53 protein-coding genes, 1 rRNA gene and 1 riboswitch (1 of these 55 running past the window's edge) are annotated in these 57,671 nt (G+C 42.0%); of the genes, 42 read left to right on the top strand and 12 right to left on the bottom strand.

The features are described from left to right. Together rrf and AAEY99_RS13715 are read left to right on the top strand one after the other, a co-directional pair. A 5S ribosomal RNA gene (gene rrf, locus AAEY99_RS21815) occupies positions 1 to 75 on the top strand; the annotation flags it as partial. An 889-nt stretch (positions 76 to 964) separates the two neighbouring features. Further along, the gene (locus AAEY99_RS13715; RefSeq protein WP_351010866.1) at positions 965 to 3,448 is read left to right on the top strand and encodes a putative bifunctional diguanylate cyclase/phosphodiesterase; all 2,484 of its coding nucleotides are present in this window, start codon (positions 965 to 967) and stop codon (positions 3,446 to 3,448) included. On the opposite strand, the gene AAEY99_RS13720 is transcribed toward AAEY99_RS13715, so the two are convergent. Beyond that, positions 3,414 to 4,388 carry an alpha/beta fold hydrolase gene (locus AAEY99_RS13720; RefSeq protein WP_351010868.1) on the bottom strand — a complete coding sequence of 325 codons (975 nt, stop codon included), beginning with the start codon at positions 4,386 to 4,388 and terminating at the stop codon, positions 3,414 to 3,416. The genes AAEY99_RS13715 and AAEY99_RS13720 overlap by 35 nt on opposite strands. Before the next feature lie 62 nt (positions 4,389 to 4,450). Continuing rightward, positions 4,451 to 6,259, bottom strand: a complete 1,809-nt coding sequence (locus AAEY99_RS13725; RefSeq protein WP_351010869.1) for a DUF885 domain-containing protein — start codon at positions 6,257 to 6,259, stop codon at positions 4,451 to 4,453. 216 nt (positions 6,260 to 6,475) lie between these two features. Here AAEY99_RS13725 and add point away from each other — a divergent pair, with 216 nt between their 5' ends. Continuing rightward, complete coding sequence (gene add / locus AAEY99_RS13730) at positions 6,476 to 7,474, top strand: adenosine deaminase (RefSeq protein WP_351010871.1); 999 nt, start codon at positions 6,476 to 6,478, stop codon at positions 7,472 to 7,474. Between the two features lie 73 nt (positions 7,475 to 7,547). Here add and hemN read toward each other — a convergent pair whose 3' ends face one another. The 3 genes from hemN to AAEY99_RS13745 all read right to left on the bottom strand — a co-directional run bounded on the left by hemN (position 7,548) and on the right by AAEY99_RS13745 (position 11,512). Next, a complete protein-coding gene (gene hemN, locus AAEY99_RS13735; RefSeq protein WP_351010873.1) occupies positions 7,548 to 8,924 on the bottom strand; it encodes an oxygen-independent coproporphyrinogen III oxidase in 1,377 nt (458 codons plus the stop codon). A 196-nt stretch (positions 8,925 to 9,120) separates the two neighbouring features. After that, complete coding sequence (locus AAEY99_RS13740) at positions 9,121 to 9,870, bottom strand: NRDE family protein (RefSeq protein WP_351010875.1); 750 nt, start codon at positions 9,868 to 9,870, stop codon at positions 9,121 to 9,123. A gap of 55 nt (positions 9,871 to 9,925) precedes the next feature. Continuing rightward, the gene (locus AAEY99_RS13745) at positions 9,926 to 11,512 is read right to left on the bottom strand and encodes a ZIP family metal transporter (protein WP_242445170.1); all 1,587 of its coding nucleotides are present in this window, start codon (positions 11,510 to 11,512) and stop codon (positions 9,926 to 9,928) included. 317 nt (positions 11,513 to 11,829) lie between these two features. Between AAEY99_RS13745 and AAEY99_RS13750 the strand changes: the two genes are divergently transcribed. The 3 genes from AAEY99_RS13750 to AAEY99_RS13760 all read left to right on the top strand — a co-directional run bounded on the left by AAEY99_RS13750 (position 11,830) and on the right by AAEY99_RS13760 (position 15,797). Further along, positions 11,830 to 12,426: a YhgN family NAAT transporter gene (locus AAEY99_RS13750; protein ID WP_041412685.1), complete on the top strand. Its 597-nt coding sequence runs from the start codon at positions 11,830 to 11,832 to the stop codon at positions 12,424 to 12,426. 207 nt (positions 12,427 to 12,633) lie between these two features. Beyond that, positions 12,634 to 12,951: a hypothetical protein gene (locus AAEY99_RS13755; RefSeq protein WP_102036395.1), complete on the top strand. Its 318-nt coding sequence runs from the start codon at positions 12,634 to 12,636 to the stop codon at positions 12,949 to 12,951. Further along, positions 12,951 to 15,797, top strand: a complete 2,847-nt coding sequence (locus AAEY99_RS13760) for an immune inhibitor A domain-containing protein (protein ID WP_351010877.1) — start codon at positions 12,951 to 12,953, stop codon at positions 15,795 to 15,797. Before AAEY99_RS13755 ends, AAEY99_RS13760 begins: the two co-directional genes overlap by 1 nt. Positions 15,798 to 15,887: 90 nt before the next feature. Here the strand turns inward: AAEY99_RS13760 and AAEY99_RS13765 are convergent, their stop codons facing one another. Next, a complete protein-coding gene (locus tag AAEY99_RS13765; protein ID WP_182744131.1) occupies positions 15,888 to 16,502 on the bottom strand; it encodes a chorismate--pyruvate lyase family protein in 615 nt (204 codons plus the stop codon). Positions 16,503 to 16,628: 126 nt separating this feature from the next. Between AAEY99_RS13765 and AAEY99_RS13770 the strand changes: the two genes are divergently transcribed. Together AAEY99_RS13770 and rlmF are read left to right on the top strand one after the other, a co-directional pair. Further along, a complete protein-coding gene (locus tag AAEY99_RS13770; protein ID WP_101087457.1) occupies positions 16,629 to 17,030 on the top strand; it encodes a flagellar basal body-associated protein FliL in 402 nt (133 codons plus the stop codon). Beyond that, positions 17,030 to 18,112 carry a 23S rRNA (adenine(1618)-N(6))-methyltransferase RlmF gene (gene rlmF / locus AAEY99_RS13775; RefSeq protein WP_351010879.1) on the top strand — a complete coding sequence of 361 codons (1,083 nt, stop codon included), beginning with the start codon at positions 17,030 to 17,032 and terminating at the stop codon, positions 18,110 to 18,112. Before AAEY99_RS13770 ends, rlmF begins: the two co-directional genes overlap by 1 nt. Here the strand turns inward: rlmF and AAEY99_RS13780 are convergent. Further along, positions 18,109 to 18,963 carry a formate dehydrogenase accessory sulfurtransferase FdhD gene (locus AAEY99_RS13780; RefSeq protein ID WP_351010881.1) on the bottom strand — a complete coding sequence of 285 codons (855 nt, stop codon included), beginning with the start codon at positions 18,961 to 18,963 and terminating at the stop codon, positions 18,109 to 18,111. The genes rlmF and AAEY99_RS13780 overlap by 4 nt on opposite strands. Positions 18,964 to 19,310: 347 nt before the next feature. On the opposite strand from AAEY99_RS13780, the gene AAEY99_RS13785 reads away from it, so the two are divergent. The 17 genes from AAEY99_RS13785 (at position 19,311) to AAEY99_RS13865 (ending at position 35,653) form a co-directional block, all read left to right on the top strand. After that, positions 19,311 to 19,778 (top strand): DUF3305 domain-containing protein, encoded by a 468-nt coding sequence (locus AAEY99_RS13785; protein ID WP_192116469.1) that lies wholly within the window; start codon positions 19,311 to 19,313, stop codon positions 19,776 to 19,778. After that, the gene (locus AAEY99_RS13790) at positions 19,775 to 20,470 is read left to right on the top strand and encodes a DUF3306 domain-containing protein (protein WP_351010884.1); all 696 of its coding nucleotides are present in this window, start codon (positions 19,775 to 19,777) and stop codon (positions 20,468 to 20,470) included. Before AAEY99_RS13785 ends, AAEY99_RS13790 begins: the two co-directional genes overlap by 4 nt. A gap of 155 nt (positions 20,471 to 20,625) precedes the next feature. Next, on the top strand, positions 20,626 to 22,305 hold the full coding sequence (locus AAEY99_RS13795; protein ID WP_351010886.1) for a 4Fe-4S binding protein: 1,680 nt from the start codon (positions 20,626 to 20,628) through the stop codon (positions 22,303 to 22,305). 10 nt (positions 22,306 to 22,315) lie between these two features. Further along, positions 22,316 to 22,981, top strand: a complete 666-nt coding sequence (locus tag AAEY99_RS13800) for a TorD/DmsD family molecular chaperone (protein ID WP_011635547.1) — start codon at positions 22,316 to 22,318, stop codon at positions 22,979 to 22,981. Between the two features lie 51 nt (positions 22,982 to 23,032). After that, on the top strand, positions 23,033 to 23,230 hold the full coding sequence (locus tag AAEY99_RS13805) for a twin-arginine translocation pathway signal (protein ID WP_011635548.1): 198 nt from the start codon (positions 23,033 to 23,035) through the stop codon (positions 23,228 to 23,230). Positions 23,231 to 23,246: 16 nt separating this feature from the next. Continuing rightward, a complete protein-coding gene (locus tag AAEY99_RS13810; RefSeq protein ID WP_101087452.1) occupies positions 23,247 to 26,096 on the top strand; it encodes a formate dehydrogenase subunit alpha in 2,850 nt (949 codons plus the stop codon). Positions 26,097 to 26,121: 25 nt separating this feature from the next. Continuing rightward, entirely contained in the window at positions 26,122 to 26,718 is a 597-nt protein-coding gene (gene fdh3B / locus AAEY99_RS13815) for a formate dehydrogenase FDH3 subunit beta (protein WP_101087451.1), read from the top strand. Between the two features lie 48 nt (positions 26,719 to 26,766). Next, entirely contained in the window at positions 26,767 to 27,783 is a 1,017-nt protein-coding gene (locus tag AAEY99_RS13820) for a formate dehydrogenase subunit gamma (RefSeq protein ID WP_101087450.1), read from the top strand. Positions 27,784 to 28,041: 258 nt separating this feature from the next. Next, on the top strand, positions 28,042 to 28,428 hold the full coding sequence (locus AAEY99_RS13825; RefSeq protein ID WP_351010888.1) for a septal ring lytic transglycosylase RlpA family protein: 387 nt from the start codon (positions 28,042 to 28,044) through the stop codon (positions 28,426 to 28,428). A 237-nt stretch (positions 28,429 to 28,665) separates the two neighbouring features. Continuing rightward, the gene (locus AAEY99_RS13830) at positions 28,666 to 29,358 is read left to right on the top strand and encodes a hypothetical protein (RefSeq protein ID WP_101087448.1); all 693 of its coding nucleotides are present in this window, start codon (positions 28,666 to 28,668) and stop codon (positions 29,356 to 29,358) included. Between the two features lie 249 nt (positions 29,359 to 29,607). Beyond that, positions 29,608 to 30,405, top strand: a complete 798-nt coding sequence (locus AAEY99_RS13835; protein ID WP_101087447.1) for an EcsC family protein — start codon at positions 29,608 to 29,610, stop codon at positions 30,403 to 30,405. A gap of 281 nt (positions 30,406 to 30,686) precedes the next feature. Next, positions 30,687 to 31,610, top strand: a complete 924-nt coding sequence (locus AAEY99_RS13840; protein WP_192116474.1) for a formate/nitrite transporter family protein — start codon at positions 30,687 to 30,689, stop codon at positions 31,608 to 31,610. Positions 31,611 to 31,704: 94 nt separating this feature from the next. Then, on the top strand, positions 31,705 to 32,697 hold the full coding sequence (locus AAEY99_RS13845; RefSeq protein WP_351010890.1) for an alpha/beta fold hydrolase: 993 nt from the start codon (positions 31,705 to 31,707) through the stop codon (positions 32,695 to 32,697). Positions 32,698 to 32,838: 141 nt separating this feature from the next. Beyond that, on the top strand, positions 32,839 to 33,555 hold the full coding sequence (locus AAEY99_RS13850; RefSeq protein WP_351010892.1) for a ZIP family metal transporter: 717 nt from the start codon (positions 32,839 to 32,841) through the stop codon (positions 33,553 to 33,555). Positions 33,556 to 33,624: 69 nt separating this feature from the next. Beyond that, on the top strand, positions 33,625 to 34,011 hold the full coding sequence (locus tag AAEY99_RS13855; RefSeq protein WP_335692625.1) for a DUF2306 domain-containing protein: 387 nt from the start codon (positions 33,625 to 33,627) through the stop codon (positions 34,009 to 34,011). A gap of 97 nt (positions 34,012 to 34,108) precedes the next feature. Next, entirely contained in the window at positions 34,109 to 34,552 is a 444-nt protein-coding gene (locus tag AAEY99_RS13860; RefSeq protein WP_351010894.1) for a GNAT family N-acetyltransferase, read from the top strand. 231 nt (positions 34,553 to 34,783) lie between these two features. After that, the gene (locus tag AAEY99_RS13865; protein ID WP_351010896.1) at positions 34,784 to 35,653 is read left to right on the top strand and encodes an EamA family transporter; all 870 of its coding nucleotides are present in this window, start codon (positions 34,784 to 34,786) and stop codon (positions 35,651 to 35,653) included. 99 nt (positions 35,654 to 35,752) lie between these two features. Here AAEY99_RS13865 and AAEY99_RS13870 read toward each other — a convergent pair whose 3' ends face one another. Continuing rightward, entirely contained in the window at positions 35,753 to 36,793 is a 1,041-nt protein-coding gene (locus AAEY99_RS13870) for a DUF7450 family protein (protein WP_335692623.1), read from the bottom strand. 218 nt (positions 36,794 to 37,011) lie between these two features. Here AAEY99_RS13870 and AAEY99_RS13875 point away from each other — a divergent pair, with 218 nt between their 5' ends. Continuing rightward, complete coding sequence (locus AAEY99_RS13875; protein ID WP_335692621.1) at positions 37,012 to 37,671, top strand: hypothetical protein; 660 nt, start codon at positions 37,012 to 37,014, stop codon at positions 37,669 to 37,671. 16 nt (positions 37,672 to 37,687) lie between these two features. Here the strand turns inward: AAEY99_RS13875 and AAEY99_RS13880 are convergent, their stop codons facing one another. Beyond that, the gene (locus AAEY99_RS13880) at positions 37,688 to 39,541 is read right to left on the bottom strand and encodes a tetratricopeptide repeat protein (protein WP_351010899.1); all 1,854 of its coding nucleotides are present in this window, start codon (positions 39,539 to 39,541) and stop codon (positions 37,688 to 37,690) included. Positions 39,542 to 39,769: 228 nt separating this feature from the next. Between AAEY99_RS13880 and AAEY99_RS13885 the strand changes: the two genes are divergently transcribed. Beyond that, a complete protein-coding gene (locus AAEY99_RS13885) occupies positions 39,770 to 40,102 on the top strand; it encodes a DMT family transporter (RefSeq protein ID WP_350979358.1) in 333 nt (110 codons plus the stop codon). A gap of 266 nt (positions 40,103 to 40,368) precedes the next feature. On the opposite strand, the gene AAEY99_RS13890 is transcribed toward AAEY99_RS13885, so the two are convergent. After that, positions 40,369 to 41,532: an iron-containing alcohol dehydrogenase gene (locus tag AAEY99_RS13890; protein WP_351010901.1), complete on the bottom strand. Its 1,164-nt coding sequence runs from the start codon at positions 41,530 to 41,532 to the stop codon at positions 40,369 to 40,371. Between the two features lie 253 nt (positions 41,533 to 41,785). Here AAEY99_RS13890 and AAEY99_RS13895 point away from each other — a divergent pair, with 253 nt between their 5' ends. From AAEY99_RS13895 to AAEY99_RS13920, 6 genes are all read left to right on the top strand, one after another. Next, positions 41,786 to 42,655: an AraC family transcriptional regulator gene (locus AAEY99_RS13895; RefSeq protein WP_101087437.1), complete on the top strand. Its 870-nt coding sequence runs from the start codon at positions 41,786 to 41,788 to the stop codon at positions 42,653 to 42,655. A gap of 67 nt (positions 42,656 to 42,722) precedes the next feature. After that, positions 42,723 to 43,043 (top strand): N(4)-acetylcytidine aminohydrolase, encoded by a 321-nt coding sequence (yqfB, locus tag AAEY99_RS13900; RefSeq protein ID WP_350979403.1) that lies wholly within the window; start codon positions 42,723 to 42,725, stop codon positions 43,041 to 43,043. 284 nt (positions 43,044 to 43,327) lie between these two features. Beyond that, positions 43,328 to 44,665 carry a coproporphyrinogen III oxidase family protein gene (locus AAEY99_RS13905; RefSeq protein WP_162022000.1) on the top strand — a complete coding sequence of 446 codons (1,338 nt, stop codon included), beginning with the start codon at positions 43,328 to 43,330 and terminating at the stop codon, positions 44,663 to 44,665. Positions 44,666 to 44,754: 89 nt separating this feature from the next. After that, positions 44,755 to 45,600, top strand: coding sequence for a PfkB family carbohydrate kinase (locus tag AAEY99_RS13910; RefSeq protein ID WP_101087434.1), 846 nt, complete (start codon positions 44,755 to 44,757; stop codon positions 45,598 to 45,600). A 293-nt stretch (positions 45,601 to 45,893) separates the two neighbouring features. Then, complete coding sequence (locus AAEY99_RS13915) at positions 45,894 to 46,586, top strand: MOSC domain-containing protein (protein WP_350979361.1); 693 nt, start codon at positions 45,894 to 45,896, stop codon at positions 46,584 to 46,586. Positions 46,587 to 46,654: 68 nt separating this feature from the next. Next, positions 46,655 to 47,002 carry a DUF4870 domain-containing protein gene (locus tag AAEY99_RS13920; protein WP_350979405.1) on the top strand — a complete coding sequence of 116 codons (348 nt, stop codon included), beginning with the start codon at positions 46,655 to 46,657 and terminating at the stop codon, positions 47,000 to 47,002. A gap of 66 nt (positions 47,003 to 47,068) precedes the next feature. Here AAEY99_RS13920 and AAEY99_RS13925 read toward each other — a convergent pair whose 3' ends face one another. Together AAEY99_RS13925 and AAEY99_RS13930 are read right to left on the bottom strand one after the other, a co-directional pair. Then, on the bottom strand, positions 47,069 to 48,982 hold the full coding sequence (locus tag AAEY99_RS13925; RefSeq protein ID WP_351010903.1) for a methyl-accepting chemotaxis protein: 1,914 nt from the start codon (positions 48,980 to 48,982) through the stop codon (positions 47,069 to 47,071). Positions 48,983 to 49,200: 218 nt separating this feature from the next. Beyond that, positions 49,201 to 50,850, bottom strand: a complete 1,650-nt coding sequence (locus AAEY99_RS13930) for an electron transfer flavoprotein-ubiquinone oxidoreductase (protein WP_101087430.1) — start codon at positions 50,848 to 50,850, stop codon at positions 49,201 to 49,203. 236 nt (positions 50,851 to 51,086) lie between these two features. Further along, positions 51,087 to 51,219, top strand: a riboswitch (molybdenum cofactor riboswitch). Here AAEY99_RS13930 and moaA point away from each other — a divergent pair. The 9 genes from moaA to AAEY99_RS13975 all read left to right on the top strand — a co-directional run. Next, on the top strand, positions 51,207 to 52,187 hold the full coding sequence (gene moaA / locus AAEY99_RS13935) for a GTP 3',8-cyclase MoaA (RefSeq protein WP_101087429.1): 981 nt from the start codon (positions 51,207 to 51,209) through the stop codon (positions 52,185 to 52,187). (Overlaps the previous riboswitch by 13 nt.) An 87-nt stretch (positions 52,188 to 52,274) precedes the next feature. After that, positions 52,275 to 52,751 (top strand): cyclic pyranopterin monophosphate synthase MoaC, encoded by a 477-nt coding sequence (gene moaC / locus AAEY99_RS13940; RefSeq protein WP_101087428.1) that lies wholly within the window; start codon positions 52,275 to 52,277, stop codon positions 52,749 to 52,751. Between the two features lie 64 nt (positions 52,752 to 52,815). After that, complete coding sequence (moaD, locus tag AAEY99_RS13945) at positions 52,816 to 53,064, top strand: molybdopterin synthase sulfur carrier subunit (protein WP_351010906.1); 249 nt, start codon at positions 52,816 to 52,818, stop codon at positions 53,062 to 53,064. A 1-nt stretch (position 53,065) separates the two neighbouring features. After that, positions 53,066 to 53,536, top strand: a complete 471-nt coding sequence (gene moaE, locus AAEY99_RS13950; protein WP_101087427.1) for a molybdopterin synthase catalytic subunit MoaE — start codon at positions 53,066 to 53,068, stop codon at positions 53,534 to 53,536. A 39-nt stretch (positions 53,537 to 53,575) separates the two neighbouring features. Continuing rightward, a complete protein-coding gene (gene modA, locus AAEY99_RS13955; protein ID WP_351010908.1) occupies positions 53,576 to 54,427 on the top strand; it encodes a molybdate ABC transporter substrate-binding protein in 852 nt (283 codons plus the stop codon). Beyond that, positions 54,427 to 55,107: a molybdate ABC transporter permease subunit gene (modB, locus tag AAEY99_RS13960; protein ID WP_101087425.1), complete on the top strand. Its 681-nt coding sequence runs from the start codon at positions 54,427 to 54,429 to the stop codon at positions 55,105 to 55,107. The genes modA and modB overlap by 1 nt, the downstream gene beginning before the upstream one ends. Then, positions 55,088 to 56,209, top strand: a complete 1,122-nt coding sequence (locus AAEY99_RS13965) for an ABC transporter ATP-binding protein (protein ID WP_101087424.1) — start codon at positions 55,088 to 55,090, stop codon at positions 56,207 to 56,209. The genes modB and AAEY99_RS13965 overlap by 20 nt, the downstream gene beginning before the upstream one ends. Positions 56,210 to 56,558: 349 nt before the next feature. After that, complete coding sequence (locus AAEY99_RS13970) at positions 56,559 to 57,035, top strand: hypothetical protein (protein ID WP_242445167.1); 477 nt, start codon at positions 56,559 to 56,561, stop codon at positions 57,033 to 57,035. A gap of 13 nt (positions 57,036 to 57,048) precedes the next feature. Next, positions 57,049 to 57,671, top strand: the 5' portion of a protein-coding gene (locus tag AAEY99_RS13975) for a response regulator transcription factor (RefSeq protein WP_041413271.1). 55 nt of this gene lie beyond the right edge of the window; the window shows 623 of its 678 coding nt (coding positions 1-623); the start codon lies at positions 57,049 to 57,051; the stop codon falls past the right edge of the window.

Here is a 57,671-nt window from a genome sequence, read left to right on the forward strand (position 1 = left end):
GAACTCAGAAGTGAAACACAGTATCGCCGATGGTAGTTTGGGGTCTCCCCATGCGAGAGTAGGTCATTTCCAGGCGCTAAATTTACTCGAAAGAGTAGTGATAAGCCCGTTACTAACGTAACGGGCTTTTTTACGTCTATAATTTATAGTGTAGAGTTTGTTTTTGGCCAAAACATGACAGCAGTTTGTCGAATATGCCCATGCGTCCCCTTCGGGGATAAAAGAGTAGGTCATTTCCAGGCGCCTAATTGACTTTAGAGAGTCGCGAAACAGCCCGCGATCATATAGCGGGTTTTTTTAGTTCAAAATTTGAGAGTACGGTGGTTGATAGCATCCATCATAGTGCAGACGATATACCCATGCGTCACCTTCGGGGATAATCAAGAGTAGGTCATTTCCAGGCGCCTAATTGACTTGAAAGAGTCGTGACCTGGCGTGATAATCAAGTATTTTTACTTCTGCCATTTACTGACATGCAGGTCTTTAACAATATTTACTTCAGTAAACAAGATGCTAATTTTTTTAACTAGAGTCATTACTGCTAATTCATGGTGACAATGTAAAATATTGGTGAAGATATCATCATTTTTTACATGATATGTAGTAGGTATAAGGCTTTATTGTTTTTTTTTGCGAGCAATTATTAATCTTGAAACCAAATTTCGGTATCTGAAAATTGATATAATCTATTGTTAACATAAGTTGATTTCGTCTGCTGTATATTCCTACCACTTTAACCTTATTGATAATATGCTAGTGGTTTGAGCTGTGTGCCATACTTCATCTGTGTAAATAAAATAACACTTATCCGTTAAACAAGTTAAAGTGTGTAGATCTATTTAAAGTGTTTAATAAATAAAAAGTTTTTATGTCGTATATGCTATTAGGATTCATAACTATTTCTTTACTTATTGATAAGATTACCGCTAGCATATCTTCATATATTTAATTGGGTGGGTCTATTTTGCCTCGGTTGCCAAAACTTTCTCTGTCTCTACTTGTTCCTGCATGTATCTTTATCCTTTACCTTGGCTTGGTATGTGGGGAGTATTTCTATGAGCATGCAGAGCTAAATGATCAGCTTGCATTAAGACAGTCAGAGCAAATACAGAAAGATTTATTTCGAATGCGGCATGTCGTTGAATCATCGCTGTTGACGCATGATTTAGAACGAATAGAGCAGGAGGTTGCTTTAGTTTCAACAGATCAAAACATGATGGTGTATGTGATACTTGATTCGAGTAGTGAAATTCAATTCGCTAATCATATTATTTGGCGAGAAAGTAATGCCACTAACGTGCTAGAAGGTTATTCTGCTGATTTACATAGAATTGTTATCACCAATAATAAACCTTATTTAAAGGTGAATTTGGACCGTTTATCGATTCAGGCTTACTATCCTCTTAATGCTAATTCTCGTTATAGTTATTCAAATTCTGTAGAGCTTATTTATCTAGAATATGACATTGCCAATATTTTATCAGAAGCGGTTGATAGTCTGTTAAAGCGCTTTATAGAGATATGGGGGATTGGTGCTCTATTGTTGTCTTTATTCTGTGTCATGTTGCATTATTTACTGATTAGACCGTTAACTCAATTAAGCCAAGCCGCTAAAAACCTCGACTCTCCTGATTTCAATACTGATATCGTGTGCACATCGACCGAACTAGTTAACTTACGCGATTATTTGAATCAGGTTAATGGCCGGTTATCTCGCAGTAAAAAACGCCTCAATGATGCAGAGCAACGTTGGCTTTTTGTGGTTGAGGGTGCTCGTAATGGTATTTGGGATTGGTGTATTGCTACTGGCGATGTGTTTGTTTCTGATCGTTGGAAAGACATCCTAGGTTATCAACCTTATGAGCTCGATAATGATTATTCTGTTTGGGAGTCGCGTTTACATCGTGATGATAAGGCGCAGGTATTAAATACCTTACAGAATTACATCAGTAATCAACATGAATATTATGAAAGTGTGCATCGTTTACGTCATAAAGATGGACGATATATTTGGATTCTAGATCGTGGCAAAATAGTTGAGTGGGATGAATTAGGACGGCCATTACGAATTATCGGCACAATAACAGATGTTTCTGGTGATGTAAAAAGCCAACATATTACAACCGATAAACAGGGTCATAGTGGTCTTACGGATTTAATTAATCGTGATGTATTAGCCGATCAGCTCTATGATTTACAGGTTCTTAGCCGCAAGACTGGTCAGTTTTCTGCACTGCTTATGATTAATTTAGATAATTTCAAATTAATTAATGATGCTTTGGGTCATCAACTTGGTGATAGATTATTAATGCAGATAGCAGCCCGCTTATCTGGCACATTTTCTAGTGCTGGTTTGGTTGCTCGACTTGGCGCGGACGAGTTCGTTATTCTAGCCAAAAATTTTGGTAATGAAATTGATCAAGCAAGTAAACGTGCATTAGCATTGGCAAGTGAAGTGAGGCAGTTAATTGGCCGCGGTTACACCATTTCAGATCAAAACTTATCAATTTCAGCTCGGATCGGATTAGTTGTTTTTGATGGTATTGAGTCATTAGAACCTCAAATATTATTGGCCCGTGCAGATAGCGCTCTGGAGCAAGCAAAAGATAGTCGCTCTAATGGTTGCGCTATTTATCAACCGGAATTAGACCAGAATCAAGTGCAACCATTCAAATTACAAAACGAGTTGAAACTTGCTATCCAGAACAAGCAGATGTCATTGGTTTATCAACCCGTTGTTGATCAGGCCGGGCAGCTCAATAGCATTGAAGTACTAATGCGTTGGTATCACCCACAGTACGGATATATTAGCCCGCGTAAGTTTATTGCGTCAGCTGAACTGTCTGATTGTATCTTTGAATTAGAGCTGTGGGCATTAGATCAAGTCTGTGAACTTATTCAAACACTGCAACAGGCAAATGCGACAGTTCCTTTAATGTCATTAAATGTATCTTCACGTCACTTTCATCAAGATCATTTTGTAAACGTAGTGATGAACCGAATCAATGCAGCACATGTCTCTCCTGCATTGTTTCAGTTCGAATTATCTGAAGATGTATTCGTGGTGAACGCTAATGTTGCCAGAAATAAAATAGCTGAGTTACAACGATTTGGTGTCAACATTGCGATGGATAATTTTGGTGGAGGTTCTTGCGCGGTCCATTTATTACAAGGTATTCGTTTTTCACAAGTGAAGTTAGCAGCTGTTTATATTGAGGACATAGAATATAACCCTGAAACCTTTAACATAGTGAATGCCATTGTTGAGTTTGCCACTAAGTTAAACTTCCCTGTAGTGGCTAAACAAGTCGAGAATAAGCAGCAACTCAATTTACTGACCCATGCAAAATGTACTTGGTTTCAAGGCTATATTATCAGCCGCCCATTAGCACATGACGACATTATTCAATTAATTAAGACACAGTTATCTTTGAGTGTTGTGCAATAAAGTCAATGGTATGAGATAGGGCGATATTACGCATGTTATCTTTTTCGATGAACACTTCGTGATATGCGCCTTCAATAATGACTTTATGGCAATGAGTACTTAGTGCTAAGTTTTGCGCCTCATTGCAGACAATAGTGTCTCTTTCAGCTTGCAAAATTAGTATCGGAGTTTGGCTGTGCTTAGCGTAGTCGATGCATTTCTCCGCTGCATCCATTGCCTCTAGTAACCAATGGTTAGTCGGTGAGCCTAACTGTGCTTTAGTGGTTTCTTCAAAGATGTTGCGATAGTGCTTATAGCGTTGTTGGCTATGAGTGAGTCGGTTGCGTTTAAAGCTGTCTGGTTTGTAATGAGTTCCCCCTATTACAAATGTACTGTGTACTTTATTTGCTTCCAGACGATTAGTATCAAGCTTTTGTGCTAGCCACCGAATGATGGGTTTTGTAAACGGTAATCGAATACCAAACATTGGAGCAGAGAAGACTGCTGCCGTAAACGTATTTGGGTGTTGATTAATGTAATCGCTGGCAATGGTGCATCCCATTGAGTGAGCGATGATAAATAGCTCATCATGCTGTTGTTGGCGTACGACCTGCTCAATAAATTGAGTTAAATCCTCAGTGTAATCGGTAAAGTTGGCAACATAACCCTGATGTGGATTGTGTGTCAGCCGGTCTGATAACCCTTGTCCTCGATGATCTAAAGCGTAAACGCTAAATCCTTGTTGGTATAAATCAAACATCAATTCTTGATATTTTATATAGGATTCAACTCTGCCATTGCTTATCACGATTGCGCGCTGATTGTTTGGATGTTGGATCATCGCATAGGCAATATTTATACCGTCATCAGTACAGAAACTCGATTGGTGTACTTGTTGCCAAAAGTGTCGTTGCTCACTGGTATCGAGCTTTAGTTCTGATGAAAATTTCATGTAATGCATAGTTATTAAGCCAGCTCATTTATATCTAAAGTATTGTGTGTTCGATGTATTTATCTGTCTGATTATCCGGTACTTGCTTGTTTTATTATCGCCTTTTGGCGAGCAATAAACTCATCAACCATTTGCTCTAATACCGACATTGGGATAGAACCATTTTCTAAAATGGCATCATGAAACTTTCGGATATCAAAGTTTTTTCCTAATGCCTTTTCAGCCTTAGCCCGTAACCGTTTTATGGTTAATTCACCAATTTTGTATGACAACGCTTGGCCTGGCCAGGAAATATAGCGATCTATTTCAGTGGTAACGTTGTGCATTGAAAGTGCAGTATTACCGGCCATAAAGTCTATCGCTTGTTGGCGGTTCCAACCTTTAGCATGCATGCCGGTGTCGACGACTAAACGCGCCGCACGCCACATCTCATAGGTTAGCCGGCCAAAGTTACTGTATGGGTCTTGATAAAACCCAGCTTCTAAGCCTAAATATTCTGAATATAAGCCCCAACCCTCACCAAATGCAGAGATGTAACTGTAACGTCTAAAATTAGGTAAGTCAGTGAGTTCTTTATTGAGTGATATTTGTAAATGGTGCCCAGGCACTGCTTCGTGTAGGGTTAGAGCTTCAAGCTCATAGAGTGGTCGCTTGTCTAAGGCGTAGGTGTTTACCCAATAATAGCCAGGCTCGTCGTCACGGTTTGAACCCGAGTAGCGCCCTGTGGTGTATTTAGGCGCAATTTCAGCAGGTACCGGTGCAATACCATAAGGTGTGCGCGGTAATTTGCCGAAATACTTAGGCAACATGGCATCTGCTTTTTTGGCAATAAATGCTGCTTCTTTAAGTAACTCATCAGCGTTTTTAGGATAAAACTGTGGATCCGTGCGTAAAAACATTAAAAAATCAGCAAAACTGCCTTTAAAGCCAACATCTTTAATTACCTGCTCCATTTCTGATCTTATACGAGCAACTTCTTGTAATCCAAGTTGATGGACTTGTTCAGCTGTCATCGGCAGCGTGGTGTAATACTCAACTCTGTTTTGATAAAACGCAGCGCCATCTGGTAAAGCCGAAGCCGCGATGTCTATTCGTGCGTTGGGAATATACTCCTCAGTCATGAAATCATAAAACTGTTGGTACAGAGGAAGCACGATTTGTTCTACGATTGTTCTACCTTGCTGGGTCAGCATATTTTTTTCTGCTGCGCTAAAATGGTCAGGATAGTGGGTAAACGGAGTAAAGTAGCCGCTGCTCTCAACCGGAACAATAAACGCGCTAATACTGTCTTCGAACCCATTCAGGGTGATTTTTGCTGGGGTAATACCGCTGGCTAAGCCTTGTTTGAGCCAATATGTTTGTTGGGCGAAATAGCGTGGTAATTGCTTAAGTTTAGCTAAATAGTGCTGATAATCTTCAATACTATTGAAGCGAGCTTTAGCAATAGACGCAATATAAGCATGAAAACCACTTTCAGCTGTTATCGGTAAATAGTGGTCATGAAACCGATACATGTCGACTTCGTTTTGTAGCTGGTCTTGCAAAATCTTAGCATTGATGACATCTGATTTGGATAAGTTTTTCCGGTCAAGCTGCTTAAGTGTATGGAGAATTTTGAGCGTCTGTTGGTTCTTTTCTGCTAATGTTTCTGCAGATAAATCGTCAAGCTTTGCAGCTACTGATGCATCTCCTAAACTGGCGGCTAACTCCGGTGAGTAAGCTAAATTAACCGCCCAACTCTGGTCTATAATTGCTTGTAAATCTCTATCTATCTGCGTTTGTTGGCCAGTGATTGGGGTATCAACCTGAGTCGTGGTTGAATAGCTACTACAACCCAATAAACTTAACATTATCAGTGCAGGTAGGATCAGCAAGCGCATCTATAGTCCTTTATGGTTTAATCTGTTTGTTAGCATTAGAGTATGCCCGATTTAAGTATAAAAAACACATTCCAAATTAGCGTTTGCTTTTTAGTGTGGTAGATTCCAGAAAAAAACATTGGCCATCAGAATTTGTATAAATACATGTTAAACTGAATACGATTCTCTGACCGACAAAATTAAACTAATGGCAGGGTAAGTTTATAGGGGTTAATTATGATAGATAAAACCATTCCGTTGGTTGATTTGCATCGACATTTAGACGGTAATGTTAATGTAAAAACTATTTGGGAATTAGGCCACCAACACGGTATTCAGTTACCCGCTAATTCGCTAGAAGAGCTTGCGCCATTTGTGCAAATCCAAGGGAAAGAGAACAACCTAGTCGATTTTTTGAAGAAACTAGATTGGATGGTCGCGGTATTAGCTGATCTAGATGCTGTAAAGCGTGTTGCTTATGAAAATGTTATTGATGCAGCATCGCAAGGGTTAGATTACGCTGAATTGCGCTTTAGCCCTTATTACATGGCGATGAATCATAATCTGCCCATTGAAGGTGTCGTTGAAGCCGTTATCGATGGTGTACGTGCAGGTGTAAAAGAGCAGGATATTAGCGTTAACCTCATTGGTATTATGTCGCGTTCTTTTGGACAAGAAAAATGCCGCTTAGAACTTGAAGGCATACTTGCCCATCGTGACAGCATTGTGGCGATGGACTTAGCCGGCGATGAACTTGGTTTCCCAGGCGATTTGTTTACTGAGCACTTTAAGCGTGTTCGAGATGCAGGGCTACAAGTTACCGCCCATGCTGGTGAAGCCGCGGGTGCTGAAAGTATGTGGCAAGCCATTAACGTACTGGGTGCAACCCGAATTGGGCATGGCGTGAATGCGATTCATGATCCGAAGTTGATGGAGTATTTGGCCAAGCATCGTATTGGAATTGAATCATGTCCAACTAGCAACTTACATACGTCTACCGTTCAAGATTACGATGCTCATCCACTGCGTAAATTTATGGATGCTGGTGTATTAATTGGTCTTAATACCGATGACCCAGGAGTGAGTGCTATTGATATCGCTCATGAATATCGTGTGGTTAAATCTGAAATGGGTTTCAGTGATAGTCAGCTGGCGACATTGCAACGTAATGGGGTTGAAATGGCCTTTATGTCTGACAGTGACCGCAAAGCGTTATACGCTAAAAAAGCGAAGTAAATGGCGAATGTGAGTAAAAAAATAGCCAGCAAATGCTGGCTATTTTTGTATTCTACTTTGCATAAACAGTGAGTTAAATAACCCTTGAAAACTGTTGCTGACGAGCTTTTTGACGATAATATACATCAAAGCACATACAGATATTTCGAATAAGTAGACGACCGGTCGTGCTAACGGTAAGTTTGCGGTCTGTGATATCAACCAATTTATCATTAATGAATGTTTGCAACAGTTTTAGATCTTCAGCAAAATATTCATCAAAGTTAATAGCAAACTTTTGTTCAATTTTATCCATGTCTAAATCAAAATGACAGATAATCTGTTTAATGACCGCGCGACGAATTTCATCATCATGATTTAAGCTACAGCCTTTCCATAATGCATGACCATTAGCATCAATAGATTCGTAGTATGGACGAATATCTTTTTGATTTTGGGCATAGCAGTCGCCAATTTGGCTGATAGATGATACCCCTAACCCAAGCAAGTCACATTCTTCTTGGGTGGTGTACCCTTGGAAATTACGATGTAATTTGCCGGCATTTTGTAACTTTGCCAACTCATCATTGGGTTTGGCAAAATGGTCCATACCAATAAATTGATAACCCGCATCTGTTAACGATTCTATCGTTTGGCGAAGCATATCTAATTTCTGTTGTGGAGCAGGCATATCATGTTCTTTAATTTTACGTTGTGCAGCAAAACGCGATGGTAAATGTGCATAGTTAAAGACAGATAGACGATCAGGCGATAGCTCAATAATGCGTGCAATGGTTTTTGCAAACGTTTCTGGCGTTTGCAGCGGTAAACCGTAAATTAAATCAACGTTAGTGGACACGAAACCGAGTTCTTTAGCTCTGGCAATTAAGTCGAAAATAAATTGTTCATCTTGCTCACGGTTAACGGCAATTTGTACTTCTTTATTAAAGTCTTGAACACCAATAGAGACCCGGTTAAACCCAGCTTCTTTTAAAGTGTCTAACATGTTGAGTTCTATCTCTCGCGGGTCAACTTCAATTGAGTATTCACCCACGTCAGCAAAATTAAAGTGTTGTTTAATTAGTGCGGTCAGTTTAAGAATTTGTTCAGGGCTTAAAAATGTCGGTGTTCCGCCACCCCAATGCATTTGGGTTACAGTGTAATTTTTGAATAATGGAGCGCGCTTAATAATTTCAGTGGCCAGATATTCAATGTATTGATCTGCTTTATGAGCATGGCGAGTAATAATTTTATTACAACCACAGTAGTAGCAAAGCTTGGCGCAAAAAGGAATATGCACATATAGCGACAGTTTGTCTGACTTACTGTTTTTAATAGATGTCAGTAGATTTTGCTCAGTAAAGGCATCGTCAAACTCTAGTGCGGTCGGGTAAGAAGTATAACGGGGACCGCTGTAATTGTACTTTTCGATCATCGACTGATCCCAACTAATCTGAGTGGGCTGCTTCAAGGCGTGTCCTCCGGGAGTAAATTAGCAACAGGCGAAGTATGCAATGTTCGTGATCAAATAACCTTGATCTAGGTTGTAAAAATGAATGTTGCCTATGGTGATTAGTGAGGTTTAGCGATAGCTGATATGAAATAATGACCAGACTGTGCAGCAGGTCACAGTTTGTGTTTGGCGATTATTTAAGTAAGGCTGGTTTCTAGCCAAGGTTAAAACGTTGAGAGCCTAAATTGCGCGCCTTACCATCGTATCTCACTTCAGTAAGTTGTACTTTACCGCTGCGGTGTTTCAACACAATGCTCGTTGAACGAGTGCCGTATTCTTCATGTTCGATAAAAATAGATGATAGACGTCGTTCCCACTCAAGACTAATGCCTGTTTGAGGTAAATCTTGATCCTTGGGTTGAGAAGTATCGCGCATGATATTGAGTAATTGGTCTATGCAAGGTGATTGCATTTGTTTGATATAGCTTTGTAGCTGTTGCTGACCTTTAGCCATTTTAGGCCATATATCATCCAGCGCACCGTTACTCACAGCATGAAAACCAGGCTTAAGCAAAGTGGTCGTTAAGGTTTTACTGTTAAAGCAATGGAGTTGATTGTGCTGTTCGAAGACTAAATTAAACGGATTGTAGTTTATCGAGTGTTCAGTTAACCATTGGCTATTGATGTGTTGTTTGGTTAGCGCGTCAACGACTAACTCTCCACGACTGCGAACGCCATCTTGCTGTTCGATTGCTCGAATATTGGTTAGCCCAGCAAATTGACCCTGTTCATTAATTCCTAACCAAGTACCGCCGGCTTGTTTATCTTGCCCTGCGATAATGATTGGTGTTGTTGCCCAACGATAGGCGGGTTCGGTTGCTCTGTGATGAAATTCATCGCGGTTAGCACAGACAATTAAGGGGTAATCTGGATGCGCCTCAATGGCAATAAATAAAATACACATGACTGCCCCTTAAAAGTATCGACACCGCCATCATAACCTAATAAATCGATTATGATTAATGATGATGCTTATGTGTCGAAGCTGACTCGTGATGATGTGCAGCTTTGGTGTCTGAATGATGGCCGTGGTCATGGCTATGTGGTGCTGATTTTAGGTTGATCATCAAACGGCTTAAAAATTTTCGAGGTCCAAGTCGCAATAAGCTGGCGCCAAACAATAAAACGATTGCCACTAGACCAAGTATATTGGCCGCCTCAGGTAACTGTAATGTTAATGATGAGCTCAGAGTGAGTTGATCTGCCACCATTAATCCTACCAGTAAAATCCCGCCTAACATGAGTCCTTGTTTCCAATTCATTAACTTCAACTGGCCGATGCTGAGTACCGGCGCAGCGAGTAAAGTAAATGCCACTGCAATTTGGCTCCAACCACTGTAAGCCAAGGCAAGCGCCAAAATTACCGTGCCTAAATTACAAAAACGCATCGGTAAAAAGACTAATAGCAAAATAAATACCTGTAATGCGGGGTTCTCAAGCGGAACAGAGGGATGACCTATTAGGTTTGCTAATACTAAGCTAAGGATAATCCAGGGGGCACTTCGGTCGACTAATTGGCTAAAGCCAAAGCGCCAAGGTGACTCAGAAAGTGTTGGGTGCGGATCTGTTATATCAACTTTTGTCAGCGTCATTAGTGCCCCAATAGCTAATAGCCCCAATATTTGGTAAAGCGCAAACCAAGGGCCCAATAGTAATAAGGTAATTAACAATGCTTCAGGACCCGCTAGACGCTGCAACCAACGTAACCCTAGGGAAGGATGAGATGGGCGTAATCCAGCAGCAAACCTAGCGGTGGCGATAAAATAACTGCCTAATAAGATAGGAGAAATAGTCAGCAACCAACTAACGAATTGCTCTGAACCATGGTCTTTATGAGCGTGTTCATGGCCACCAGTATCCATCAATAGCAGTAGGGCTAATAACCCTAAACCTAATAGGCTGCCAATGCCTGCTTGGTATTGATATTGACCTTGCTTGTCTTCTTGTTGATGACCATGAGGTTGATGTAATACCACGTGTAAAATAGAACCGGTAACAAAGGCTTGCAAGTAAACCGTGTTTTCAAGACTTAATTGAGTTAACAAATGTTCGCCAGCAAAGTAGCCGACGCTGGTTAATACCATCATTGCAGCTAAAACGGCGCTGGCCCATCGAGTGCCGACTTGAGGTTTGAGTAACCACCAAATAGCGACGCCAACAGGTAGACGGTGCATGATCACGCCTAAGGCTAGAAGTGTCGAATTGCCCTCTTGTTGTGCCAATACCATCGCTCCACCGTCTGTAATGGTGTGCAGTAATAGTCCGCCAATGCCGAGTGTGAGGGTGATGTTGTGGGTGATTTCTGAATATCGATGAAACAGTTTTTCACTGGCTGTCGGGCCCCAAACGCCAAGCATGACAAACAATAGCGTGATAAACCCACCATGCTCCAACAGTTCTGGCAAAATATGAATGAGCACCAATCCGCCAAGGGAGACGAATATAAATCCATCTAGGCCTTTTTGTAATCCGCTACCTGATGAAAAGAAGCGATAAAAAAGTGGCCCAAACAGCAGTGCAATACAGCTAGCGATTAGATAGAGCATGTTATCCAGAAATAAATCGAAAAAAACAACGCAGTATACCATTTTAAACCAGTATTGTAGCGTGTGAATATCTCAAGCTGAAAAATTTACTTAGAACCTATAGAGAATGCAGATCTAGTCATTGACGTTAAAGCCAAAAACCTTTTTCGGGTCATCACTTTGGCAAGCGTATGTGGCTATTTTTGATGAGGCATTATTCACTATTATTAACAACTAACGCTTTGTAATCATCAATAAACTGGCTGTTTTCATCGCTTATGTTACTGCGTTGGGTATACAATGTAGCCCATATTTTGTTAATTAAAAGATTGTTGTCCATGGATATTTTTTCTGCAGCCGTCATGTTGTTCTTGATTATGGATCCGCTGGGTAATTTACCTATATTCGCTTCCATACTGCGGCATATTGATCCCAAAAAACGCCGTAAAGTCTTAATCCGCGAACTGCTGTTTGCGTTGGTTATCATGTTGTCGTTTTTGTATGCTGGTGAAGCTATTCTTAACTTTCTGAACTTACGTTCTGAATCCGTTAGCATTGCGGGCGGCATTATCTTATTTTTAATCGCGATTAAAATGATCTTCCCTTCGCCGGGGGGCGTGGCTGGATTAGCTGCTGGTGAAGAGCCTTTTATTGTTCCGATGGCTATCCCGCTAATGGCTGGTCCTTCTATTTTAGCGGCATTGATCCTATTGGCGCACACAGATAGCAGCCGCATGACTGATTGGACTATTGCGTTGGTCTCAGCATGGGGGATGAGTGCCGTTATTTTAATGTTCTATAAGTTGTTTACTCGTATCCTTGGTGAGAAAGGCTTAATCGCGGTAGAGCGACTCATGGGGATGGTATTGGTGATGATATCAGTACAAATGTTACTGGATGGAATATCAAATTATATCAACTCCACGGTGAATTAAGCTAAATTGTTATAGATAAGCATTGCGCTAAGTAACTGCAGTAAGCCGACTTAACCGAGTCGGCTTACTGCTTTTTGACGCTGGGTTAATAGCCATTTGTATTAATTTTTAATCGAACAGATTTATTTACATTAAAGAATGTCTAATTTAATTGTAACCCTGTGGTTGCAACTGTTAATGTCATGTAATTATTGTTTGGGGTGAATTATGAAATATATTATCGTCATGTTGGGGCTTGTTTTTATGACCTTGCAAGGGTGTCAAAATCAGTCAGCAGCATCAAAGGTAGACGAACAAGCAGCCACTGTAGTGGTAACCAAACCATTAATTAAAGATTGTGGTCCGAGTGCGATGCCACCTTTACGTGATCGCACCAAATTAACTGAAAATTTGCGCAAGAAAGGGCTCATCACCGCGGACATGGATCAAGCACAAATAGATAAAATTGTTGCTGATTATATAACTAAACGCCAAAAAGCATTTGAAAAATGCCATAAACCAACACCAAATACAGGTAAGTCGTAATGAGTAAGTTGACTAAATATCAAGGGTTAGCCGTTTCATCTTTATTGCTTGCATGTAGCAGCATGGCTGTTGCTGCTCCACAAACAGGTACACCTGCAGATGCAGGGCTAATTAATGAACAACAAGTATTGTATTGGTTAATTAAACGCGGCGAAGTGAGTGCTGATGCCAGCGAAGCTGAAAAACAAGCTGCTGTAGATGCTTTTGTAAGCCGTGGTCGAAATGCGACTTTTAAACCTGCTGCCATTGAAGTAAAAGCGGAACAATTACGCATTAAACGCTCAGCGCAAAAAAACACTAAAAGTGTTCAATATGCCGCAGCAAATAACAAAGTTTTAGCCGATCAAGATATTACTAAAACGGTAAAGGTGTTAGCTGTATTGGTAGACTTTCCTGATTTACCTCATGATGCTAACCAGCTTAACGTAGGTGATACGGACATGTATTACAGCAGCTACCCAACATCACATTATCAGCAACTGCTATTTTCAAAAACCGGTTTTACAGGCCCAAGTAATCAAACCCTGCAATCGGCTTATCAGTATTTTCAGGCGGTGTCGGGTAATAGCTTTTATTTTACTGGCCAAGTGCAAGACTGGGTAACCGCAGACAACAATGCCGCTTATTACGGTGGTAATGATGTTGATGAAAATGACAAGGCAGTACCTGAGCTAGTAAAAGAAGCCGTCACCAAAGCAGTAAGCGGTATGAGTGATACTGAACTTGAAAGCTATGATATTGAAGACCCTTTCGATATCGATGGCGACGGTAATTATGATGAAGCAGACGGTATTATCGATCACGTGATGCTGTTTCATTCAAGCATCGGTGAAGAAGCTGGTGGTGGAGTATTGGGTGAGGATGCCATTTGGTCGCATCGTTTTTATGTCGATTCAAATACCAATGGTTATATTATTCCTGGTCGCTCCCTTAAGGTATTCGGTTACACCGTGCAGCCAATCGATGCAGCGGCTGGAGTATGCACCCACGAGTTTGGTCATGACTTAGGCTTACCAGATGAGTACGACACCACTAATAGTGGTGATGGTTCACCTGTAGGTGCTTGGTCGTTGATGTCTGGCGGTAGCTGGACGGGTAGCATTGCTGGTGCTCAACCAAGTGGATTTAGCCCGTATGCAAAATCTTTCTTACAGCAAAAATACAAGGGTAAGTGGGTTAATGAGCAGCATATATCTCTGGCCGATTTAACCAGTAGCGGTACCGCTGTGCAACTTAACCATGCCGTCAATACTGATGCCGTAAACCAGCTATCTATAGCACTACCCGCTGAGGCTGTTGCTTTTAAAGCACCACTAACGGGTCAATATCAGTATTATTCGGGTCAGGGTAATATGATCAATAATGCCATGTCATTTGATGTGACCTTACCATTAGATACGCCATTAGCATTATCATTTCAAGCCCATTGGGATATTGAAGACGATTATGATTATGTGCAGGTGTTGGTTGATAGCGTTGCTATAGAAGGTAACTACACAAATAGTACAAATTCAATTTACCCTACGGTAAAACACTCTATTAGCGGTAAATCGAGCGACATTAGTACCGCTTATGGAAGCGATGCCTGGGTTGATCTAATATTTGATTTGAGTGCATATGCCGGTCGTGATGTGCAAATCAGCGTGGTCTATAAAACCGATGAGGCCGTTGGTGATTATGGTATGGCGATTGATGATATTCAATTAACTAATCAAGGCACGGCATTTTATATCGATGGCGCCGAATCAAGCGGCATTGCAACGCTATCCGGTTTTAGCCGAATTGAAGACAGTCTTGCTGGTAAAGCGAGACGTTACATTGTGCAATTACGCAGCCACCAAGGTGTAGACGCTGGGCTGGTTTATGACAAATACGAACCCGGTGTGCTGTTATGGTTAGAAAACTTTAATCAAACCGATAACAATGTGTCAGAACATCCTGGAAAAGGGTTAATTGGCGTGGTCGATGCAGACCAAAATTTGATTGGCAGTCAATCTACTGATGTGCAAATTCGCGATGCAGCATTTAGCTTATTTGCTCAAAGTTCATACAGTGGTGATAGCCACTTAGCCGCCGAGCCGCTATTTGACGACAATCGTGATTACAGCGCGCCGCTAAAACCACAGGCTGGGCTGATATTGCCTGAGTTAGGCCTAACCATGCAAGTCACAGAGCAAGCAACAGACAGCAGTACTGCAACCGTTGAATTTGCTTTGTCTGACAGCAGCGTGCTACCACCGGTGACACTTGTCGCCGACATTAATGCACAAGCAACCGGTGCAGATGTTAGTTTTAATGTGGTCGTGAGTGGCGGCACTGATTACACTTATACATGGTCGTTTGGCGTGAATAATGCCACCAGTACCGATACTGCCCCTAGCTATACTTATTCCACATCGGGTGATTATAACGTCAGTGTTATTGTTACCGATGGCGCGGGTAATACCGTGACAGCAACTGAAGTCGTCCGAGTGGTTATTCTGCCAATAGCTGCTTTTACTTTATTACCGACGAACTTAACTGTGGCTCTGACAAACACCTCCAGCCAAGGTTTTGGTAACTTGACTTATCAATGGAATTTTGGCGATAGCAATACTAGTACCGCTCAAAACCCAAGTCATACCTATACAGCCGCTGGCAGTTATACTATTACCTTAAAGACCACAGATTCTCAGGGTAACGAGTCGACAGCCAGTCAAACAATCACAGTATCGTCGCCAATAGTGGCAGTGACTACCCCAACCCCAACCACAACCACAACAGATAGTGGTAGTAGCGGTGGTAGTTTGGGGTGGTTAAGTGTATTAATGCTCGGTCTATTGGGCTATCAGCGCAAACGAGTTTAATCTCTCGTAGCAAACAACAGAAACGCCCATAAGGGCGTTTTTTATTTTGATTACTGAGTTAGGTTTACAAGATGCTGAGTAGCATTAACCTTAAGTGCTTTGATTGATATACTCGACAGCCGCAGGCAGAAATATTTCGCTGACAATAAGCTGTGAACCGTGCAAGTTAAAGTAACGTCTACGCCCCCATAAACTACTGTTAACCTGTTGATTTAAGCTGGTGGCTAGTGCTGCTAAACGGCCACAGGTTTCAAACTGAGCGACTTCAATATTGCCGGGAGTAATGTCTGGGCTATTAAACAATAACTCACCTAAAGGTCGGGTGCCAAGGCGAGTAAAATCATTCTGTTGATTGCGAATCTGTTTATCATCAGCATTTTGATTATTAGGGGATTGAGTGCCTAAAATAGTCTGTGGGATCAGTGTGCGGGCAAATACCCAAGGGGTGCCGTCAAGACACAATAATACTTCGCGGACCCAAACAGGGTTAGTTTGAGCAGGAAATTCATCTGCTAGAGGCTCAAGTAAATGCTCGCCTAACACTTTCACTTCAAAGTGTTTGCAGTGTGTCTTGAGGCGCTGGGTCAAACTTCCGGTTGCTAATAGCCACTCTTTAAGTTGGCTATGAGGCAATGAATCGATCTTTTGTGGCGAAAACCAATGAATTGATTCACCATAAGGAAAGCTAATACTGGTCACGTTCATCTAAAACTCGTTACAATATATCTCAACGGCAGTAGTCTATCATGTCAAAGATGAGCAAACACTCTTAGGGAGTGGGCACGATGGCTTATTTAATTAACGTTCCACATTGAAAGGGTGTCTCTCACTATGAAAAAATTGGTTTCAACGTTAGTTATGCTGTGTTGTTTCGCATTTAATGTCCATGCCGCTGATGAACCAGCCCTCGAAGATTATGCTTATTACGGTTTTGAGCCAGATATTGTGACTAACTATATTTCTAACCGTAAAAAGTTAGGTTTTGTTAAAATCAGTGTCGAATTGATGGTAAAAGATCCGAACGATTTAATGAGCTTAGAACATCATGATCCTTTATTACGCTCGGCCATTGTTGAAATTTTGGGTAATCAGTCAGAAGAAAAGGTTAAATCCTTATCTGGTCGTGAAGAGATCCGCCGTGAATGCTATGAGACAGTCAACCGCCTTATGGAACAAGAAGTCGGTCGCTCTATTGTGGTTAACTTATTATTTACTAAATATTTATACGATTAATGACCCGTTCAACGACTCCTCCGATGCGAGCCAAGCATAATGCAGCTAAGCGCTCGCCAAGCCGATCCGCTACCAAGGTTAATCCTGTTTCTGTGAAGCCTAACAAGCCAGTGTTATCAAAATCATTGCATCCGCGTAATGCCCATCTACAGGGTTATGACTTTGCTGCATTGATCGTTGCTATGCCAGCACTAGCCGCTTTTGTTCGACCAAATCCTTATGGTAATCCTTCCATTGATTTTGCTGACCCAAAAGCGGTAAAAAGCCTCAATGCAGCATTATTGTTGAGCGAATATCACATTAACGGTTGGGACATTCCTGAAGGATATTTGTGCCCGCCAGTCCCTGGGCGAGTGGACTACTTGCATTACATTGCTGATTTATTATCGGTTAATGGCAACGTGGTTAAAGGAGCTGGTATTCGAGGGTTAGATATCGGCACGGGAGCAAATGGTATTTACCCGTTACTGGGTATTCAAGCCTACGGTTGGCAATTTGTGGCATCGGATATTGATCCTGTCTCTATCGACAATGTCGCTAAAATTGCCCAGCAAAATGCCCAGATTGCCACTCACTTACAGTTAAGGTTACAGCCGCAACCCGAGCATATATTTAAGAATATTATCGCTGCAGATGAACGGTTTGATGTCACCTTGTGTAATCCGCCGTTTCATCGCTCACTCGCTGAAGCTTCCGAAGGTTCATTACGGAAAGTCAAAAATTTAGCCAAAAGCCAGCAACAAAAACATGGTCAACAATTGCGTAAGTTAGCGGTTAGTCAGGCTAAACCGACGCTTAATTTCGGCGGTCAAAAAGCCGAGTTATGGTGTGATGGTGGTGAGCAAAAATTCTTAGCCAACATGATCAAGCAAAGCCATGATTATGCCAACCAAGTGCTATGGTTTACGTCACTCGTGTCAAAGTCGGACAATCTCAAACCTTGTTATCAACTACTTAAACAGCTTAATGCTGTGGAAGTAAAAACTATCGAGATGACACAAGGTAATAAAGCGACCCGTATTTTAGCGTGGAGCTTTTTAGCCCCAGCAATACGCCAACAATGGGCCACATTACGTGCTTAATCTTTAGTGGCATCAAACTCAATCGTTTCACTGCCGTGATACACCAAAAAATGTCGCCCTTTAGCACGAGCTATCAAGGTAATGCCCATTTGTTTGGCCAAATCTAGGCCCATTTGGGTAACGCCACTGCGTGACAACAATACTGGTATGCCCATTTTGGCGACTTTGATGACCATTTCTGATGTTAATCTGCCTGTAGTGTAGAAAATCTTATCGTGTCCCGTTTGCTGATCTAACCACATATCTCCCGCCAACGTATCAACGGCATTGTGGCGGCCAACATCTTCAACAAATGCTAAAATTTGTTCGTCTTGGCATATTCCGCAACCATGCACAGCGCCGGCATTTTTGTAGGTTTCATTATAAGCATTGATATTGCCGAGTAAGGCATAAATAGTCGATTGTTTGAGTGATGGAGTAGGTAAACTAATCTCATCCAAGCCTTGTAAAAATCCACCGTAAACAGTGCCTTGGCCACAACCGGACGTCACTGTTTTTTCAGACAATTTCTGCTCAATATCTTCAGATATCTCTTGGGTTATCACCGCCGCTGAACTGACTTCCCAATCAACGATAACCGACTCTAATAGACTTAACTCGCTAATAAACCCCTGGTTTTTTAAGTAGCCAATAGTGAGTGACTCTGGTTTAGCCCCCAATGTCATTAAGGTTACGATAGGACGCCAATTTAAATATACGGTTAATGGTCGTTCGCAAGCGACAAATTTATCGACGACCTGGCCTTGTTCGTTGATGGCTTTAACTGCAATGGTGAGCGGAACCTGCGTGTTGGTTTTAACAAACTTTATTGCATTGCGCTGCAAAGATGTGGCTGAAACAGATTGAGTCATAAGCGAGATAGCCTCTTAGTGGGTCATTCATAGATTGAAAGAATAGGCAGAGTTTGCCTGCTTCAACACCTGATGATCATAGCAATTATTATTCCTTAAACTGAAAACAACTTGTCTAAGCGTGATCTGGCGCAAATCTTCACAAATTCAATGAATTTGGCGCGTATTAATGTCCCACCTAAAATTGCACTGTGGACATATTGTCCTATTCTTAGGAGGGATTTCGGGATCTAGTTCAAAGTTAATTTTACTTTTTAGTTGGCATCATTTTTGCTCTTATTTTAGTTATAAACAAATCAATCAAGTGTATTTCAATACACATATTCATGTCAGAGGTAAGCATTACCATGCAACACACCGACACGATTTGGCCAATGTATGTTTCATTGAAAAAGGTTCAAACCCAAGTAGGGCGCTGGACATCTGTTCGCTGGGAGCTGGATCAAATGGTTCCAGCAACAGAGCAGAAACCAGACAATTCTGTTTTGGTGCCACTGGAATTGTACAAAGATCAACGTGGTAGTTATCGCATCAATCTCGATATGGATAATGCAACACTCTTTATTGTGTGCGATGAATTGATTGATGGCACATGGGTGCCTGCGATGATCTCTGCCGACCAACACGTGAGTGCCGGTTGCCTAGAATCAGATACTCCAGTGCTTAATATTCCCATGCCTAGCGCCATTGCCTGTTGGATAGAGGCATTCATCACTCGTCACGGCGAAGTGGAAATCAGCGCTCATAGACGCAAGCATGTGAACCGCCGTAAAAATGAAGGGCCGAGCGCGAATCGCTCTGGAAATATGCAATGAGCGATAAAGCAGAAGGTCTTCTTAACCGTTGGGAAATTAGGCGTCAGCGGGTTGCTGAAGAGGCTAAACAAGAAGAGTTGTTGCAACAGGCACAAGAAAAGCCTGATGACTTCAACATACTAACAGCTGAACCAATCGAAGACGTTAGCGTTATAGATGCGGATGAGGTGGCAGAGCCAGAAGTATTACCAGACCCAAACTCGATTGAAGTAGGTGGCAGTTTTGCCCGCTTTATGGCCAAAAGTGTCGACCCAACGACTAAAGCTGCTGCGCTACGAGCATTATGGAAACAGCCACAATATGGTCATATCGATGGGCTGCTTGAATATGCATTGGATTATACCAATCAACCGCTATTGTCAGCGGATGTATCTGCAGAGTTGGCCAGTAAAGTGTTTCGATATGTCATTGAAAAAGAAAAGCCTGAGCCAGAGATTGATGCTGACTTAGCGCAAACTGACATAGCCGATCCAGCTGAATTCGCATCAAACGAATTAGTACCAACCGAATTAGTACCAACCGAATTAGCTGAACAAACCGAAGAAACCGACTCGATAGCCGAAGAGGACTCAATCGATTTAGCCGATAATGATGCAACAACGATTGCGGCGTTATCGCAAGCAGAACAACCGCTTTACCAGGATGATGATCTGATAAAGCAAGCTGTTGCCAGTGATGAGGCGAAAGCGTAATAACGACACCGTCACCAGATGAATATGACATAAATAAAAGTCGTTAGTTACAGATTTAGAACAAGTTAATGTCAATCTATTACGTGCAATAAGCGTGAACAGTGAACTGAGCTATCACTGTTAATGAGGTATAAAAACCGATAATTGGGAACGCAATGAGTATAAGAAAAAACCAGCCACAGCTAAAACAAGCACGACAACAGGTGATGGCGAATACGCAGATTTTGCAAAATTTAATTCCGCCCACTGTTAGCTATACCACCCAGGGGCATGTGCTTATTATTGGGCCTGAAGATCTGGCGCGTTTAGCTGCGGACAAATTGTCCACAATGGCAAGCCGAGTCATTTTAGCCAATGAAGCGATCACTAACCAAGATGAAACTCACCTTGAAGCGGTGATGAATGCTGCCACTGATGTTGAAAGTTATTACAATAAATTGGCCAGCGTTAAAGGTTTTTTAGGCCAGTTTCAGGTCAAAGTTGAAGGTGAAAGCGGTATTACCGAACTAAGTGTGGTCGCCATACGCCAAGCGCACTTTGATATTGTGCTCGATTTAAGCCACAGCCCATGCATTAACCTTGAAATGCTTCCTCCTGGTTACTTTTATGTCGGCCAAGACAGCGATTTACTTGCCGATGCGATTGCCAGTATTCCAGAGTTAATCGGTGAGTTTGATAAACCGCGCTATGTCCGAGTTAACAGCGATATTTGCGCCCATGATAAACACGGTTTAAGCGGTTGTAATCGTTGTTTAAACTTTTGCCCTGCTGATGCCATTAGTAGCGTTGCACATAAAATTGAAATTGACCCTTATCTTTGTCATGGCGCAGGCAGCTGTACTAATGCATGCCCAACTGGGGCGTTAAGCTATGATTTACCAACCCCAGCCTCACTGCATACTTACCTCGAAAAGTTAATTAGTCGTTATCGTCAAGAAGCGCAAACTGCCCCAGTAATATTATTTCATGACAATGAAGCTGGCGCAGAATGGATTAACGAGCAGCTAAGCGGTGACGTGTTACCTGTTGCAATGGAAGAGATCACTGTAGCAAGTATTGATCATTGGTTGGCTGCATTAGCCAATGGTGCACGCGAAATTTTAATTCTACACACTCCGGTTACGGCACCAACATTACTGCAAATGCTTAAAGGTGAGTCTACATTAGCGAATCGCATACTCGACCAAATGGGACAGCCACAACGGATTCGTTTAATTACACCGTCAGAGCTAACCCAGTTAGATGAGGCGCTAGCCATTAGTTTAGCTTGGCCAGTGATAATGCCGATGACCTTGAACGCTATCGAACCTAATACCAATGTAAAACGCAATATTATGTTCCAAGCGATTGACCACCTTAACAGTCAAGCTGCAGGTGTTGATGACGTGTTAACCATGGCGAATATTCCCTACGGTATGGTTAGCATTAACAGTGACAAGTGCACATTATGTTTGTCGTGTGTGTCAACGTGTCCAACCCAAGCGTTAAAGGATGGCGGCGACGCTCCTGCTCTTAAATTTGTTGAGCAAGATTGCGTCCAATGCGGTTTATGTGAAGCGGCCTGTCCCGAAAACGTCATTAGTTTACTACCTCAAATCAACTTCAATCAGTCTGCAAGACAACAAGTTCAAGTATTAAAACATGAGCCTCCGTTTGAATGTATTCGATGTGGTAGTGAATTTGCCACCCAATCTATGGTGAAAAAAATAATTGAGATGGTAGGTGAGCATAGTGCGTTTAGCGCCAATATTGAACGTTTGAAAATGTGTGGCGATTGCCGTGTAAAAGACATGTTTGAAGACATCCTTGACGATCCAGAAAAGCAATTGCAATAAGAGATCTCCTATGACAGAAACAGGAAGACAAGTAAGTGAGAATGATCAGTTAAGAGCCGATATATATCAGTTGCTGGCTGCGTTATTTCGTCGCCAACCCAATACTGAGTTATTACAGTTTTTAGCTGGTTTAGAGGTAGAGGCCGAGGATGGCAATACCATGAGTCAAGCATGGAATGCGTTAAAACTGGCAGCAGAAAATAGTGATACCAACACCCTAGAAGATGAATACTTTGCCATTTTCTTAGGCGTAGGCAGTGGTGAGATTATGCCTTATGGCAGCTGGTTTATGACTGGCTCTTTAATGGATAAACCCTTAGCGGCATTGCGGAGTGACCTGATGCTACTAGGCTTTGAACGTGAAGAGAATGTTAAAGAACCAGAAGATCATGTCGCTGCATTATGCGAAGTCATGGGCTGCTTAATTTTGGAAGCACCAGGTTACCGTCAGTTAGCGTTTTATCAACGTCATATTGGCAGTTGGATTATACGTTTTTGCGATAATTTGGCTAAAACACCTAGTGCTAATTTTTACCTAAACGTCGCGCAATTAGCTAAAGCATTTTTTACCGCTGAAGCCAATGAATTTGAACAACTGAGTTTGGATATTCCGGTGAATTGTCCAGGTAGTGCTGACTTAGATCCGCTTGAAGAAGAGGTTGTACAAATTAACTAAATTGGATGACGGCTTATTCAGCCTCATCTTTAATATCAACAAGGAGACCATATGAAAAAGCAAGCTTCCGACATGGGTCGTCGCCAAATGCTCAAAGCATTAGCGCTCGGCAGTGCGGCAGGTGCTGTGGCCAGTGTCAGTGCACCCGCACTTGCTCAAGTCACTAAACCGTCTACAGAAGAGCCTACGGGTAATAACTATCGCGAAACTGAGCATATTCGCAATTACTATGCTTCGTTAAGCAAATAACAAAGGAGAGTGTGTGATGCGATTAACCCGCAAAACAGACACGGCCACTAAAGCTGAAAAGTCAGGCCTAGGTCTTAACCGACGTCAATTCCTCAAGTCTGCCAGTTTGGCGACGGGTGGTATTGCAGCGGCTTCAATGCTTGGCGCAGGTATGATGCGTAAAGCTGAAGCTAAAGATGTACCGCACAACGCACCTACCGAAATAAAACGAACTATTTGTTCACATTGTTCAGTAGGTTGTGGTGTTTATGCTGAAGTTCAAAATGGTGTGTGGACAGGGCAAGAGCCTGCGTTCGATCATCCATTTAACCAAGGTGGACACTGTGCTAAAGGCGCAGCATTACGTGAGCATGGTCATGGTGAAAAACGCTTAAAATACCCAATGAAGCTAGAAGGTGGTAAATGGAAGCGTCTATCATGGGATCAAGCCATCAATGAAGTAGGCGACAAAATGGAGTCGATTCGTCAAGAGTCTGGTCCTGATTCAGTTTACTTTATGGGTAGTGCTAAATTTTCGAACGAACAAGCTTATATGTATCGCAAATTAGCAGCAATGTGGGGCACTAACAACGTCGATCACTCTGCTCGTATTTGTCACTCTACCACGGTAGCCGGTGTTGCAAACACTTGGGGCTACGGTGCGCAAACTAACTCGTTTAACGACATCCGCAATTCAAAATGCATGATGTTTATTGGGTCTAACCCATGTGAAGCTCACCCAGTGGCGATGCAACACATTTTGATTGGTAAAGAACGCGGTGCCAAAATCATCGTAGTCGATCCACGTTTTACCCGTACAGCGGCTAAGTCTGATGAATATGTCCATATTCGTCCAGGTACTGACATTCCATTTATTTATGGTCTGCTATGGCACATTTTCGAAAACGACTGGCAAGATGATTCGTTCATTTCTCAACGTGTATACGGCATGGAACGTATCCGAGAAGAAGTGAAAAAATACACTCCAGAAGAAGTCGAACACATTGCCGGTGTGCCAAAAGCACAAATGTACCGTGTCGCTAAAATGATGGCAGAAACTAAGCCTGGCACTATCGTTTGGTGTATGGGTGGTACTCAGCATCACATTGGTAATGCTAACACTCGTGCTTACTGTATTTTACAGCTTGCCCTTGGCAACATGGGTATAGAAGGCGGCGGAACTAACATTTTCCGTGGTCACGATAACGTACAGGGTGCGACTGACTTTGGTTTGTTATTTGATAACTTACCTGGTTATTACGGCTTAACGTCTGGCGCATGGGACCATTGGGCTAATGTGTGGGACCTTGAACCAAAGTGGATCACCGAGCGTTTTGACCAAGGTGAATACTTAGGTCAATCGCCACAAACATCTGCGGGTATTCCTTGTTCGCGTTGGCATGATGGTGTGTTAGAAGACAAAACCAAGATTGCTCAACGAGACAATATTCGTCTGGGGTTCTTTTGGGGTCAGTCAGTTAACACCGAAACTCGCGGTCGTGAAATCCGTGAAGCACTGAATAAAATGGATACCATTGTGGTCGTTGATCCATTCCCAACCATGGCGGGTGTTATGCACGAACGCCAAGATGGAGTGTATTTATTACCTGCGGCAACTCAGTTTGAAACCTACGGTTCGGTTTCAGCCTCCAACCGTTCACTGCAGTGGCGTACGCAAGTTATCGAACCATTATTTGAGTCATTACCTGATCACACCATCATGTATAAACTGGCCAAAAAATGGGGCGTTGCGGATCAATTCTGTAAGCACATCAAGGTTAATGGCGATGAGCCATTAGTGGAAGACATTACCCGTGAATTTAACACCGGTATGTGGACTATTGGTTATACAGGCCAAAGCCCTGAGCGTTTGAAAATGCACCAAGAAAACTGGGGCACATTCGACGTTAACTCACTTGAAGCACCCGGCGGCCCAGCTAAAGGCGAAACCTATGGTTTACCTTGGCCATGTTGGGGTACACCAGAGCAGAAGCACCCTGGTTCTCAAATCTTGTACCGCACCGGACGTGAAGTGAAAGACGGTGGTGGTAACTTCCGTGCACGTTATGGTGTTGAACACGAAGGCAATAACATTCTGGCTGAAGGCTCTTTCTCAAAAGGCTCTGAAATTGAAGATGGTTACCCAGAGTTTACCGCCGACATGCTTAAGCAGCTTGGCTGGTGGGACGACCTAACAGCAGAAGAAAAAGTCAAAGCTGAAGGTAAAAACTGGAAAACTGATATCTCAGGCGGTATTCAACGTGTGGCAATTAAGCATGGTTGTATTCCTTACGGTAACGCTAAAGCGCGTTGTATTGTGTGGAACTTCCCTGACGATATTCCATTGCATCGCGAACCGTTATATACCCCTCGTCGTGACTTAGTGGCTAAATACCCTACTTATGAAGATCGTATGGTGGCTCGTCTACCAACGCTTTATAAAACAATTCAAGACAAGGATTTTGCTACCGACTACCCACTAGCCGTAACAACCGGACGTTTGGTTGAATACGAAGGTGGTGGTGAAGAAACCCGTTGTAACCCTTGGCTTGCTGAATTGCAGCAAGAAATGTTTATCGAGATCAATCCAGCAGACGCTGCAGATCGCGGTTTACGTGATGGCGATGACGTATTTGTTCACAGTCCAGAAGGTGCAAAAATTACTGTTAAGGCAATGGTGACACCACGTGTTATTGCAGGTGAATGTTTTATGCCATACCACTTTGCAGGCGTATTTGAAGGCAAGAGTTTAGCCAAAAATTACCCTGAAGGAACCGTGCCTTATGTGATTGGCGAATCTGCCAATACCGTAATGACCTATGGTTATGATGTCGTAACGCAAATGCAAGAGACCAAGTCTAGCTTGTGTCAAATAAGCAAAGCCTAAACACTTGATGAGGAGATAAGCCATTATGGCAGTCATGAAATTTCTGTGTGACACCAAACGCTGCATCGAGTGTAACGGTTGCGTCACAGCATGTAAAAACGAAAACGACTCTGCTTTAGAGTGGGGTATTCAGCGTCGCCGCGTGGTAACGCTTAATGATGGTGAACCAGGAGAAGCGTCAATCTCAGTAGCATGTATGCATTGTACCGATGCACCATGTATGGCTGTATGTCCGGCCGACTGTTTCTACCGTACCGAAGACGGCATTGTGCTACATAACAAAGATACGTGTATCGGTTGTGGCTATTGCTTCTATGCCTGCCCATTTGGTGCACCGCAGTTCCCTAAGAAGTCTGCATTTGGTAGCCGTGGCAAAATGGATAAGTGTACTTTCTGTGCTGGTGGCCCAGAAGAAGATCATTCAGAAGCCGAGCGTCTAAAATACGGTTCAAACCGTATTGCAGAAGGCAAATTACCAATGTGTGCAGAGCTTTGTTCAACCAAAGCATTGTTAGCCGGCGATGCAGGCATAGTGTCTGACATTTACCGTCAACGTATGGCTGCACGCGGTAATCCAAATGTAATTTGGGGCTACAATCCTAAAACAGGCGAAATGATCTAACCCAGAGCAATGGCTGCGATAATTTTCGCAGTCATATAAGGAGTGACAATGTTAACTTTAACGTTAAACAAATCACTGCGCAGGATGTTTGCTCTGTTGGTTCTGTGTATGGGATTGGGGTTGGTTACATCAATGGTGTATGCCGCCGATGAACAATCAAGTCAGCAACAAGCAAAGTCTAAAACCAGTGATGCAGATCTCTGGCGCGCAGTAAAAGCCGGCGAACCGGGATACAGTACAGACAAAGGCCTTGATGCTGATGTTCTGATAAATGTATCGGGTAATGAAGGCAAGATATTGCGAAATACCTACCTGAAACCCGCACTCGGCTTAGCCGTTGTCGGTGTTTTTGCAGCCTTTTTAGTGTTTTACTTCGTTAATGGTCCATCTAAACTGAGTAAAGGCTTTTCGGGCAAAATGGTACTTCGTTGGAGTAAAAGTGATCTCTGGTTACATTGGACTATGGCAGTTTCATGCTTAATCATGATGCTGACCGGTATAATCATTATGCTCGGACGCCATTTCTTAGCCCCTTATGTCGGTGACGGTATTTGGGCGGGGATCATCGCCTTTAGCAAGTTTGCCCATGACTGGTCTAGCCCCATTTTTATGGTGTCTTGGCTGTTGTGTGTTATCAAATGGATGCCACTACAAACCTTCAAAATGTATGACTTGAAATGGTTTTTAGTGGTGGGTGGCTACATTAATTTTGGTCCGTTTAAAGGCAAACATCCAGACAGTGGATTTGCTAACGCGGGTGAAAAAATGTGGTTTTGGACCTTAGCTATTTTTGGTCTAAGCATCAGCATAACAGGCATAATGTTAGTGTTTCCAACACTGGATTTACCGCGCGAACTGTCAATGCTCGCCTTACTTGTACATGGCTTAAGTGCGACGATTCTAATCGCATTTACCATAGTACATATTTGGATGGCGACCGTACTCAGTGAAGGCGGTATGGAGTGTATGGTATCTGGCTATTGTGACGAAAACTGGGCTTCGCAGCACCACAATGTGTGGTACGACGAAATCAAAGCCGATGGCAGCTTAAAATACAAAGAGTAGCCCTGCTTTCTGGTGTTAATACACCAGATTGATGGCAGAGATAAAACACCTTGTTGGGTAACTAACAAGGTGTTTTTTATTGCTGTTGGCACGTTAATAACTTTAAGACCTTTGTAATGAGTGGAATTGCTTGTAGTAGATGATGGCGGTTTAATTTGAATCACTGTTCAAACTCAGTTAGTGTGCAGGATATTATTAAATCACTAGAAAACGAGTCGCTCTATAGGCTTGTTGTGTGACCAAACTAAAAGACAAACAATGATAGCCATTTCTCGAAATATTCAATTTTTACTCTTTGCCTTTATATTGGCAGGTTGTTCTACTATCCAATCAGGTAGTGGAGATAGGATAGGTTTCACTGAGTCAGGTAAAGCCTCGTACTATAGTGATATACATCAAAACAACAAGACTGCAAGCGGTGATATCTATCAGCATAATCAAAAAACCGCTGCGCATAAAACGCTACCATTTGGCTCTAATGTCAAAGTGACTAATACCCATAATGGTAAAAGTGTTATCGTTAAAATTAATGACCGTGGTCCGTTTGTTAGAGGGCGCATCATTGATCTTTCAAAGTCTGCCTTCAGCAGTATTGGCAATATATCTAGTGGTTTAATTGACGTTAACATTGAAGTCGTTCGTTAGCACTTTTCTATGGCGCAATATGTCTTGCTGACCTGGCATCGAAGATAATCCAGCTTGCTAATCAACTGGCCGTATGGTCGGTTTCATAGGCGAACGTTTAACATATGGTTTGGTTTCGCTTTCTTTAGCTGAGCTTTTATAAGAGTCGGTTTAACAGTAAGTCATTATTTAAATTGTAATGTAATAGGCTGCGAAATTAACCAGATTAAAAAACTATGTGGAAGTGTTGCAGAAGATATGATCGAGATTGAATATTCTATAGGTGAATTAAAAACGTCGATGCTTGTTGTCGAAGCACATCGTTTTTACCTTATTACAAAGGAATGGATAAAGGCTGTAGATCTGAATGTGAGTGACCAAATATTAGCCTGCAGTGATGCAGTAGCTAAGATAGAAAGCATAAATAAAGTTGAAAGTTCAGCCCATTGCCGCGATTTAAAAATAAGCCATAATCATAATTATTTTGTCACCACAGCGCGTCCTGCGTTTCATGACACTCTCTGTGATAGAGCCCCAGCCGATAAGCTTGAACGTATTGCATACGAGCTGGCCAATAGGCCCTCAAATTTTCCCGATGGTAAACCAACCGGTCACCACGGTGGCCCTTGGGCCGCGGCTAAATATTTACACCGCGATCCCAGCAAAGAAGTCATCGGCTGGGGCTGTGCCAATGACAACATGTGCGCAGAAGATGCAGCTATAAGTGATTTAAGACAAAAAGTGGGTAATGTCGTTGAATTACATCGAGGTAATGTAGATATTTCACACGCATATTTGAGGAAATATACCAAAAAGGGTCGTTTTGTGAATAAAATGAGCCCTTGTGTTTACTGTCGTGATAATTATGGCAGCGCGCTAAATGACACCACTGAAGGCGTGAGTAATTTGCCTAAAGAAGGTCGTGGCTATTTACCCGCGTTAGATAAATAATTCCTAGCAACATTTTTCCCATCATTTATGAAGTCCACAACACTATTTGTTTACCAAATTAACCTGAGCTGTCTAAGGCTAAAGCCGTGTCCGCTGTTTTGAATACAATGGCGCAGTGGGAATATTGTCGAATAAGCGCGTTAAGTTGATTTGCAACCAATGTCCTTTTACTTCAAATTGGTGATAAGCGCTTCTTGAGGTGCAAAACACAATCGCAGCACTACGTTACTTCACAACTAAGGGGGTTATTTGAATATTTCAGAATCACATAAAAAAGAGCTTTTAGTTGCTAAATCACTATTAGAAAATCCTGGTCTAGCGGTAAAAATAACTAATTTAATCGGTACCCCTATTGAGAAAGGGTTAGCGCTTCTACCGGATAACTGGAATAAAAATATCGCTAAAGTGACCGAAAAGTCGCTAATTAAAGCGTCTGAAGCGGCAATATTTACCATGAAAGATATTCCCGGAGAAGAATCGTCCAATCTTTGGCATAAATTAGGCGTTGCTGCGAGTGGTGGTGTGGGCGGTTTCTTTGGATTAGCTGCGATAGCTGTTGAGCTTCCTATTTCAACATCAATCATGCTGCGATCTATCGCTGATATTGCTCGTAGTGAAGGTGAGTTTATTACTACTCTAGAAACAAAAATGGCTTGTTTAGAGGTGTTCGCACTAGGGGGCGAAAGTGATTTAGATGATGGTAGTGAATCGGGATATTTTGCAGTAAGAGCTGCCCTAGCAAAATCAGTATCTGAAGCAGCTGAGTTTATGGTCAAAAAAGGTATTACCGATGAAGCCGCGCCTATTTTAGTCAAACTTATTACTAAAATCGCTGAAAAATTTGGTGTTCAAGTGACTCAAAAAGCAGCGGCACAAGCTGTACCTGCTATCGGTGCGGCAGGCGGTGCCATAATCAATACTTTGTTTATTGATCACTTTCAAGATATGGCCCGAGGTCATTTTATTGTGCGAAAATTAGAGCGTATATATGGGTATGAAACCGTAAAAAGTGCTTATCAGTCGTTACCTAAAAATGGTAATCAATAACCATAATTCGTGAAATTAACCCGTTTTTATTCGGCTAGTAAATGACAAGTGTGCTTTGAATTTTAGCAATAATTTTGATTTGGATTTACTTATTCCATCGGTTAATCCTAGTAGAGGTTCAATAAGCATCGCAGTAGACCATCAATACATGACTTATTAATAATGTATTGATGGTCATTTGTGAGGCGGCAACGTTTGTTGAATTGATGATATAAAGCATCTATTCTTTATGTACTTAAATGGGACCTCAAGCTAAATTTAAGCCAGAAAAGGATATCAATATGACACTGCACGGACCGGAACAGACCGAAAATACCCAATCGACAATAACCAGTGATTCAAAGTGTGGCGACAAGGTTGAGATGCGTGAAGTACGCGAGAGTCAGCCGACGCAACCAGAGATATCGCTGACAGAATCTGAGCGTGATGCAGTGATTGAACATGGCAGTCTTTCATCGCTTACGGTTTATTCTATTATTTTGCGTGAAGGTCAAGAAGAACTCGATCGGCCGTTGATGTCGTTGTGGTGGTCAGGAATAGCGGCTGGTATCGGCATTTCAGCGTCTGTTTTGGCCGAAGGTATTATCCGCAGCAACATAGGCTCCGATCATCCTTATTTGTCTATCATCGAAAGCCTTGGCTACACTTTTGGTTTTGTCTTAGTCATTCTCGCAAGGCTGCAACTTTTTACTGAGAACACCATCACCGTGGTGCTGCCGCTACTCGCTAACACCACAAAACATCTTCTTGTTTGCACCGCTCGCTTATGGGGAATTGTGTTAGCAGCAAATTTTGTTGGCACGTTTTTCACGGCGGCAATTGTCGTGCACGGTAACATACTGACAGAAGACATCCTTACCGCTATCCTCCAGATATCTCGCCATGTTGCAGAGTTAACGCCTTCAGAGACATTAATGCGCGGCATACCAGCAGGCTTTTTTATTGCCGCACTGGTGTGGATGCTACCCTCGGCCAAAGGGTCTGAAGTGTTGGTCATTATTATGTTTACATGGCTCATTGCTGCTGGAGAATTTACTCACGTTATTGCCGGGTCTAATGAAATATTTAGTTTGGTACTTAATGGTGAAATGAATTTTTTTACTGCGTTGTCGCACCATATCGGCCCTATGTTAGTGGGTAACATCATTGGCGGTACAGGGCTGTTTGCGATGTTAGCTTATGGCCAAGTTCGACAAGAGATGTAGGTTTACGGTTGAAAAAAGCGAGGTTGTTTTAAATCAAAATGGCTGTCATGGTGCGTTTTGTTGTTTGTGAATGATTTATTTGAATGAGGGTAATATGAAGAAATTTTGTTTGGTATTAATGACGCTATTTGCAGTGGTATCACAGGCATTGGCTGCAAGTCCGGTTAAGTATAATAAAGAGTTAGATGGGTTTGATTATCCCTTTGAAGTTAAAACATTTAATGTTAACTCGCAAAATAAAGATTTAAAAATGCGTTATATGGATATTGGTGATAAAAATGCAGACAAAGTCATCGTGTTGTTGCATGGTAAAAATTTCTCAGGCTATTACTGGGAAAGGATTGCAAATGACCTGCTAAAAAGAAAATACCGAGTCGTTATTCCAGATCAAATCGGTTTTGGTAAATCTTCAAAACCAAATGCTTATCAGTATAGTTTCGGCCAATTAGCTTTAAATACCAAGTTATTATTGGACAGTTTAGATATCAAAAAATTTGATCTTGTTGGTCACTCAATGGGCGGGATGTTAGCGACTACATTTGCGGCTAATTATTCTAGTGCGGTTAATAAATTGATTCTGATTAACCCTATTGGTTTAGAAGATTACGGCAAATATGTGCAGTTTAAAGATGTTAACTTTTTCTATAAAAATGAGCTCACTAAAACACTCGAGAAAGCGAGAAACTATCAGAAGAAAAATTATTATGATGGCAAATGGTCAAGCGAATACGAGAAGCTGTTAGAGCCTGTGAGAGGAATGCTTGCTGGGGATGATTGGCAAGTTGTTGCTTGGAATAATGCCTTAACTTACGGCCCGATTTTTTCAGAAAACATTGTCGATAGGTTTTCACAAATTAACAATGAAACAGTACTTATTATTGGCACCAGAGATAAAACCGGCCCTGGTAGAGGGTGGTTAAAAGAAGGCGTAACCAGAACATTAGGCGACTATAAAAATCTGGGTATTAATACTCAGAAATTGATTAAAGGTTCAAAACTGATTGAGTTGCCAGGATTAGGTCATATGCCCCAGTTTGAAGACTATGATGTTTTCATAAAAGCATTTCATCAGGCTCTTGAGCAATAATAAACATAAAACCTGGCTTAAATCTCTAGCATTTTTGTGTATTCGCTGCACTTATTATGGCCAAAAATGGTTCCATAATTGTATGGCTTAAACCGATTATGGCAAATTACTGCGGCGTTATACCTTTTAAAGGATTAAAACATGTCTTTGCTGCTAACTGTTTTAGCAACCACACTGCTTGCTGGTTTGGCTATGCCATTAGGCGCTTTAATTGCCCATTTTGAGAACGTGAGCAGTGAGTGGCTCGAACAGGAATTTAGGCACAGTGTCATGGCTTTTGGCGGCGGTGCTTTATTGTCAGCGGTTGCTTTGGTTTTGGTGCCAGAGGGCATAGCGAGTCTTAAGCCATTACCTGCTTGTATGTGGCTTATGGCTGGTGGACTGAGTTTTATGGCCCTTGATATTTACCTTAACAAAATAGATACCCCAGCCTCTCAACTAGCAGCCATGCTGGCAGATTTTATTCCTGAATCAATCGCTTTGGGTGCTGCATTTGCGACAGGAAGTAACAACGCGTTCTTATTGGCAGCGTTAATCGCGTTACAAAATGTGCCAGAAGGATTTAGTGCCTACCGTGAATTAAATGCATCTTCTGCGTATAAACCCCAAAAAATAATCATCATGTTTTGTTTAATGGCAATGCTGGGTCCCATAGCTGCAATGTGTGGTTATTTGTGGTTATCAGAGTCACCAGAAATTATTGCGGCAGTGATGCTTTTCGCATCTGGCGGTATTCTCTACTCCATATTTCAAGATTTGGCTCCTCAGGTAAAACTAGAAAAACGTTGGGCACCGCCAATGGGAGCTGTATTTGGTTTTTGTCTTGGTATGTTGGGATTAATGTTAACCACGTCATGATCTCTGTGCTACATAGTCGTGCTAAATAATTCTGCAAGCATCAACGTAATGAACTGGGAATAAAAACAAATGGATTACATCAATTTATCTTATCTGCATTTAGTCACTGTAGTGCCGGCATTTTTCATTGGCACTTATTTACTTATTGTTAGAAAAGGTACGCCTAAACACAAAGCATTAGGCAAAAATTATATGGTGTTGATGTTGTTCACTGCCATCGTGTCACTGTTTATGCCTGCTCAACTCGGAAGTCGCTTTTTGAATCACTTTGGCTATATTCATTTGTTAAGTCTTCTAACGCTTTACGCTGTTCCTGCTGGCTATTTTTATATTAAAAAAGGCAATGTTCGGGGACACAAACGAAGCATGATTATATTGTATTGTGGTGGTCTCATTGTCGCGGGCACCTTTGCTTTTATGCCTGGTAGATTATTGAATGATTGGATTTTTAGCTAACCAGTTGATTGATTGCAATACGCTTTTACACATTATTATCCATGATGAGTTTAACGATGAAAGTGGATGACATGGTTAAACATAAACGGGTGGACTCATGAAATACCAGTTTGGCTCAGGCACGGTATCAGATATTTTGGCGGTATTAGCGCAAATTCCAGAGTTTGAAAAAGCAATGTCTGTGGACCTTATCGAAAACCGATTAGCAGGCAAAAACTATCTGATTTTAGTGGCAGAATTAGATAACAAGCCAGTGGGGTTTAAAGTGGGCTATACGTTATCTGATGGTCAGTTTTACAGCTGGTTAGGCGGTGTAGTTCCTGAGCATCGCAACATGAAAGTTGCATCTCAGCTGCGACTTATGCAAGAGTCTTGGGCGATTGATAATGGCTTTAAATCTATTAGTGTTAAATCGATGAATCAATTTCCTGCCATGTTACAGATGCTTATCGCGAGTGGTTATCAAATCTGCGGTTATGAGGATAATGGGTCAATAACCGACAGTAAGATCGAGTTTATTAAATTTTTACAAACACCGTAAAATAAATAACCCCGCGTAAAGCTCGAGCCTTCCTTATGTTGCCTGTTATCGTGACTTAGTATTAGTAAATGAACAGATAAACGCCCTATGAAAGCTCTGAAGCTATGAGAGATTACCGCGATTCACTCAATGGTATGACTTGTGTGCATGATGATAATAAATACTGCAGGGTTTGACGTGGCTCAGGTAGAATGCCGGCACTTAGCTTTTTCATTTTTAGGCGTATTGTAGATGCAAATCAATCGTGTACTTCTGACCGCAGTTGGTAGTGTTTTACTGGCTATGGTGACCATTCAATCCGGCGCTTCTTTAGCAAAGCAACTTTTTCCCTTGGTTGGGCCTGAAGGCACTACTGCATTACGTTTAGGTTTTGCGGCTGCCGTACTTTGGTTGGTGTTTCGTCCATGGAGAGCATTACCCCAAGGCCGTGATTGGCGGAGTATTATTATTTATGGCCTGTGTTTAGGCGGGATGAATATCCTGTTTTACTTAGCCATTGAACGGATCCCGCTTGGGATTGCGGTTGCGCTTGAGTTTACCGGCCCTTTGGCAGTGGCTTTATTTAGCTCTAAGCGAAAAAGTGATTTGTTTTGGGTTGCTTGCGCCATTGCAGGGATTTTACTGTTGATGCCAGATTTATCTAGTACGCAAGGACTTGATCTTGTTGGTGCATTAATGGCATTAGGTGCAGGCGCGTGTTGGGCTGGTTATATCTTATTTGGCACTCGCACAGGCAAGCAAGCTTCTGGTGGTATTACTGTCGCATTAGGTATGACCGTAGCTGCCATCGTGCTTGTGCCTGTTGGCGTTGTAAGCCAAGGCTTAGCGTTAATTAGCTGGGAAGTGTTACCGCTTGGTTTATTGGTAGGGGTGTTATCTAGCGCCTTACCTTATTCTTTGGAAATGATCGCTCTTAGAAATATGCCAACACAGGCCTTTAGCGTGCTAATGAGTTTAGAACCTGCCATTGCCGCATTAGCAGGTTTTGTTATTTTAAGTGAGCAATTAACCGTGCTTCAGTGGTCTGCCATTGGTTTAGTGATTATTGCCTCAATAGGCAGTAGTTTCACGCCTAAAAAAGCCGTTGAGATGGGCGTGTAAGACTGAGCCGTCGTTTCGTTTTAACTTCTATTTATTGATATTATTAAAAAAGTCAGTGGGGTTATCCACTGACTTTTTTATCCCTTGTTAACGGCTATTTTATTGCTGTTTCAATTGCTTCATTTCTGCTCTTGGCACTTCTCTTGGGAACGGCTTACCGGGTTTACCTGGTTTGACTGGCTTTAAGTGTTTTTTACTCGACGGTACACAGAACAACTCTCGTTGATCATTGACTATCTGATCAGGAGCAAATTGGTTATTGATTTCTAGATTGTAGTTTCTCACTTTGCTTTGCTTGATTAAGTCATAACAAACCATATGGCGCTTTTCATTTCGAATTTTATACATCTTGTCGTTGTGGATTTTGCTTGAAGGATTACATAACAATACTGGCTTACCCAAAACCGCACGCGTTTTACCAAACTGATCTTCTATCATGATGGTTTCTTCACGAAGAGCATCTCCTTTCTGCACGCCATAACATTGGAAGTGTTCTCCAGGCATATGGACAGCAACTGGTGCCGCTTCAACGATATCCCCACAGGCAGCGGTAAATACAGAATAGGTTTTTTGGGCTAAATTACTTGTCGACCAAGCCCAGCGGAAATTATTCGCATTGACATTACTGGCTAGAGGGAAGTTCATCGTCCCCCAGGGTGAAGTGCCTCCAGCGACAGAGCCAGGCAACAGGTAAGGTGATTGGCCATTAGCTAACGAGTCCGCAATTAATGTATTAATTTGACTTGCATTAGGTCCGCCTGTTTGTGCCCAACCTGACGATGGAGTCGAAGATTGGTGTGCTTTAAAATGCCCTGAGCCGGTATAAATCGTGCTATCGCCTTTGAATATGGCAGCCATGCCTTGTGAAACCTTACCATCTCCCCATGCAATAACACTGACTGAACAGGTTTCTAGTGATTGTGCTGAGTTGTCGATATCGAACTTGAGTGATTCAATTTTTTTCCAATTACTGCCATTGGCACCACGATATACCACCGTAGGTGTACTACCATTACCTGGTGAATGTACCACAATGAAATCATTGTCTGCGGTGACGTTAGCGGTTATTGGGGTTGCACAAACCATAGTTGATGCACTCATTAGGCACATACTGATTAATGTTTTTTTGAGTATACTCATCCTGACTTTCCTTATTCTGGTTTAGTAAATGTTTTAATCACGCTTAATGACTTAAGCTGAATTAAAACTAACAGTTAAGATAAAAAAGTCAGTAAAGTTAGAGGGTTAAAAAGGGGGTGTTTTGTGTTTTACCCAAATTTACCCTAGTATTTAGTGGACTATAAAAATGGAAATGCATAGCGTCTAAGATGATGCATTCATTCTAAAAAGGATATTTTATGAAATACATATTACCCCTAGTCACTTTGCTTAGTTGTGTTGGTAGCGCATCAGCGCACCAACTTGCATTTAATGAGCTCACACCAGTCAGCACGGCGATTAAAACCGAAATCACTTTTGAATTGAGCGAGATGGATATGATTAAACAGTACCATTACCGTGCTCAGTACTTTGATATTGAAAAGTGGATGATGAGTAAACAACTGACATTACACAATGATCATGCAGCTGCAACACATGGTGCACCGCAGTCGATGAATACTCGTCAGATGCAGCAACCGGAAGTGGAAATAGATGAGTTAGGTGGCTTTCATGGTGTGATAGACCCATTCACTAAGTTACAAGGCAATAATGTTAATTCACCAGATCTTAATAGCGTGACAAATCGAATTAACATAGCAGGGCTTGTGGCTGTGTCGATGTGTAATGCTTACGCTTCGATTAATATCAAAGATCAAAACAATAATCTAATGCCTAAGTTTATTGCACCTAATAGCTTTTTAGTGGGGATAAACCCTGCGACAGCACAGCAAAGTGATTATTCGTTATCCGAAGGAATAAAATTTAGTTGTGTGTATAAAAATGTACTCAAGCCAGTAGTCAGAGACAGTGTGCACGACATTAAATTACAGCAACCATTACTCAAAAAAGGCGGGTAAGCCCGAAAGTAACAGATTACGTTGTTTCTAAAGACTCGCTCTTGATCACTTGCATTATTCGGTCAAGGTGCGAGGTCAGTAATGTTCTATCATCGTTAGACAAATTGCATTCAGATAAAATGAAGTGACATGTTTTAACCACATTACGCCAGCGTGGATTAGCGGGTAATTTTTTTACCTGTAGGTATTTATCTAAAGAACGTGTTCTTAGACGGCCAGAATCGATAGATATAGTCCAAATTTGGCTTCTGTCGGCTAATTCTACTTTATTCGTTTTAGTGCTTTTCTCCCAAATACTGATGCAATCAATCATAGTATTTACTAATAACTCCGCAAAAGAAGCTGTCAATTCAGAAGGCGATAATGGCTTAGATTCCTGTTGCTGGGCTTCGTCTTGCTCTGCTGTATCGTCATTAGATAATAAAAACAATTGCTGTTTATGTGACTCTATTATGGTCATTAAATGCTGCTGGGCTTTACGTTTTCTATAAATATAAAAGCTCACAATAAAGCCGACTAACAAGCCAACACTGGTGATGCCAAGGATTAAATTAAGTAATTTATCAATTTTTTGGCTCTTCTGTTGGCTGACAATTTGCTCTTCTGCTAACGCTCGTTGCACGCGTTCATTCTCTATATCGCTTTGAATGACTTTAATGTTCTCACTGTATTTTTTCTCCAATAAGGTCTCGTGCAACTGTTGATATTTCTTTAGATAAACCAGGGACTCATAAGGGCGACCATTGTCATAATATAACTCGCTTGCGTAGTGATAAATGTTCATTTTTTGCAATGAATCTTGTTTGGTGTCGCTATAGTCCATTGCGCTTTCAATAAATTTTATTGCCTGAGTCGCATCTTTTTGATGTGTGGCTATTTGGGCTTTTAAATAGAAAATTACGTCATGAAACGAATGGTCATCGCGGGTTAAATATTCCGATAATGTGTTGGCGACATCTAGAGCGGGCGTAAATTCATTAGCATTGATATGGATGGTGGCTACATTAATGAGCGCAGAAAGCCTGTCGTCACCGACAAGGTTATCGTTGTAGGCTTCGATGACCTTATTACTGTAGAAGTTTTTCTTATTAAACTGGTTGTTTATATTATATATCTCAGCAAGGTTTCCGTAGAGATGCGACATATAACCGATAACATGAATATCTACATTATGACTGGTGTAGCGTAAGTAATGCTCCAGTGAGAGTTCAAAATAGCGCTGGGATTCTTTAAATTTTTCGAGTTTTTTATAAATTAGACCAAGGTTGTTGAGGGTTATCGCAGTATTAAAGTCATTACCTAGAGCCTCTTTAATCGCTAAACTCTTCTGGTAGTAACTCAATGCTTTGTCATATTGATTCAAATACTGTTCAGTTAGTGCTAAATCGTTATAGCTTTTAGCCAACCAAATATCTGACTCTTGGGTTTTAGCAATGCTAAAAGCTTGTTCAAATAAGGTTTTAGCTTCTTGATAGGACTTTCTATAAAGTTTTTCCGCGGCTTTCTTACGTAACCAAAGATATTGAACATCGACATTTTGAGTAAATGCAGCGCTGTTTTTAACCTCATCAAGCATTTGTTCCGCAGCTACCTTATCACCTAACTCTTGGTAAATATCATATAAGGTTAGTTGTAACTTGGCGGCAACGATGGGGTATTTATCAATGTCTAATATTTTGAATTGTTGGCTGCAAAAGCCCAAGCTGGCTTGGGGGGGCACCTGTTTTATACGGGCTTTACATTGCTCTAATGCTGAACTGGTTTGTTGTTTCGTTTCTTCTTGGGCTGTTAACTTAGCCGCCGTTGCAGGTATATGCATCGAGCATAACGATAACAATACACATAGAAAAACTGCTGTAAGTCCCTTCACTCAACCACCAAGTCCAATCATTAATATTGTTTAAGTCTTATTACACCGTCAAATAGGTGTAATGTCAGTTAACATATTAACAACATAAACCGATAGCCAACGTAAATACAAGAGATAGTAGCGATTGACCATGTGCAGAGCTAAGTAACAGATCTAAAATCGAAGACTGTTTTTTTATTGTTTAGTCTTTATACTTGCCGGCTGTTTTGTCTTGGTAAAATGTGAAAAATGAAAAGTTGGATATTTTTGAGTGTGGCCATTTTAACTGAAGTTGTGGCAACTTCTGCGCTTAAAGCCAGTGATGGATTTTCAAAATTGGCGCCTTCAATCGTAGTTATTGTGGGCTACGTGTTGTCTTTTTATTTTTTATCCTTAGCACTAAAAGGTATTCCTGTTGGTATTGCTTATGCGACGTGGGCTGGGTTGGGTATTGTGTTAATTACAGCTATCGCTTGGGTGATGTATGGGCAAAAACTCGATTTAGGTGCGCTGGTGGGTATGACGTTCATTTTAATTGGTGTCGTTGTGATGAATTTATTCTCAAACGTTACGCCGCATTAGTATTAGCGTTAGTACATCACAAATAACATAGACATTGCGTAGCCGAATCCTTGTGTTTTTATTCCCTTTTTCCCCCACTTTTCGAGCCGACGGTACCCATTTCTCGTTAATAGTGCTAATGCGCAGCGTTTTTAGGCACAACAAAAAGGGGCTTAACAATGATAGTCATTGTTAAGCCCCTTTTTGTTTAGTGTTAGTCATAGTCTTGGATGTAGCCGCTCAAGCCTAAGCGATGAATGGGTTGATCGCCTAGGTTGTAAGCACTACTACCACGCCATATCTAAAATCTTACGGCTGGTAGCTAAATCGACTTGGCCGCTTTCAGATAATGCCGTCATACCGTGTGCTTCTAAAGCATCTACTACTAGGCTAAGTTGTTCTTGCGTTACACCGTGATCGCGTAAACGTACTGGTAACCCCACTTGCTTGAAGAAAGCCTCTGTTTTATCAATGGCTTGATCTACACGGCTAGCCTCATCACCTTCAGCGATATCCCAAACACGTGCTGCGTATTGCACTAATTTAGCGTGTTTTTGCTCTTTCAGCACACGCCATAGTGATGGCAATACAACGGCTAACGTTTGTGCGTGGTCGATATGGAATAGCGCAGTTAGCTCATGTCCAATCATGTGAGTAGACCAATCTAATGGCACGCCAGTGCCTATCATGCCGTTTAGGGCAGATGTTGCACTCCACATTAAGTTAGCGCGGGCATCGTAGTTCGTAGGCTCTTCAACAGTGATAGGACCAATTTCAATGAGGGTACGCATAATACCTTCTGCCATGCGGTCTTGTACGCGGGCATCAACTGGGTAAGTCGCATATTGCTCAAGCACATGCACAAATGCATCGACAACACCGTTTGCAACTTGAATTTTTGGTAAGCTGAACGTTAATTCAGGATCAAGCATGGCAAATGTTGGGTAGGCACATGGGTGATTTACTGGGAACTTACCACCTTGATAGCTTACGACTGCAAAGGCGTTCATTTCTGAACCCGTAGCCGGCAGGGTAGCAATAACGCCAAGTGGAATAACCTTGTCATTCGCCACTGGAACTGGTGTAAAGCCGTGATGTAATAAGCTTGCCGTGTCGCCATCAAACTGAGTTGCAAGGGCGATAAATTTGGTGCCGTCCATCACTGAACCACCACCAACAGCGAGTAAGAAGTCGATGTTTTCTTTACGGGCAACGTCAACTGCTTTAATCAGTGTGTCGTACTTAGGATTAGCTTCAATACCGCCAAATTCAAATACTGTGCGGTTACCTAATGCTGCTTTGACTTTATCTAGTGTGCCGAAACGTTGTACGCTGCCGCCACCGTAAGTGATTAATACTCGCGCATTGGCTGGGACAAGTTGGTCTAACTCTGCAATACGGTCTTTACCGAAAACAACATGAGTAGGGTTACGATAATCAAAATTAAGCATAATTGGTGCCTTTTGGTTTAGCGATGAAACAAATAAGTGACTGATTATGTAAATAGATTGATGATACACAACAGCAACGATAAATCATGTGGCTATGATAGCCTTTTGAGTCAAAATAAACATACACAGAACTGTCGTGTTCATGCCTATTCCTATCTTTATTGTGTGCATATGGTTATTTATTGATAATTTTAATACCTTTTACTGCTTTTTTGGTAGTATCGATACCATAGGTTTTTCTAAGGGGAAGGGTATGAGTGAGATAGCAACATTAATGGCACTTTTGGCCCCAAAAGAAGGGGTCAATGATACGCATTTATCTGGCGTGCATGTGTTTCGCAGCTCACAATATGGTGCGCGCGGGCCAATGTGCTATTCGCAAGGGGTGCTTATTGTCGGCCAAGGCAAAAAGCGGGTTTATTTAGACAATCAAACCTTTGAATACGATCGCCAACGCTCATTAGTGATGACAGTGCCATTGCCAGTAGAATGTGAAACCTTTGCCAGTATTGAAGAACCTGTGTTGGTGTTGATGGTTGATATTGATTTAGTACAACTCAATTACATTATCCGGTTAATGGATGAGCATCATCAAATCCCTAAAGATTTAAACGAATCGCGTCAGAGCGGCTTTTTTGTTGCTGATAACACTGAAGATATGGATTGCAGTGTTATTCGGTTATTACAAGCGTTGCAGTCGCCGTTAGAAGCAAAAGTAATGGGCGAGGCGTTAGTGCTTGAGTTGTTATATCGCCTATTGGATTCCCCCAATGCAGCACCGCTTTATGCGTTGTCGTTAAGTCATACCCGTTTATCGAGGGTAGAAAAAGCCCTTAACTACATTCATAAACATTATGGTGAGTCAGTTGAAGTAGACACATTAGCAAGCTTGGTGAATATGAGCCCGTCGGCATTCCATCGTAGCTTTAAAGAAGTTACCGCTTCATCACCAATACAATATTTAAAAAAGATTCGCCTTAATAAAGCCAAAGCGTTGTTACAGTTGCAAAATCTCAAAGTAAAAGAGGTATCAACTCAGGTGGGTTATGAAAGTACGGCTCAATTTAGTCGCGAGTTTAAACGCTACTTTGATCAAAGCCCTGGCGAGTGCGCTAGGTTATAATTTGGATTTGAGCTTAACGAATGTGCTCCTAGAGGGCACGTCATAGTGTGAATGAAGGTTACCAATGATGACAGCCCCCATACATATTACTTTTTTTGAGTTTTTAACGCCGTTAGTCGCATCAGGGCAGAAGACGATTACTATTCGTGATGCCAGCGAAAATGATTATCGGCCTGGCAGCCAGGTTGAAGTGTTTACGCTCGAAAACCATATTAAGGTGTGCGATATCATTATTTTGGCTGTGGAGCCATTAGCATTTGATGATATTAACGAGTTTCATGCTACTCAAGAAAGCTTGCCATTGGTTGAGTTAAAACAGCTTATTCAAACGGTGTACCCTAATCAGCAAGCCCTGTTTATGATTTCATTTAAATTAGTTGATGCGTAATACTCGTGACTCTTTAATAAACGCGAGTTAATATTTCTAATGCTGTTTATTGTTGTTTTATTCCCGTGATAATCCTTTCATCATTGCTAAACAGCAATGTCTAAAACATGATCTGCTTAACAAATGAGCGATGATAACCGTGCTAGTTTGCATATCTATTAGCTACCTCACATTTTAGCCATCTCTAAAGTGATATTTTGTTTTTCTGCTTACGGTATGCGTGTTTTATTAGCGCTTGTTATTCAATGGTTTTGCTCTCAGGGCTCATTCAGTTAGGATTTTTTATGTCTTCAATAATTCAGTCAGCCAGCCAGGAGTTGATTAAACCTTATCAATCTAATATTACCGTCCCCAATTGGATGATTAGCTCTATGGAGCGGGTCATGCAGTATTATGTGGATAAAAATTTACGTTTAGACACTATTTCTACAGACCGCATGCCTAAGCCTGTTGAAGGTAAAAAGTACATGTTGTATGCGCACATTCCGTTTTGCCATACCTTGTGTTCGTTTTGTACTTTCCACCGTTTTTTATTCCGCGAAGATAAAGCACGCGAATACTTTGTCGCGCTGCGCAAAGAGATTCAAATGGCCAAAGATTTAGGCTATGAGTTTGAGTCAATGTACATTGGCGGTGGCACGACCACCGTGCTTGAAGATGAGTTAGCTCGTACCATCGAACATGCAAAAAATCTGTTTCCTGGCATTAAAGAAGTGTCTTGTGAGTCTGATCCGCAGCATTTGGCTAATCCTGAATTTAAGCAATTAAAAGGCCTAGTAGATAGAATGTCAATTGGGGTACAGAGCTTCGATGATGGCATTTTAAAAATGACCGACCGCTTAGATAAATTTGGCTCAGGTCAGCAAACTTTTGACAATATTATGGCGGCTAAAGAGCTATTTCCGATCATTAACGTGGATTTGATTTTTGGTTTTCGTGGCCAAACCAAGGAGATTATCCAGTCCGATCTGGATATGGCGTCTAAACTCGACCCGCGCCAAATTACCACTTATCCATTGATGATCACCCATCAAACTCGTAAGAGTGTTAAAGGTACGTTAGCTGCCCCTCAGGGCGAAATGATGGATCAGTATCGCCAAATTTTAAATACTTTAACCGGACAATATACCCAATTATCAGCATGGGCGTTTGGTAAAACCAATGACGAAGGTTTTGATGAGTATGTTATTGATTATGATGAATACCTCGGTGTAGGTTCTGGCTCATTTAGCTTTTTAAATGACACGCTATATGTGAATACCTTTTCACTGAAAAAATACCAACAACGTATTGCTGAAGGCCGTATGGCAGTTGAGCAACAGAAAAAATACCAGCTAAAAGAAGTGATGCAATATCGCTTTTTGCTGGGTATGTTTTCGGGGCGTTTATCGCGTAAATATTTCCGTGACACTTTTAACGTTAATTTAGACACTGCGTTGTTTAAAGAAATGACCTCAATGAAAGCTATGGGAGCCATTAAAAATGACCCAGTTAATCCAGACGAATTAATCGTAACTGATAATGGCAAAATGTTGGGGTTATTGATGATGAAGGAGTTTTACTCCGGTATGGACAATGTGCGCGCCCAATTACGACAACCACTTGGCGCAACGGATATGTAATCTCGTTTAGATTAGCAAAGGCCGTGATTATCACGGCCTTTTTGTTATACTCAAGGCTCTTTTTATCTACGCTTTTTTAGGTGAGTTGCATGGCCAATATTCTTTTGCTTGCCAATATCAATTGTGATCGCATTTTAATGCTTGATAAGCCCTTACAAACGGGTGGTCGATTTCATTATCAGGATGGTGGATTGCGTTTAGGTGGTGGCGGCGCAAACACGGGATTAGGTTTAGTGTGGGCTCAACATAATGTTTCACTAGTAAGTGAAGTCGGTAGTGATGACATAGGCGACTGGATTTTAGCTAAAGCCAGTACCTTAGGGCTTGATTGTCGTTTGGTACATCGTTTTGTTGGTAATACGTGTGAGATGTTACTGGTGATGACGCCTGATGGTGAACGAACCATTATTCGACCTCAGCGACCTGTTTTTGAACTTCCTGCGCCACCAGATTGGCAACATTGGGATGCTTTTTATATTAATTCATCGGCCAAAGGTGCTGGCGCTTGGGCGGCGGATGCGATGGCGTGTAACCCTAACTGTAAAGTGATATCGCAATTAGCCAAGGATGAACGTAATCGTCCTTGTCATGTGTTGATCGCTTCAATTACCGATATGCAAGGTCGTTGCAATCAGGACCCATGGCGGTTTGCTCAGGCTATTGCTGGTGATGCATTGGAACACTTTATTGTGACAGATGGCGACCAAGGGGCGATGGTGTACAGTAATGCTGGAGAACAACATGTGCCAGCCGTTATTGCCAATGTGGTTGACACGACTGGTGCTGGCGATGCCTATGCCGCAGGCGTTATTCATGGTTTATGTCAGCAAATGTCTATTACTGATGCTATGCATGAAGGTGCGTTGTGGGCATCATTTGCGGTAGCCACAAAAAGCTCTATTCCTGGTAAGGCACTTAAGCAGTATCTAACCTAAGCCCAACACGGGTTAAGTTAAGGTTTGCAGGTGAACATTGTGCATTTGTTAAGTGTGTGCGGATAACTCAAATAATATTGCTTTGTCATTTTAGTGTCATTGTTGGCCTATATGATGAGCCCGTCTAAACAACTTTTATAGCGTCGAATGGTTCAGACCATTTTTAGCTATTATTTTTGCTATATTATCTCCCATTTTATTTATGGCCTTACTCTTCCCCAGTAAGGCTTTTTTTTGTCTGAAAATTGGGTATATTGGCACTCTATAATCATGCTTAAGCAAGGGTATGCTGGATGAGTAAGCTATTGGTAAAGAGTATTTCTGGGCTGTATTTAGGCGACCAAGTGCAAATGCATAACGGTGTTGCCAGTTGTATTAACCAAAAACATGCCGCTAAGCAGTTGACCGTGCAATTTGATCACGTAATAGGCAATCGTGAGGCCGACCCTAAACATCACGGCGGCCTCGATAGAGTGTTGCATCATTTTCCGCGTGAGCATTATGGCCAATATCGCCGCTGGGATTTAATGACTACGTTTCGTGATGCACCTTCAATGGGTGAAAATATCAGTACCGTTGGCCTTAATGAAGCACAGGTTAATATTGGTGACATCATCCAAATTGGTGATGTCACCTTGCAAGTTACACAACCTCGTTCACCGTGTTTCAAACTCAACCTACAGTTTGGTCATCCTAAATTTGCCTTAGCCATGCAAGAAAGCCGTATGTGCGGCTGGTTTTATCGAGTGTTGTCTGAAGGTGACATTCGTCCGAGTGACAGTATCTGTTTGCTAGAAAGAAAAACGGATATCAGTGTGGCTAAAGCGATGCAGATGTATTTTTTAGCTGAATTTGATGCAGAGCAATATCAGACATTGCTTGAGTGCGAAGGCTTAGCGCAAAGTTGGGTTAATTCATTGCAACGCCGGTTGGATCAGCAAAGTATAGAAGATTGGGCAATGCGCTTATATGGCAACGCCAGTTAATGTCTCCCGGTATGATAAGAACAATATGATAAAAACAACATGATAAGGAATATCAAATGAATGAACCGATGGTCGAAGTTAGCAAGCAAGCCAAAGATATGGGGTTATTGATCCATGCTGCCAGTTTTGCCGGTTATGTGTTTCCGCTAGGAAGTGTTTTAGGCCCTTTAATTGTCTGGTTAATGAAGCGTGATGAATTTGAGTTTGCCAATCAATGCGGCAAGAACTGTCTTAATTTTAAATTGAGCTTAATGATATATGCCATGGTGTCAGCAATATTAATTTTGATTGGCGTGGGAGTAATACTATTAGCCGCTCTAGCATTGCTTGATATTATTTGTACTATTATCGCTATTGTTAAAGCCAACGATGGCATAGCTTACCAATATCCGCTCACTATCCGGTTTATTAAGTAACCCGAACTCGAAATAAAAACGCCACTCAAATGTGTGGCGTTTTTGTTAAAGCGATTTCTAAAGATATTACACTTTAAAGCGGGCTACTAAGACATCTAGTCGACTGGCTAACTGATTCAATGATTTACTCGCATTTGCAGCCGCGTGAGCGGTATCTGCTGTTCGTAGAGTGATATCGTTGATTTCAGTCACATTACGATTAATGTCTTCAACCACGGTAGATTGCTCTTCAGTGGCGGCAGCAACTTGAATGTTCATATCGCTAATTAGCGCAATACGTTCGCTAATACCACTTAACGACTGGCTTGCTTCATCGACAGCTGTAACACCTTCGAGTGAGCGGCTACGAGATTGCTCCATAGCATTAACTGCGCGACTGGTTTCTGATTGAAGCTTATCAATCATATTTTGCACTTGGTTGGTTGATGCAGCGGTGCGAGAAGCTAAGTTACGTACTTCATCTGCAACCACAGCAAAGCCTCGTCCAGCTTCTCCAGCGCGAGCGGCTTCAATCGCTGCGTTCAGTGCCAGTAAGTTGGTTTGCTCTGAAATGGCACGAATAACATCTAAAATACTGCCAATCGATTTAGTGTGTGTCGCTAACGACTCAATCACTTCACCGACTTGTTCAACGTCTTTAGACAATTGATTAATAGTCGAACGCGCTCGAGTGACCACTTTTTGGCCATCAACGGATTCAGTATCAGCATCACGAGCGGTGACAGCGGCTTGAGCTGCATTGCTAGCAATTTCGTTAACCGTAGCGCCCATTTCGTTAATGGCAGTAACAACCATGATGGTACGGTCTTTTTGTAACTGACTATCCGCTAATGTTTGATTAGATTGGTTTGATACATCAAGTGCCGATAAACCTAGTTGTTCGCTGGTTTTGGCAACTTCGACTACAGTATCTTGGATTTTGCTGATGAAGCTATTAAAGCCTCGGGCAAGCTGGGCAATTTCGTCATCGCCATTAACGGGTAATCTTTGGCGTAAATCACCTTCACCTTCACCAATGTTACGAAATAGCTCGGCAATATGTGCAATCGGACGGCTAACCGAACCCGCGACGGCAATTGAAATGGCAATAAATACCGCAGCGATCAGTACGGTCCATAATAATATCTGATAAGCCGACTCTTGTAGCAGGGCAAATACTTCTGCTTCAGGTACTTGAGCGACCAAGTACCAATCCATTGATTTAATATAGCTACTGGCAATCAACATCTGTTGACCATCGACATCGGCTTTAACTAAATTGAAGTCACTTTTGTTGAGTAGCTGGTTAGTATTTGCGTTAGGGTAAAGGTTACTGAGTTTGCTTTTACCTATCTTGCTAGTGTCTTGGTGCAGTTTGACGTCACCTTTAGTATCAACTAAATATACAAACCCGCTGTCTTCAATTTTAAATGAAGCTAGTAACTTAACCATATCATCTAACGATTTTGCTAGACCCACCAAACCTCGTCCATCAGGCTGTTGATAATTGATGTAAAGCTTAACATCGCCATTGCTAGGTTCTGTGAACACGTTCAGCATTCGCTCTTGCTTACTATCGCGATAGTCAAAAAACCAAGCATCTTGTTGTTGGTTTAATATGCGTAAAAACCCATCCTGGTTGTAGTAGGCCGCAGTATCACGGTCAGCATAAGATGCTTGAGCTAAATCATATTGATTTTTTATGCTATTAAGTTCAGCGATAACAATTTTTTCTTGGTCAGCAGGGCGACCATTTTCAAGCCATTGAAGCAGCATTTTACTATTGGCTAGTTGTTCGCCTGCATTCATTAGGCTACTAATTTCGAGATCGATCTCGTTGCGAATTTGCATGAGCAAACTCGGCATTTCCGAGTTGAGCATCCGCTGTTCAACAACTTGTTTTGCACTTCGTTGACTTAATAATCCGACTAAGATCGTGGATAGCAATACAGCAACCGTCACGGTCAGTAATATTTTTTGCTTAATGGTAAGTGTATTCATCTACAACAGCCTCTTGGGAGTATCTCTATGATATATCGGACACAATGGCAATAAATTGATAGTTATTTTGCTGCTAAGTTGATTCAGTCAGCAAAATAGCCTTTTGGTGTAGGTTGTTTTGATTTTATGTGGGTAATGATAGTCGATAAAACAAAAAAAACGCACCTATATTTAAGTGCGTTTTATTGACTGTGCCAATATTTTAACTATTGGTTCGCTTACATATTTGGATAGTTTGGCCCGCCGCCGCCTTCTGGTGTGACCCAGGTAATGTTTTGGCTTGGGTCTTTAATGTCACAAGTTTTACAGTGAATGCAATTTTGCCCATTAATGACAAACTTTTTGTCACCGGCTGCTTCAACAACTTCATAAACCCCGGCAGGACAGTAACGTTGCGCGGGTTCATCAAATTTAACTAAGTTAACCGATATTGGGATGCTTTGGTCTTTTAGATGTAAATGACACAGCTGATCTTCTTCATGAAAAGTATTCGACAGATATACCGACGATAACTTATCAAAACTCAACTTGCCGTCAGGTTTAGGATAGTCAATTTTATTGTAATCGCTAGCTAAGCCCATCGTGGCGTAATCTGGGGTCGTGTCTCTAAACGTCAGCGGAAACTTGCCACCAAACCAATTTTGGTCGATATAGTTAAAGGCGCCACCGATTAGCGTGCCAAACTTATGCATTGCAGGACCAAAGTTGCGCGAGCTATAAAGCTCTTCATGTAGCCAGCTTTTTTCGAAGCGGTCTTGGAAACAGTCGAGATCTTTGCCGCCTTCAAGCCCGGCAATTAAGCCTTCGCCTAAGGTTTTTGCCGCGATGATACCGCTTTTAATTGCTGTATGCGTGCCTTTGATTTTGGCAAAGTTAAGCGTACCCGCATTACAGCCAATGATTAAACCACCAGGAAAACTCATTTTAGGTAATGAATTTAAGCCGCCTTTGGCAAGGGCGCGAGCACCATAGGATAAGCGCTCACCGCCAGTTAATGTTTCGGCAATCACTGGGTGTGTTTTATAGCGTTGAAACTCATCAAATGGACTGAGATGAGGGTTTTTATAGTTTAAATCAATAATTAACCCAACAGCAACTTGGTTATCTTCCATGTGGTACAGGAATCCACCACCAGATGAGCCATCCACGAGAGGCCAGCCACCGGTATGAACCACTTTACCCTGTTGATGTTGCTCTGCAGGGATTTTCCAAATTTCTTTAAAGCCTAAGCCATAATGCTGTGGCGTTTTACCATTGTCTAAATGGTATTTTTGGATCAGTTGTTTACCTAAATGGCCACGGCAGCCTTCTGAAAATACGGTGTATTTGGCATGCAATTCCATACCCGGCATATAGCTGTCTTTATGTTGACCATTTTCGCCAACACCCATATCACCGATTAAAATGCCTTTAACGCTGTTATCTTCATTAAACAGTAATTCACTGGCTGCAAAACCTGGGAAAATCTCTACGCCCATGGCTTCAGCTCGGTTGGCTAACCAGCGAGCTAAGTTACCCACACTAATGATGTAGTTACCATCATTGTGCATTGTTTTAGGCACTAAACTGTTGGGCATTAAGCGAGATTTTGTCTCTGAGTTTAGCAGGTAGATTTCGTCATGAGTGACTTTGGTGGTTAGCGGGATGTCTGAATCACGCCAATCATTAAATAATTCGTCCAGTACATCGGGTTCAAATACGGCACCCGATAAAATATGAGCACCAACCTCAGAGCCTTTTTCTACCACGCAAACAGTGATTTCTTTATCGGCATCTTTAGATATTTGCATTAAACGACAAGCGGTCGCCAAACCTGCAGGGCCAGCACCGACAATTACTACGTCGAACTCCATTGACTCGCGTTCCATCTTCTCACCTTTCAAAGTTTCCCGTTCATTGCGGGTTTATTGTTTTTTATAACGATTAAAATAAGTAAACGATCGTTTATCCTTTACTCACCTTACCGCAAAATGAACGTTTGTCACAGTGGCAAACTCAATCTTGTTAGCGTGAGTCGAGTCACAAATAGATAACGATATAGTCTTTCAAGCTAAGATATTCACCTAAAGGGGTATTTGTAAAACGGTATTTAGGCCTATAATTGGATCTGACGGTTCTCCGAGCTTTTTGCCCTACGTCAATGATATGGGCAGTTAGCCGTGGTAATTTTGCCACCGGGGTGAGTAAAGAAATGCACTCACCTCCCACACTTGGAAAGGTTAACATGTCCCAACTACAAGACAGCTTTGGTCGACGATTTCACTATTTGCGGATGTCAGTTACTGATGTTTGCAATTTCAAATGCACTTATTGTTTACCCGACGGTTATCGTCCGGATGGTAAACCTACCTTCTTAACCCTCAACGAGATTGAAAATCTGGTTGCCGGTTTCGGTGAGGTAGGCACACAAAAAGTTCGTATCACTGGTGGCGAGCCCACTCTACGCAAGGATTTCACAGATATTGTGCGGATCGTTGCCGACAATCCCAATATTAATACCGTAGCGATGACCACCAATGGGTACCGTTTACAGCAACATGCCAAAGAATGGTATGACGCAGGTTTACGGCGCATTAATGTGTCTGTTGATAGCTTAGATCCTAAAATGTTTTATCAAATTACTGGCGAAAATAAGTTCGACCAAGTAATGCGCGGTATTGACGCGGCTCTTGAAGCGGGTTTTGAGCGAGTTAAAGTCAATGCCGTATTATTGAAAGGCTTAAACGACAAAGATTTACCGCGTTTTTTACAGTGGATTAAAAACACGCCTATTGATTTACGTTTTATTGAATTAATGGAAACCGGTTTAGGTCACGACTACTTCAATGCGCATCATTTGGCGGGTGTAGACATTAAAAAACAACTTGAGCGAGAAGGCTGGTTATATGACTTGCCAAGTGTTGATGATGGTCCTGCGCAAAACTTTAGCCATGCAGATTATCAAGGTCGTATTGGATTAATTATGCCTTACGCCAAGAATTTCTGTGCCAGCTGTAACCGCTTACGAGTTTCTGCAAAGGGTAAATTACATTTATGTTTGTTTACTGAAAATGGCGTCGATTTACGCGATTTAATACAAAACCCTTCGCAGCGAGATGAATTAATTAGCCGCTTACACGGTCAATTAGCGCAGAAAAAAGAAACCCACTTTTTACATCAAGGCATTACAGGTGTGACTCAACACCTTGCCTCTATTGGTGGTTAAGCCGTTATTGAGTTAAACCGACTGACGCGGCAATACATGTGACGCTCAGTCGATGGACATTGAATTTGATTAAGGCAGTAAAAAAGTATGAGCAATTGTTTTACCCATATTAACGCCGATGGCAATGCCCATATGGTCGATGTGACTGAAAAAGCCGTCACCGAGCGCGAAGCCCGCGCTGAAGCTTTTATTGATATGGCACCAGATACCTTAGCCATGATCATGAATGGCAGTCATCACAAAGGTGATGTTTTTGCTACCGCACGTATTGCCGGTATTCAAGCGGCTAAGAAAACATCTGATTTGATCCCATTATGTCACCCTTTGATGCTGACTAAGGTGGAGGTGGAGCTTGAAGCTCAGCCTGAGCATAACCGTGTACGCATTACCAGTTTGTGCAAGTTGTCGGGTAAAACCGGTGTTGAAATGGAAGCGCTAACCGCAGCTTCTGTGGCAGCCTTAACCATTTACGACATGTGTAAAGCCGTACAAAAAGACATGATTATTTCTCAAGTTCGTTTGCTTGAAAAACGCGGCGGGAAATCGGGTCATTTTAAAGTCTAATTCGGCCATTACGAACTAACATAAACCCAATATTTGTTATGAATAAATGCATTGAGAGACCACTATGATCCAAGTGTTATTTTTTGCGCAAATCCGTGAGTTATTAGGCACCGCTAAAGTCGAACACAGTGGCGATAATATTGATACTGCAGAAACATTACGTGCAGCGCTTGCCGCTACTGATGATAAATGGGCCAAAGTGTTGGCATCAGACAAATTGCTGGTGGCGATTAATCAAACCATGAGTCAGTGGGATTCACCTGTAAATGATGGCGATGAAGTGGCCTTTTTCCCTCCAGTCACAGGGGGGTAACATGGAACATCATAGCAACCAAATTGTTGTACGAGTCCATACGGAAGACTTTAGTGTCGCTGATGAATACGCCTTACTTGCCTGTGATAATCAGGACGGTGCCGTGGTTAATTTTGTTGGCAAAGTACGAGACTTTAATGATGGCAGCGCTGTAACTGACTTAACCCTCGAACATTATCCTGGTATGACTGAATCAGTATTACTGCAGATTAGCCAACAGGCTTGTGAACGTTGGCCTTTAAATAAAGTGACGATTATTCATCGAGTGGGTACGTTGTCGCTTGGTGAGCAAATTGTGTTTATTGGTGTGACTAGCGCTCATCGTAAAGCGGCTTTTGCGGCATGTGAGTTTTTAATCGATTTTTTAAAAACGAAAGCGCCTTTTTGGAAGCTTGAAGCAGGTGATACTGGCGCTAAGTGGGTTGAAGCGCGTGATAGCGATCAGCAAGCAGCCAAAATGTGGCAAAAGTAATCGTCTATATGGCTCGTACATAGCAAGGATAAACCCTCAATGTCTTTCATTAACGCCAACATTACTCAGCGTGCATACTCATATCTGCCCCGATTCCGGGCTGGCGCTATCGCATTATTCTTTGCCATTGTTAGTACTGTAGGGTTTAGTTCTTTAAGTGTCGCGAGTGATGCTCCTGCGATTGCTGCGGCTGCCAACATAAAATTTGCAGTAGATGAGATAGCGATACGTTTTCAGCAGCAAACCGGTTTGGCTCTGCGGATCAGTTATGGTTCTTCGGGTAATTTTGTCACCCAAATTCAGCATGGTGCACCGTTTGAGATGATGCTCAGTGCCGATGAAGATTATATTGAGCGGTTACATCAAGCGGGCTTTACCCAAAATGATGGCGTTGTTTATGCCATCGGCCGGCTTGCTCTTGCTGCACCTAAGAAGTCGCCGTTAATTTTAGATCCCGAGTTAGTTGGGTTAGCGCAATTAATCGCCGATGGAAAGGTGTCTCGTTTTGCGATAGCAAATCCTGATCATGCTCCCTATGGTGAACGTGCGCGTGAAGTCCTTAAAGCGAAAGGTTTGTGGGACGCACTGCAACCTAAACTGATTTTAGGTGAAAATGCTTCACAAGCTGCCCAATTTACCATTAGTGGATCGACTCAAGGTGGTATTGTGCCGTTATCATTGGTGCTATCTCCTGAATTTACCAAGCGTGGTAACTATGTGGTTATCCCTGATTCGCTATATCAACCGCTTAATCAACGGATGGCATTAATGCCTAATGCATCTGAAACTGCGGAGCGATTTTATCAATACATGCAATCAGCAGATGCACAGGAAGTATTAACTCAATTTGGGTTTAATTTACCAAAACCTGCTGTTAAGAAGGCTGATTAATGGATTGGCAAGCTCTGTGGCTGTCGGTCAAACTGAGTTGTTTTACCGTAGTATTGTTAATTCCGTTGGCCATTATTGTCGGGCGGGCGTTGGCATATCGCCAATTTAAAGGTAAATCATGGCTTGAAGCTTTAATCATGGTGCCATTAGTGTTACCGCCAACGGTAATTGGTTATTACCTGCTAGTGGGGTTAGGTAATCAGAGCATGATTGGTCAATGGGTTGAGCAGTTAACCGGCCAACAATTGGTGTTTCATTTCTCAGGATTGGTAATCGCTTCCATTATCGTCAATATTCCCTTTGCGGTTCAGCCTATTCAACGTGCTTTTGAAACCATTCCTATCGATATTCGTGATGCCGCAGCTTGCTGTGGTATGAGTCGATTACGGATATTTTTTCGAATAGAATTACCTATGATATGGCCTGGTGTATTAACGGCCGTTGTACTGTGTTTTTCCCATGTATTGGGCGAATTTGGTGTGGTGTTGATGTTGGGCGGTAACATTGCCGGTGAAACCAAAACCATCTCAATAGCGATTTATGATAGTGTGCAGGCATTTGATTTCGATTCTGCAGGAATGATGTCTTTGGTATTATTGTTGTTTGCGGTGAGTGCGTTAGCGCTCACTACAAGTATGTCGAAGCGCTTAGGAGGGCATCGTGGTGCCTCACAACGCTGACCTTATATGTGATATTTCACAAACATTGCCCATTCCATTGGAAGCTCACTTCAGTTGTCGGGCCGGTGAAGTGCTAGCCGTGGTTGGCCCTTCTGGTGGCGGTAAAACCACCTTACTGAGAATGATTGCCGGTTTGAGTCTACCTCAACGGGGCCACATTCATTGTGGTGATAGATTATGGTTTGATGCAGAGCAGTCTATTTCGTTAACTCCCCAGCAGCGACACATCGGTTATATGCCACAGCATTTTGGCCTGTTCCCTCATTTATCGGCACTCGACAATGTTATTTCTGGGCTCGATCATGTGCCGAAAGAATTACGAAAGCAACGAGCGTTAGATTGGCTAGAACGTGTCAATTTACATGGGTTGCCTGATCGCTTACCCGCACAATTGTCTGGTGGACAACGTCAACGAGTTGCGCTTGCCCGTGCTCTCGCGCGTGAGCCGGCTATCCTACTGTTAGATGAACCCTTTTCTGCGGTAGACCGAGAAACCCGCGAACGCTTGTATATTGAGTTAGCTCGCTTAAAGCAGCAATTGTCTATTCCCGTGGTCATGGTAACGCATGACATCCATGAGGCATTGTTACTGGCTGATAAGATGATACTGATTAGTCAGGGGCAAATGCTGCAACAAGGCAAACCATTTGAGGTACTATCTCATCCTAATAACGAAGCGGTTGCACGGCAAATGGGCTTGAGGAATATTTTTGACGGTCAAGTCGTATCGCAAGATATTGAACGTAATATGACCCAATTTACACTAGGTGATGAATTGATTGTCAGCGACAGTGCACCAACATTAACTGTTGGCCAATCTATCCGTTGGGTTATTCCGAATCAAGGTATTCGCTTTAACGCCATCAGCAGCGGTCGTCTGTGTAAAAGCTTAAATAAATTAGAAGTACTAATTGAATCTGTGTTGGTGATGGGTGAATCATCACGAGTGATAGCGTCAGTTGTAGGCATTGGATCCATTATCAATGCAGACGTGCCGACACATTTAGTGCATAAGTTAGCCTTAGCGCCAGGGGTGCAAACGACTATTGCGCTTAAGTCCGATCAAATTCATATTTTAAGTGCACAGTCTGAACTCGGATAACCAAGGTTAAATAATGATTTTTACTGCTCAGAATGTCAGATTTCTGATAATAAACCGGTGATTGATGTTTGAATAAGGCCATTTAGCGACCTAAATAGCGCATTTGATATAAAACCTTCCCATTTGTGCTGATTTGTATAGGTTTACCCGCCCTCACATTTCTAAAAAATGTTGTGTCATGACAGCCCATCTCACTGAAAAATGGTATTTATGATCAATTATTAATCTTAGATTTCTTGGGACTTTGGCTGCTCTTAGGTAGAGTAGGCGTGTGATAGAATTTTCAATTATATAGAGGCTTGTGATGGTTCGGTTGCTGCTAGCAATATGCTTTCTTCCTTGTGCCGTGATGGCCACACCATCTATGCACTCTTTATTGATCAATGGCGACTTTTTAAAGCCAATAACGGTCATGGAACAATTAGAGCAACAAGACGAAGGCACCATATGTGACTTTGATGTTGATGTTGAAGAAGGTTTGTTGGTGTATAAGATTTCTATGGTTAACGTAGAGACTCACCGAATCAATAAATACGAATACCGAGCCTTAGACGGTACATTATTAACTGAAAAATCGTCTGCTTATGCCTCTGATGATATTGGCCAAGTTAATGCGGCAAAAATGCTGCAAGCTAAGCATATGAAGTTTTCAGAATTAGTGACCCTCGCGATTGAAAACCAACAAGGATATTTAACACAGGCGGAATTGGACCACGATTTATCAATTAGTTATCTCGAACTAAAGTTACTCAATCAAGATAGTAGAAATACTATTGCTTTCGATATTGAGACTCTACGTCCACTACCTTTGCTCAAATGGGATTAAAGACTCTATGACTATGCGTATTTTATTGGTTGAAGATGATGCTACTACGTTAAAGTATGTAGCCGACGGATTTACGGCTCAGAAATATCAAGTTGATAGCGCGACTGATGGTCAAGAAGGCCTCACGTTAGCCAAGCATAACCAATATGATTTACTGATCCTCGATCGCATGTTACCAAAGCTAGACGGCTTAACATTATTGTCTGCTCTGCGTACCAGTGGTAATAAAACACCAGTACTTATTTTATCGGCATTAAGTCATGTTGACGAGCGTGTAAAAGGTTTACGTGCGGGCGGTGATGACTACATGACCAAGCCATTTGCCTTTGCAGAATTGTTAGTACGAGCAGAAAAACTTGCGCAACGTAACGTGGTTGAACCGGCTGCCACCGAAATTGAAGTGGGCAGTTTAAAGATGGAATTATTAACCCGTAAAGTCACCCTTGACGATAGCGAGTTAATGCTACAACCAAAAGAATTTCAATTGCTTAAGTATTTGATGGAGCATCCTAATCAAGTGATTAGCCGCACATTATTATTTGAAGCTGTATGGGACTACCATTTTGATCCTCGCACCAATGTGATTGATGTGCATATTGCCAAGTTACGTCGCAAGTTTGAAGAGCTTGGGCATGG

It is taken from the genome of Shewanella sp. S1-58-MNA-CIBAN-0166 (assembly GCF_040310085.1).
Classification (GTDB): Bacteria; Pseudomonadota; Gammaproteobacteria; order Enterobacterales; family Shewanellaceae; genus Shewanella.

Coding starts and splice junctions, on each gene's coding strand:
- AAEY99_RS13720 (WP_351010868.1), bottom strand. CDS start 4,388: ATGCATTACATGAAATTTTCATCAGAACTAAAGCTCGATACCAGTGAG.
- AAEY99_RS13725 (WP_351010869.1), bottom strand. CDS start 6,259: ATGCGCTTGCTGATCCTACCTGCACTGATAATGTTAAGTTTATTGGGT.
- add (WP_351010871.1), top strand. CDS start 6,476: ATGATAGATAAAACCATTCCGTTGGTTGATTTGCATCGACATTTAGAC.
- AAEY99_RS13740 (WP_351010875.1), bottom strand. CDS start 9,870: ATGTGTATTTTATTTATTGCCATTGAGGCGCATCCAGATTACCCCTTA.
- AAEY99_RS13745 (WP_242445170.1), bottom strand. CDS start 11,512: ATGCTCTATCTAATCGCTAGCTGTATTGCACTGCTGTTTGGGCCACTT.
- AAEY99_RS13750 (WP_041412685.1), top strand. CDS start 11,830: ATGGATATTTTTTCTGCAGCCGTCATGTTGTTCTTGATTATGGATCCG.
- AAEY99_RS13755 (WP_102036395.1), top strand. CDS start 12,634: ATGAAATATATTATCGTCATGTTGGGGCTTGTTTTTATGACCTTGCAA.
- AAEY99_RS13760 (WP_351010877.1), top strand. CDS start 12,951: ATGAGTAAGTTGACTAAATATCAAGGGTTAGCCGTTTCATCTTTATTG.
- AAEY99_RS13765 (WP_182744131.1), bottom strand. CDS start 16,502: ATGAACGTGACCAGTATTAGCTTTCCTTATGGTGAATCAATTCATTGG.
- AAEY99_RS13770 (WP_101087457.1), top strand. CDS start 16,629: ATGAAAAAATTGGTTTCAACGTTAGTTATGCTGTGTTGTTTCGCATTT.
- rlmF (WP_351010879.1), top strand. CDS start 17,030: ATGACCCGTTCAACGACTCCTCCGATGCGAGCCAAGCATAATGCAGCT.
- AAEY99_RS13780 (WP_351010881.1), bottom strand. CDS start 18,963: ATGACTCAATCTGTTTCAGCCACATCTTTGCAGCGCAATGCAATAAAG.
- AAEY99_RS13785 (WP_192116469.1), top strand. CDS start 19,311: ATGCAACACACCGACACGATTTGGCCAATGTATGTTTCATTGAAAAAG.
- AAEY99_RS13790 (WP_351010884.1), top strand. CDS start 19,775: ATGAGCGATAAAGCAGAAGGTCTTCTTAACCGTTGGGAAATTAGGCGT.
- AAEY99_RS13795 (WP_351010886.1), top strand. CDS start 20,626: ATGAGTATAAGAAAAAACCAGCCACAGCTAAAACAAGCACGACAACAG.
- AAEY99_RS13800 (WP_011635547.1), top strand. CDS start 22,316: ATGACAGAAACAGGAAGACAAGTAAGTGAGAATGATCAGTTAAGAGCC.
- AAEY99_RS13805 (WP_011635548.1), top strand. CDS start 23,033: ATGAAAAAGCAAGCTTCCGACATGGGTCGTCGCCAAATGCTCAAAGCA.
- AAEY99_RS13810 (WP_101087452.1), top strand. CDS start 23,247: ATGCGATTAACCCGCAAAACAGACACGGCCACTAAAGCTGAAAAGTCA.
- fdh3B (WP_101087451.1), top strand. CDS start 26,122: ATGGCAGTCATGAAATTTCTGTGTGACACCAAACGCTGCATCGAGTGT.
- AAEY99_RS13820 (WP_101087450.1), top strand. CDS start 26,767: ATGTTAACTTTAACGTTAAACAAATCACTGCGCAGGATGTTTGCTCTG.
- AAEY99_RS13825 (WP_351010888.1), top strand. CDS start 28,042: ATGATAGCCATTTCTCGAAATATTCAATTTTTACTCTTTGCCTTTATA.
- AAEY99_RS13830 (WP_101087448.1), top strand. CDS start 28,666: ATGATCGAGATTGAATATTCTATAGGTGAATTAAAAACGTCGATGCTT.
- AAEY99_RS13840 (WP_192116474.1), top strand. CDS start 30,687: ATGACACTGCACGGACCGGAACAGACCGAAAATACCCAATCGACAATA.
- AAEY99_RS13845 (WP_351010890.1), top strand. CDS start 31,705: ATGAAGAAATTTTGTTTGGTATTAATGACGCTATTTGCAGTGGTATCA.
- AAEY99_RS13850 (WP_351010892.1), top strand. CDS start 32,839: ATGTCTTTGCTGCTAACTGTTTTAGCAACCACACTGCTTGCTGGTTTG.
- AAEY99_RS13855 (WP_335692625.1), top strand. CDS start 33,625: ATGGATTACATCAATTTATCTTATCTGCATTTAGTCACTGTAGTGCCG.
- AAEY99_RS13860 (WP_351010894.1), top strand. CDS start 34,109: ATGAAATACCAGTTTGGCTCAGGCACGGTATCAGATATTTTGGCGGTA.
- AAEY99_RS13865 (WP_351010896.1), top strand. CDS start 34,784: ATGCAAATCAATCGTGTACTTCTGACCGCAGTTGGTAGTGTTTTACTG.
- AAEY99_RS13870 (WP_335692623.1), bottom strand. CDS start 36,793: ATGAGTATACTCAAAAAAACATTAATCAGTATGTGCCTAATGAGTGCA.
- AAEY99_RS13875 (WP_335692621.1), top strand. CDS start 37,012: ATGAAATACATATTACCCCTAGTCACTTTGCTTAGTTGTGTTGGTAGC.
- AAEY99_RS13885 (WP_350979358.1), top strand. CDS start 39,770: ATGAAAAGTTGGATATTTTTGAGTGTGGCCATTTTAACTGAAGTTGTG.
- AAEY99_RS13890 (WP_351010901.1), bottom strand. CDS start 41,532: ATGCTTAATTTTGATTATCGTAACCCTACTCATGTTGTTTTCGGTAAA.
- AAEY99_RS13895 (WP_101087437.1), top strand. CDS start 41,786: ATGAGTGAGATAGCAACATTAATGGCACTTTTGGCCCCAAAAGAAGGG.
- yqfB (WP_350979403.1), top strand. CDS start 42,723: ATGACAGCCCCCATACATATTACTTTTTTTGAGTTTTTAACGCCGTTA.
- AAEY99_RS13905 (WP_162022000.1), top strand. CDS start 43,328: ATGTCTTCAATAATTCAGTCAGCCAGCCAGGAGTTGATTAAACCTTAT.
- AAEY99_RS13910 (WP_101087434.1), top strand. CDS start 44,755: ATGGCCAATATTCTTTTGCTTGCCAATATCAATTGTGATCGCATTTTA.
- AAEY99_RS13915 (WP_350979361.1), top strand. CDS start 45,894: ATGAGTAAGCTATTGGTAAAGAGTATTTCTGGGCTGTATTTAGGCGAC.
- AAEY99_RS13920 (WP_350979405.1), top strand. CDS start 46,655: ATGGTCGAAGTTAGCAAGCAAGCCAAAGATATGGGGTTATTGATCCAT.
- AAEY99_RS13925 (WP_351010903.1), bottom strand. CDS start 48,982: ATGAATACACTTACCATTAAGCAAAAAATATTACTGACCGTGACGGTT.
- AAEY99_RS13930 (WP_101087430.1), bottom strand. CDS start 50,850: ATGGAACGCGAGTCAATGGAGTTCGACGTAGTAATTGTCGGTGCTGGC.
- moaA (WP_101087429.1), top strand. CDS start 51,207: ATGTCCCAACTACAAGACAGCTTTGGTCGACGATTTCACTATTTGCGG.
- moaC (WP_101087428.1), top strand. CDS start 52,275: ATGAGCAATTGTTTTACCCATATTAACGCCGATGGCAATGCCCATATG.
- moaD (WP_351010906.1), top strand. CDS start 52,816: ATGATCCAAGTGTTATTTTTTGCGCAAATCCGTGAGTTATTAGGCACC.
- moaE (WP_101087427.1), top strand. CDS start 53,066: ATGGAACATCATAGCAACCAAATTGTTGTACGAGTCCATACGGAAGAC.
- modA (WP_351010908.1), top strand. CDS start 53,576: ATGTCTTTCATTAACGCCAACATTACTCAGCGTGCATACTCATATCTG.
- modB (WP_101087425.1), top strand. CDS start 54,427: ATGGATTGGCAAGCTCTGTGGCTGTCGGTCAAACTGAGTTGTTTTACC.
- AAEY99_RS13970 (WP_242445167.1), top strand. CDS start 56,559: ATGGCCACACCATCTATGCACTCTTTATTGATCAATGGCGACTTTTTA.